This is a genomic window from Egibacteraceae bacterium, assembly GCA_035540635.1.
Classification (GTDB): Bacteria; Actinomycetota; Nitriliruptoria; order Euzebyales; family Egibacteraceae; genus DATLGH01.
The window spans coordinates 1-57515 of the sequence record DATLGH010000024.1 but is presented as its reverse complement, the minus strand read 5'-3'; the positions used below and the strand labels follow the sequence as shown (position 1 = coordinate 57515).

General features: G+C 71.8%; 50 protein-coding genes and 2 tRNA genes (1 of these 52 running past the window's edge). 23 read left to right on the top strand and 29 right to left on the bottom strand.

Features of this window, described 5'->3' with window-relative positions:
• Positions 1-3896, bottom strand: the 5' portion of a protein-coding gene (locus VM324_04695; GenBank protein HVL98572.1) for a choice-of-anchor D domain-containing protein. It extends 421 nt beyond the left edge of the window; 3896 of the gene's 4317 nt are visible here — the first part of the coding sequence; the start codon lies at positions 3894-3896; its stop codon lies beyond the left edge, outside the window.
• Between the two features lie 242 nt (positions 3897-4138).
• Between VM324_04695 and VM324_04690 the strand changes: the two genes are divergently transcribed.
• Positions 4139-5470: a hypothetical protein gene (locus VM324_04690; GenBank protein ID HVL98571.1), complete on the top strand. Its 1332-nt coding sequence runs from the start codon at positions 4139-4141 to the stop codon at positions 5468-5470.
• A 31-nt stretch (positions 5471-5501) separates the two neighbouring features.
• Here VM324_04690 and VM324_04685 read toward each other — a convergent pair whose 3' ends face one another.
• The 5 genes from VM324_04685 to dut form a co-directional block, all read right to left on the bottom strand.
• Entirely contained in the window at positions 5502-5942 is a 441-nt protein-coding gene (locus tag VM324_04685) for a hypothetical protein (protein ID HVL98570.1), read from the bottom strand.
• Positions 5939-6856 carry a hypothetical protein gene (locus VM324_04680; GenBank protein ID HVL98569.1) on the bottom strand — a complete coding sequence of 306 codons (918 nt, stop codon included), beginning with the start codon at positions 6854-6856 and terminating at the stop codon, positions 5939-5941. The genes VM324_04685 and VM324_04680 overlap by 4 nt, the downstream gene beginning before the upstream one ends.
• Positions 6857-6878: 22 nt before the next feature.
• On the bottom strand, positions 6879-7502 hold the full coding sequence (locus VM324_04675) for a response regulator transcription factor (GenBank protein HVL98568.1): 624 nt from the start codon (positions 7500-7502) through the stop codon (positions 6879-6881).
• 259 nt (positions 7503-7761) lie between these two features.
• Positions 7762-7834 (bottom strand) — tRNA-Gly (locus VM324_04670).
• A gap of 51 nt (positions 7835-7885) precedes the next feature.
• The gene (dut, locus tag VM324_04665; GenBank protein ID HVL98567.1) at positions 7886-8857 is read right to left on the bottom strand and encodes a dUTP diphosphatase; all 972 of its coding nucleotides are present in this window, start codon (positions 8855-8857) and stop codon (positions 7886-7888) included.
• A gap of 93 nt (positions 8858-8950) precedes the next feature.
• On the opposite strand from dut, the gene VM324_04660 reads away from it, so the two are divergent.
• The gene (locus tag VM324_04660) at positions 8951-9517 is read left to right on the top strand and encodes a hypothetical protein (protein HVL98566.1); all 567 of its coding nucleotides are present in this window, start codon (positions 8951-8953) and stop codon (positions 9515-9517) included.
• Positions 9518-9733: 216 nt separating this feature from the next.
• Here the strand turns inward: VM324_04660 and VM324_04655 are convergent, their stop codons facing one another.
• The 3 genes from VM324_04655 to VM324_04645 all read right to left on the bottom strand — a co-directional run bounded on the left by VM324_04655 (position 9734) and on the right by VM324_04645 (position 13782).
• On the bottom strand, positions 9734-11659 hold the full coding sequence (locus VM324_04655) for a 1-acyl-sn-glycerol-3-phosphate acyltransferase (protein ID HVL98565.1): 1926 nt from the start codon (positions 11657-11659) through the stop codon (positions 9734-9736).
• A gap of 175 nt (positions 11660-11834) precedes the next feature.
• Positions 11835-12521, bottom strand: coding sequence for a response regulator transcription factor (locus tag VM324_04650; protein HVL98564.1), 687 nt, complete (start codon positions 12519-12521; stop codon positions 11835-11837).
• A gap of 103 nt (positions 12522-12624) precedes the next feature.
• Positions 12625-13782, bottom strand: a complete 1158-nt coding sequence (locus tag VM324_04645) for an ATP-binding protein (GenBank protein HVL98563.1) — start codon at positions 13780-13782, stop codon at positions 12625-12627.
• A 243-nt stretch (positions 13783-14025) separates the two neighbouring features.
• On the opposite strand from VM324_04645, the gene VM324_04640 reads away from it, so the two are divergent.
• From VM324_04640 to VM324_04605, 8 genes are all read left to right on the top strand, one after another.
• Entirely contained in the window at positions 14026-15138 is a 1113-nt protein-coding gene (locus VM324_04640) for a cytochrome c oxidase subunit II (GenBank protein HVL98562.1), read from the top strand.
• Between the two features lie 58 nt (positions 15139-15196).
• Positions 15197-17131: a cytochrome c oxidase subunit I gene (gene ctaD / locus VM324_04635; GenBank protein HVL98561.1), complete on the top strand. Its 1935-nt coding sequence runs from the start codon at positions 15197-15199 to the stop codon at positions 17129-17131.
• A 2-nt stretch (positions 17132-17133) separates the two neighbouring features.
• Positions 17134-17754 carry a heme-copper oxidase subunit III gene (locus VM324_04630; protein ID HVL98560.1) on the top strand — a complete coding sequence of 207 codons (621 nt, stop codon included), beginning with the start codon at positions 17134-17136 and terminating at the stop codon, positions 17752-17754.
• A gap of 7 nt (positions 17755-17761) precedes the next feature.
• The gene (locus VM324_04625) at positions 17762-18070 is read left to right on the top strand and encodes a cytochrome C oxidase subunit IV family protein (protein HVL98559.1); all 309 of its coding nucleotides are present in this window, start codon (positions 17762-17764) and stop codon (positions 18068-18070) included.
• Between the two features lie 2 nt (positions 18071-18072).
• Positions 18073-18939: a cytochrome c oxidase assembly protein gene (locus tag VM324_04620; GenBank protein ID HVL98558.1), complete on the top strand. Its 867-nt coding sequence runs from the start codon at positions 18073-18075 to the stop codon at positions 18937-18939.
• Positions 18936-19571, top strand: coding sequence for a plastocyanin/azurin family copper-binding protein (locus tag VM324_04615; protein ID HVL98557.1), 636 nt, complete (start codon positions 18936-18938; stop codon positions 19569-19571). Before VM324_04620 ends, VM324_04615 begins: the two co-directional genes overlap by 4 nt.
• Positions 19568-20524 (top strand): glucosyl-3-phosphoglycerate synthase, encoded by a 957-nt coding sequence (locus tag VM324_04610; GenBank protein HVL98556.1) that lies wholly within the window; start codon positions 19568-19570, stop codon positions 20522-20524. The genes VM324_04615 and VM324_04610 overlap by 4 nt, the downstream gene beginning before the upstream one ends.
• A gap of 149 nt (positions 20525-20673) precedes the next feature.
• Positions 20674-21186, top strand: a complete 513-nt coding sequence (locus tag VM324_04605; protein HVL98555.1) for a response regulator transcription factor — start codon at positions 20674-20676, stop codon at positions 21184-21186.
• Between the two features lie 16 nt (positions 21187-21202).
• Here VM324_04605 and VM324_04600 read toward each other — a convergent pair whose 3' ends face one another.
• Positions 21203-22945 carry a sugar phosphorylase gene (locus VM324_04600; protein HVL98554.1) on the bottom strand — a complete coding sequence of 581 codons (1743 nt, stop codon included), beginning with the start codon at positions 22943-22945 and terminating at the stop codon, positions 21203-21205.
• Positions 22946-23008: 63 nt separating this feature from the next.
• On the opposite strand from VM324_04600, the gene VM324_04595 reads away from it, so the two are divergent.
• From VM324_04595 to VM324_04585, 3 genes are all read left to right on the top strand, one after another.
• A complete protein-coding gene (locus VM324_04595) occupies positions 23009-23170 on the top strand; it encodes a hypothetical protein (GenBank protein HVL98553.1) in 162 nt (53 codons plus the stop codon).
• Positions 23143-23331: a hypothetical protein gene (locus VM324_04590; GenBank protein HVL98552.1), complete on the top strand. Its 189-nt coding sequence runs from the start codon at positions 23143-23145 to the stop codon at positions 23329-23331. Before VM324_04595 ends, VM324_04590 begins: the two co-directional genes overlap by 28 nt.
• Before the next feature lie 100 nt (positions 23332-23431).
• Positions 23432-24718: a citrate synthase gene (locus VM324_04585; protein HVL98551.1), complete on the top strand. Its 1287-nt coding sequence runs from the start codon at positions 23432-23434 to the stop codon at positions 24716-24718.
• 21 nt (positions 24719-24739) lie between these two features.
• Here VM324_04585 and VM324_04580 read toward each other — a convergent pair whose 3' ends face one another.
• A complete protein-coding gene (locus VM324_04580) occupies positions 24740-29518 on the bottom strand; it encodes an NAD-glutamate dehydrogenase (protein ID HVL98550.1) in 4779 nt (1592 codons plus the stop codon).
• A 52-nt stretch (positions 29519-29570) separates the two neighbouring features.
• Here VM324_04580 and VM324_04575 point away from each other — a divergent pair, with 52 nt between their 5' ends.
• Positions 29571-31520 (top strand): acetoacetate--CoA ligase, encoded by a 1950-nt coding sequence (locus tag VM324_04575; protein ID HVL98549.1) that lies wholly within the window; start codon positions 29571-29573, stop codon positions 31518-31520.
• Here VM324_04575 and VM324_04570 read toward each other — a convergent pair.
• The gene (locus VM324_04570; protein HVL98548.1) at positions 31509-32498 is read right to left on the bottom strand and encodes a pirin family protein; all 990 of its coding nucleotides are present in this window, start codon (positions 32496-32498) and stop codon (positions 31509-31511) included. The genes VM324_04575 and VM324_04570 overlap by 12 nt on opposite strands.
• Positions 32499-32697: 199 nt before the next feature.
• On the opposite strand from VM324_04570, the gene VM324_04565 reads away from it, so the two are divergent.
• Positions 32698-33057, top strand: a complete 360-nt coding sequence (locus VM324_04565; protein ID HVL98547.1) for a hypothetical protein — start codon at positions 32698-32700, stop codon at positions 33055-33057.
• Between the two features lie 8 nt (positions 33058-33065).
• On the opposite strand, the gene VM324_04560 is transcribed toward VM324_04565, so the two are convergent.
• Together VM324_04560 and VM324_04555 are read right to left on the bottom strand one after the other, a co-directional pair.
• Positions 33066-33473 carry a secondary thiamine-phosphate synthase enzyme YjbQ gene (locus VM324_04560; GenBank protein HVL98546.1) on the bottom strand — a complete coding sequence of 136 codons (408 nt, stop codon included), beginning with the start codon at positions 33471-33473 and terminating at the stop codon, positions 33066-33068.
• 52 nt (positions 33474-33525) lie between these two features.
• Positions 33526-34155 carry a NifU family protein gene (locus tag VM324_04555; protein ID HVL98545.1) on the bottom strand — a complete coding sequence of 210 codons (630 nt, stop codon included), beginning with the start codon at positions 34153-34155 and terminating at the stop codon, positions 33526-33528.
• 46 nt (positions 34156-34201) lie between these two features.
• Here VM324_04555 and VM324_04550 point away from each other — a divergent pair, with 46 nt between their 5' ends.
• Positions 34202-35419, top strand: coding sequence for an ATP-grasp domain-containing protein (locus VM324_04550; GenBank protein HVL98544.1), 1218 nt, complete (start codon positions 34202-34204; stop codon positions 35417-35419).
• Positions 35420-35472: 53 nt separating this feature from the next.
• Complete coding sequence (locus VM324_04545; protein ID HVL98543.1) at positions 35473-36807, top strand: CUAEP/CCAEP-tail radical SAM protein; 1335 nt, start codon at positions 35473-35475, stop codon at positions 36805-36807.
• A 56-nt stretch (positions 36808-36863) separates the two neighbouring features.
• On the opposite strand, the gene VM324_04540 is transcribed toward VM324_04545, so the two are convergent.
• The gene (locus VM324_04540) at positions 36864-37229 is read right to left on the bottom strand and encodes a SaoD/DsrE family protein (GenBank protein ID HVL98542.1); all 366 of its coding nucleotides are present in this window, start codon (positions 37227-37229) and stop codon (positions 36864-36866) included.
• Between the two features lie 96 nt (positions 37230-37325).
• Here VM324_04540 and VM324_04535 point away from each other — a divergent pair, with 96 nt between their 5' ends.
• Together VM324_04535 and VM324_04530 are read left to right on the top strand one after the other, a co-directional pair.
• Positions 37326-38726 carry an AarF/ABC1/UbiB kinase family protein gene (locus VM324_04535; GenBank protein ID HVL98541.1) on the top strand — a complete coding sequence of 467 codons (1401 nt, stop codon included), beginning with the start codon at positions 37326-37328 and terminating at the stop codon, positions 38724-38726.
• A gap of 277 nt (positions 38727-39003) precedes the next feature.
• Positions 39004-40305 carry a hypothetical protein gene (locus VM324_04530; protein HVL98540.1) on the top strand — a complete coding sequence of 434 codons (1302 nt, stop codon included), beginning with the start codon at positions 39004-39006 and terminating at the stop codon, positions 40303-40305.
• Between the two features lie 114 nt (positions 40306-40419).
• Here VM324_04530 and VM324_04525 read toward each other — a convergent pair.
• The 4 genes from VM324_04525 to VM324_04510 form a co-directional block, all read right to left on the bottom strand.
• Positions 40420-40491: transfer RNA gene (locus VM324_04525), tRNA-Cys, on the bottom strand.
• A 24-nt stretch (positions 40492-40515) separates the two neighbouring features.
• Positions 40516-40779, bottom strand: a complete 264-nt coding sequence (locus VM324_04520) for a hypothetical protein (GenBank protein ID HVL98539.1) — start codon at positions 40777-40779, stop codon at positions 40516-40518.
• 5 nt (positions 40780-40784) lie between these two features.
• Positions 40785-42014 (bottom strand): NADP-dependent isocitrate dehydrogenase, encoded by a 1230-nt coding sequence (gene icd, locus VM324_04515; protein HVL98538.1) that lies wholly within the window; start codon positions 42012-42014, stop codon positions 40785-40787.
• A 314-nt stretch (positions 42015-42328) separates the two neighbouring features.
• Positions 42329-42589: a hypothetical protein gene (locus VM324_04510; GenBank protein HVL98537.1), complete on the bottom strand. Its 261-nt coding sequence runs from the start codon at positions 42587-42589 to the stop codon at positions 42329-42331.
• 575 nt (positions 42590-43164) lie between these two features.
• Between VM324_04510 and VM324_04505 the strand changes: the two genes are divergently transcribed.
• A complete protein-coding gene (locus VM324_04505; protein ID HVL98536.1) occupies positions 43165-43593 on the top strand; it encodes a hypothetical protein in 429 nt (142 codons plus the stop codon).
• Between the two features lie 244 nt (positions 43594-43837).
• Here the strand turns inward: VM324_04505 and VM324_04500 are convergent, their stop codons facing one another.
• Together VM324_04500 and VM324_04495 are read right to left on the bottom strand one after the other, a co-directional pair.
• Positions 43838-44269 (bottom strand): hypothetical protein, encoded by a 432-nt coding sequence (locus tag VM324_04500; protein HVL98535.1) that lies wholly within the window; start codon positions 44267-44269, stop codon positions 43838-43840.
• 226 nt (positions 44270-44495) lie between these two features.
• Positions 44496-44717 carry a hypothetical protein gene (locus VM324_04495; protein HVL98534.1) on the bottom strand — a complete coding sequence of 74 codons (222 nt, stop codon included), beginning with the start codon at positions 44715-44717 and terminating at the stop codon, positions 44496-44498.
• Between the two features lie 890 nt (positions 44718-45607).
• Here VM324_04495 and VM324_04490 point away from each other — a divergent pair.
• Positions 45608-47707: a glycogen debranching N-terminal domain-containing protein gene (locus VM324_04490; GenBank protein ID HVL98533.1), complete on the top strand. Its 2100-nt coding sequence runs from the start codon at positions 45608-45610 to the stop codon at positions 47705-47707.
• Here VM324_04490 and VM324_04485 read toward each other — a convergent pair.
• The 5 genes from VM324_04485 to VM324_04465 form a co-directional block, all read right to left on the bottom strand.
• Positions 47702-48724, bottom strand: coding sequence for a glycosyltransferase family 4 protein (locus VM324_04485; GenBank protein HVL98532.1), 1023 nt, complete (start codon positions 48722-48724; stop codon positions 47702-47704). The two genes, VM324_04490 and VM324_04485, sit on opposite strands and share 6 nt — an antisense overlap.
• A gap of 404 nt (positions 48725-49128) precedes the next feature.
• On the bottom strand, positions 49129-49740 hold the full coding sequence (locus VM324_04480; protein HVL98531.1) for a hypothetical protein: 612 nt from the start codon (positions 49738-49740) through the stop codon (positions 49129-49131).
• A 157-nt stretch (positions 49741-49897) separates the two neighbouring features.
• Positions 49898-51319 (bottom strand): FAD-binding oxidoreductase, encoded by a 1422-nt coding sequence (locus VM324_04475; protein ID HVL98530.1) that lies wholly within the window; start codon positions 51317-51319, stop codon positions 49898-49900.
• Positions 51316-51720, bottom strand: coding sequence for an ester cyclase (locus VM324_04470; protein ID HVL98529.1), 405 nt, complete (start codon positions 51718-51720; stop codon positions 51316-51318). Before VM324_04470 ends, VM324_04475 begins: the two co-directional genes overlap by 4 nt.
• 20 nt (positions 51721-51740) lie before the next feature.
• Positions 51741-52133 (bottom strand): nuclear transport factor 2 family protein, encoded by a 393-nt coding sequence (locus VM324_04465; protein ID HVL98528.1) that lies wholly within the window; start codon positions 52131-52133, stop codon positions 51741-51743.
• Positions 52134-52372: 239 nt separating this feature from the next.
• Between VM324_04465 and VM324_04460 the strand changes: the two genes are divergently transcribed.
• Positions 52373-53473 carry a LuxR C-terminal-related transcriptional regulator gene (locus VM324_04460; GenBank protein ID HVL98527.1) on the top strand — a complete coding sequence of 367 codons (1101 nt, stop codon included), beginning with the start codon at positions 52373-52375 and terminating at the stop codon, positions 53471-53473.
• 135 nt (positions 53474-53608) lie between these two features.
• Here the strand turns inward: VM324_04460 and VM324_04455 are convergent, their stop codons facing one another.
• The 3 genes from VM324_04455 to VM324_04445 form a co-directional block, all read right to left on the bottom strand.
• Entirely contained in the window at positions 53609-54256 is a 648-nt protein-coding gene (locus tag VM324_04455) for a response regulator transcription factor (GenBank protein HVL98526.1), read from the bottom strand.
• 2 nt (positions 54257-54258) lie between these two features.
• Positions 54259-56292 (bottom strand): sensor histidine kinase, encoded by a 2034-nt coding sequence (locus VM324_04450; GenBank protein ID HVL98525.1) that lies wholly within the window; start codon positions 56290-56292, stop codon positions 54259-54261.
• Between the two features lie 145 nt (positions 56293-56437).
• A complete protein-coding gene (locus tag VM324_04445; protein HVL98524.1) occupies positions 56438-57013 on the bottom strand; it encodes a hypothetical protein in 576 nt (191 codons plus the stop codon).
• 326 nt (positions 57014-57339) lie between these two features.
• On the opposite strand from VM324_04445, the gene VM324_04440 reads away from it, so the two are divergent.
• The gene (locus VM324_04440) at positions 57340-57513 is read left to right on the top strand and encodes a hypothetical protein (GenBank protein HVL98523.1); all 174 of its coding nucleotides are present in this window, start codon (positions 57340-57342) and stop codon (positions 57511-57513) included.
• The last annotated feature ends 2 nt before the right edge of the window (positions 57514-57515 follow it).

The window sequence follows — 57515 nt, the reverse complement described above, 5'->3', positions numbered from 1 at the left end:
GGCAGGGTCGTGCCGCTGCAGGCGTCCTCGTCGATAGTGAACTCCGGGGCCTGCGGGCCCTCCATGACCACGTCGGTGACGAGGGCGGGCACGGTCCCGACGCTCGTGACGGTGAGGGTGGCCCGCTCCCCGGCGATCCCGGCCACCCGGGGGCCGAACTCGACGACGTCCGGACGGACGGACAGCAGGGGGCCGCCGGGGCCGGGGCCTGGGCCGGGTCCGGGTCCGGGTCCCGGACCGGGGTCAGGCCCAGGGTCGGGGTCAGGCCCAGGGTCAGGCCCAGGGTCGGGGTCGGGGTCGGGCTCGGGCTCGGGGTCGACCACGCCGACGCCCCGCAGCTGCGCCGTGGCGGGACCGTCGGGCACGTCGGTCGTAGCGACGAGGTCCGCGACGAACAGGCCGACCGTCGGGGGCGTGAACCGCAACCGGACGTTGCAGCCCGCAAGCGGTGCGAGCGTCGCGCCGGCGCAGCTCTGGCTGACGATCGTGAACGCGCCCGCGTCACCGCCCGCCACCGACACGGTGCCGACGGTCAGCGGCGCCACACCGACGTTGGTGCCGGTCACGACCCGTTCAGCGCTGCCGCCGGGAACGGTGACCGTCCCGAAGTCCGCGGGGTCCGGCGACAGCACGAGCCTCCCGCCGAGGCCCTCCCCACGCAGACGCACCGTGCGGGGGCTGTCCGGGGCGGTGCTCGCCACGACGAGCGTGGCCGTGCGCGCACCGACCTGGCTCGGACCGAAGTCGATGAGCACGACGCACGATTCTGCCGGGCGCAGGGTCACGCCGCTGCAGCGGTCGTCGACCATCCGGAAGTCCCCGGCGTGCGCCCCGGTGATCGCCACGGCGCCGAGGGTCACGGGGCCGGTGCCCACGCTGATGGCCGTCGCGGCAGCGGGTGGGCTTCTCGTGCCGAGCGGCACCCCGCCAAAGTCGATCTCCTCAGGGTTGACGACGAGGGCCGGCGCGGTGCCGACGCCGCGGAGCGCAACGTCCTGCGGGCTGTTGCGGGCGTTGTTCCTGATGCGCAGCGTCGCGAGGCGCTCCCCCACCGCCGTCGGTGCGAAGGTGACCGCGATGGTGCAGGACTGTCCGGGCTGCAGGCGTACCCCACAGGAGTTGCCGACCACCCGGAAGTCCGCGGGGTGCGGGCCTTCGACCGTCACCGTCGAGGTCTCCAGTGGCGCGGTTCCCGTACTCGTCACCGTGACGACCCGGGGCGGGGTCGTCCTGCCGACGAGCTCCTCGCCGAAGTCGAGGGCCGCCGGCACGACCCTCATCTCGGCGAAGCCCCGGTCGTGGACGAACACGTCCGCGTCGCCGTTCGTGTCGTCGGGCACGAGCGTGGGGGAATCCGAGGTGAAGGCAACCGACGCGCCGTCGAACGACAACGAGGGCTCCGCGCTCCGCGAACCCGCCGGGTTGCCGTTCGAGTCCACGGACACAACGCTCGTCGCGTTCCTGGCCACGTCGCGCAGAAAGATCTCGTCGCACAGCGGTTCGTCGTCGAACGTGTCCGGGGTGAACCTGCATGGGAGAGGCCCCGGGACGAGGCCGTCCGCGTCCGACCGGAAGGCGACGAACCTCCCGTCGCCGGAGATGGACGGTTGGTCGCTGCTCTCCGACGGTCCCCCGTCGAGGCGCGCCGACGCCAGAATGAAGCGGTTCGCACCGGGCACGTCCCTGAGGCGGTCCCACACCAGGACGTCGGTGCAGCCGGAGGAGTCGGAGCGGCAGGGCCCCTGGGGCGTGAGGTTCGATGCCCCTGTGGTGAAGGCGACGAAGCGGCCGTCGGCCGAGATCTGTGGCTCGTCGCTGTCCCCGTCGCCCGCCTCGGCGTCGGCGGTCTCCCTGCGGCTGACCAGGCGGGTCGTCCCGGCCGGAACGTCACGCAGGAAGACCTGGGTGCCGACCCCATCGTGGAGCTCGGCTGGGCGGTCGAGGAGGAGATCCGTGCTGTCGGAGGAGAAGGCGACGAAGTTGCCATCAGCCGAGATCGACGGTTCGCGGCTGTGGCCCTGGCACCCCAAGCACTCCTCATGCACGGAGACGAGCGTCGTGGAGCTCTCCACGACGTCGCGGAGGAAGACGTCATCCACCTCGGGCGCCTCGGCCTGCACGATGACGATGCTGCCGTGACCCGCGGCGGCGACCACGCTCCCCGGGTCCGTCGTGGGCACGGGGAAGGTCGGGGGCACCGTCGTCGGCGGGACGGTCGTCGGCGGGACGGTCGTCGGCTCCGGCACCGTCGTCGGCTCCGGCACGCTGGTAACGGTCGGCTCAGGGGTGGTCGTCGTGAGGCCCGCACGCGACACGAACGCCACACGACGGCCCCCGGCCGAGATCGACGGCGAGTGGCTGCCCTGGTCGCCGGGTCTGCCCTCGCTGTCGAGGCTGACCATCCGCGTCGAGCCGGCCACGCGGTCGTGCACGTACACCTGCGACTGACCGTTCGGCTGCGGACTCCCGGGATCGTTGACGACGAGGTTCGTCGCCTCCGATCTGAACGCGACGTAGCGGCCGTCCGGTGAGATTGAGGGCTCGTCGGCATGAGCCGGCGCACAGAACTCGTCTCCTGGGCTGCACCCCGGACCGCTGCGGACGCTCACCAGCGTCGTCGTGTTCGCCCGGCGGTCACGCACGAACACGTCCCGCGCCCCGGGCTCCGGCTCCCCCACCAGCGCGACCTTGAACACCCTTCCGGGAGTGGTGTCGGTACCAAAATACGCGTACGTGCCGCCAGGGTCGATCACCGCCGACTCGGGACGGAAGGGACCCTGGGCTCGCAGTCGGATAGCGTCCACCTGCTCGAACGTCCTGAGGTCCACCTTGAACACGTCAGCGTCGAAGCAGAACTCCATGCCGGGACACGCAGTTGCAGCGGCGGCCAAGTACGCGAAAGATCCAGCAGGATCCATGACCATCGACCCCAGCCTCACCTCACCTTCCCCAGGCGCCATTACTGCCGCTGGTTCGAACGCAGTCAGGTCAAACTTGACGATGCGCACGGGCACAGTGCGCAACGCGAAATAGGCAAAAGTCCCCGTGGGATCCATGAGAGCAGGGCTGGATCTGAATTCCAACTCGAAGAGGCTGCCGAGGCTGGAGGTACTCACCGGTCCGAAATTTTCCTCAGCGAGATCGACCTTGATCACCAACGAGGAAAAGCAGCCCTCTAGGCAAGCGCCCAAGGTCCTGAAGTAGGCGTAAGCACCCTCGGGGTCCATAGCCCCCGACACGACATCTGATGCCGTCATGAATGCACTAACGCGCGTGAGGTCGTCCTCCAGCGCGACCTTTACAACCCCCAAACCTGTCCCAAAATAGCCAAACTTGCCGGCCGGGTCTATCAGGGCGGTGAGGACGCGGTTCTCGCCGTCGCTCAACGTGAGGGAGCTGGCACGCTCGAACGTTGAAAGGTCTATCTTCACCACACGACCAGGCGAGGTGTCGGTGCCGAAGTACGCGAAATCCCCGGACGGATCCATAGCCGCAGAGACGAGCCGGTCCTCTCCATCCTCCAGCGTGAGGCTTGCCTCCGACTGAAAGGTGGCGAGGTTGACCTTGACCACCCGCCCTGGAGAGGTGCCAGTGCCGAAGTAGGCGTACGCACCTGTCGGATCCACCACCGCCGACAGCAGCTCGTTGTCCCCCTCACCAAGCGCGATGTCCCCCGCTGGGTGGATGGCGCTGCCGGGCGGGCCGCTCGCGAGGTCCGACTCCGACGTGAAGGCGACGTAGCGACCGTCGGCGGAGATCGACGGTTCGAGGCTCTCGCCCTCGCCCTGCGCCCCGGGGTCGCCGCTGCCGACGGAGACGCGTGTTGTGGAGCCTGTCTGCGCCGCCGCGCCGCCCCCACCGACGAGCAGGCTGAGACCGACCGCGAGCACGAGCACGGCACCCGCGCCACGGCGAGGCCCCCACGGCCTTCTTTCGTCACCCGCCATATGCTCGGATGGTCACCGGCATGCCCTTCAGCAGGCAGCAGCCGGGGCGCAACCTTTGGTGCACCCCTGCGCTTCCCCATCGGGCAGGGTCGGTCGTCAGCCAGGAGCCACCCGATGGGGCAGGACGTCTGCCCCGAGGCATACCCCTGCCCGCCCTCCGGCCGGCGGCCGTGGCTCCTACCCTCCAGCCCATGGGTGCAGCCGCGTCTCTTTCCCGTCCTACACTGACCGTCGACCCGGGTGGCGAGGCCACAGCCGAGCTCACCGTGCGCAACGTCGGCACGGTCGTCGACCAGTTCACCTTCGAGGTGCACGGCGAGGGCCGTGAGTGGCTCAGCGTCGAGCCGCCCAGCATCTCGCTGCTGCCGGCGGGGGAAGGCACCGTCACGCTGCGGGCCGCGCCGCCCCGCGCGCCGACCGTTGCGGCGGGCACCGTGCCCTTCGGCGTGCGGGTGGTATCCAGTGAGGACCCCCCCGGCTCGGTCGTCGAGGAGGGCACGCTCGAGATCGGCGCGTACACCGACCTGTCCGCGGAGCTGCTGCCCAGGACGTCGCGGGCACGCCGCAGCAGCGCCCACGAGGTGGCGGTCGACAACCGGGGCAACCGCCGGGTCAACGCGACGCTGGCAGCCCTCGACCCCGACGAGCTGCTCGGGTTCCGCGTCGATCCGCCGGGGTTCGTCGCCGAGCCGGGGACCGCATCATTCGCGAAGGTCCAGGTCGCTCCGCTCCGGCGCTTCTGGCGGGGTCAACCGAAGACGCATCCCTTCCAGGTGCTCGTGCAACCGGACGACGACGAGCCGATCGCCCTCGACGGCACCGTGCTGCAGGAGGCCGTCCTTCCCGCCTGGCTGCCGAAGGCCCTCCTCGCGGCCCTGCTGGTCGCCCTGGCGCTTCTCGCCTTGTGGCTCGTGGTCTTCCGTTCCGTTGTCGAGAACGCCGCCCGGGAAGCCGCCGAGGAGGCGGCCGAGGAAGCCCTGGCCGAGCAGACCGCTGCGGTCGAGAAGGCGCTCGCCGACGCCGCCGCCGCGCAGACGGCCGCCGACGAGGCGGCGGCCGCCGCGGACAGCGTGGCCAACGACCCCGAGGGCGCTGTGGCGAGTGCCGCGGAGGAGGCTGCGGAGCGCGCCATCGCCGCGCGCGGCGACCTCGGCGACCCGTTCGACTTCCGCCTCCCCGGCAGCGCCCGCACCGTCGCGGCCGGCGCGACGGACACGGAGGTCTTCGAGGTTCCCGAGGGCCAGACGTTGTCACTGACCGACATCGTCCTGCAGAACCCGGGAGGCGACCGCGGCCTGATGCGCGTCCAGCGCGGTGAGGAGGCCGTGCTCATCGAGGTCCGCATGGAGAACTTCCGTGACCTCGACTACCACTTCGTCTCCCCGGTCGTGTTCACCTCCGGTCAGCAGGTGGTGCTCTCGCTCAGCTGCGAGAACGAGGGCGGGCAGACGTGCAACGGTGGCGCCTACTTCAACGGGTTCAGCAAGTCGTCGGCCCCGCCCGCGGGCGAGCAGCCCGAGTAGTAGGTAGCGGGCTCCCGCGGCCTGGCCCGGGTCAGACAATCTCGAACGCCGAGGCCGGCGAGCGGAGCTTCCCCGTCCAGGCCGCCGGCGGCGCGCCGTCCCCTGACCACCGGTTGTCGTAGACAGCGGTCAGCTCGTAGGTGCCCGCGGCGTCGACGTGGAAGTAGTCGAGGAGATCCACCTGCTTGCCCACGAAGCAGTGGGGCGAGACGACGGTGAAGTCCTCGGCCATCGGCTGGCCGATGTTCACCCGCGCGGCGAAGGGCAGCACCTCCCCGGACGGCGCGTGCACCTCCAGCGCCACCTCTCCGGGGCCGGCCTCGCCGCTCACGGCGAAGCGCGCGTTCACGGTGACGGGCTCGTCGCCGTCGTTGAACAGCATGACGCGGATGGGCACCGTGTCGTCCTCGATCCGATAGCTCGCCTTTGGCGTGGCGACCTCCAGCCGCAGGCTCGTCGTCGGCTGCGTCACGGCGCTCCCACCGGCGCGCGCGCCGGGCTGAAGGGCAGCTGGACGTCGGCGCCGACGGCCCCCTGGGCGATCGCGTGGGCCGCCTCGTAGCGGTCGCCGAGCGCCCGGCGTCCCGCACGGTCCACGTTGACCCAGTGCTCGGCGTGCAGCCGCCGCCACGTCTCGCGCATCTGGCGGGGGTTGTTGAAGAGGCCCGTCGTCCGAGAGCTCTCGATCTCGTGCAGGTAGGCGTCGGCCTCCTGCCGCGCCTCCAGCCAGTCGTTGTGGCCCGAAGTCGGGCGGGTCTCGGCGTCGAAGGTGTGCTGGAACTGCTCCACGTGGCGGTACTCGTGGATGATGCTCGAGTACAGCCAGGGAAGCCCCTGCCCGAACGCCGTGCGACCGATCCGCACGCGTGTCGGGTTGGCGACGCGCCGCCCCTCGACGAGGCGGAACCGCGGGATGGTGGCTGCGCCCTCCTGGTTCAGGCCGGCGTCGTAGCGCATCCGCCCTCCACGCAGCAGGTTCCGGTCGATCACCCCCGTCTCGACGAGGTGGTCGACGATGATGGTGATCGCCTCCTGCCGGCGGTTGGCCGCCATCGCCTCCCGCGCCCGCGTGGCCACGTCGGCGGTCAGGCCGGGCGCCGCCGCATCGGCCACTCCCGCGGCGTCCTGCTCGGCGGGCTGCGCCCCGTCTGCCGCCGGGGCCTCCTGCCGCTGGATCGACGCGACGAGTCCGGCCACCGACGCGTTGCCGGACCGACCGTGCAGCGCCCGCAGCTGCTCCTGCAGCATCCCGTGCTGCCAGGCGGCAGGGGCTTGGGGGGCGCGAGAGAGCAAGCCGGGGACGAGCGGCGGCGAGCCGCCGTCGCGCTCACGCAGCGCTCGCTCCCCCCGTGGGCGCTCGAGCGCGGGTTGGTGCTTCGGGTCCATCGTCCCTCCTCACGCCGGACGGTCAGATGAGGCCCTGACGCAGCGCGTAGGCCACCGCGTGGGTGCGGTTGCGCAGGTTGAGACGCATCGTGATGTCGTGGATGACGTTCTTGATGGTGCGCTCGGAGTAGGCGAGCTCGCCGGCGATCTCGGCCGTGTCGAGACCGTCGGCCACGAGCCGCAGCACCTCCACCTCACGGGTGGTGAGGCCGGTGAACGTCAGGCCGCGGGGCGTGAGCACCTGCCGCTGGAGCTGCCCGACGGCCGACAGGAGGCGGCCGAGCAGGTCAGGGGGCAGGGTCCCGTCGCCGCGGGCCGCCCGCTGGATCGCCGCGGTGAGTGACTCCGGCGTCGCGTCGCGCCGCCGCAGCAGACCACTGGCGCCCGCCTCGACGGCGGCCAGCACGCCGGACTCGTCGAGTGCGGTGAGCACGAGCACGAGCCGGGGGCAGCCGTTGCGCTGCATGGCGCGAACGACGCGCAGGGTCTCCTCGTCGAGGTCCTCTGCCGCCACGACGCCGACGACCGCCTCGTCGACGTTTCCGCCTTCCACGACCTGCACCTCGGGCCGGCCCCGCAGGCCCCCGACGATGCCGGTCTCGGTCACCGCATCGTGCGCGTACACAAAAACAGGGATCTTCTCCATCAATTGCCCCCTCCGCCAGTTGACGGTGGAAGATGCCGCCCCTTCCGCGAGCGCGGTCTCCCACCGATCCGAGGCGGGTCCCGCCGTTGTCAGACCCGCCCTTTCGGCGTCAGAGTGTCAGATGGGACTTGTCGGACACTTGACGGTGCCTAAACACGCAGGTGACCGGCCCAAAGATCGCGCGGGAGGGGCAGCCCAGACGGGCAACCCGGAGGGGTGACGAGGGTGGGGGCCAGTGACGCGGCCCCGGTGTGGTGAGAGCGGACGACGGGATTCGAACCCGCGACCTCCACCTTGGCAAGGTGGCGCGCTACCAACTGCGCCACGTCCGCGCGTCATCTCATCCTGCCGCACACCGCCGTGCCCTGCAACCAGCACGACGATCAGGGACCCGTCGAACCGAAGCCGCGCGCGCCGCGGGCCGACGGCGGCAGCTCGGCGACTTCCGTGACCGTCACCGTCTCCACACGCTGCACGACGAGCTGGGCGATGCGCTCGCCGCGCGCGAGCGCGACGGGCTCGTGCCGGTCGAGGTTCACGAGGATGACCTGCACCTCTCCCCGGTAGCCGGCGTCGATGGTGCCCGGGGCGTTCACGAGGGCCACCCCGGCGCGGGCGGCGAGGCCCGACCGGGGGTGCACGAGGCCGACGCAGCCCGCGGGCACGGCGACGGCGACGCCGGTCGGCACGACCGCCCGCTCGCCGGGCGCCAGGCTGACGGCGGCGCGGGCACGCAGGTCGAGGCCGGCGTCGCCGGGGTGGGCGTAGCCGGGCAGGGGCAGGTCGGGGTCGAGGCGGCGCACCCGGAGCGTGGCACCGGTGTCCGCCTGCGCTGCGGCGGCGCGAAGCGCCTTGGACATGACGAGCTCCTCTCGGTCGTCGCCCTCGCGGACGCGGATGCGTCCCGGCAGGCGTGCGTCCAGGCGGAAGCCGTGCGCGAGGTAGAACCCCTCGAGCCCGGTGCCGCCCCGGACGGTGAGCACGAGCCGGTCGAGGCCGCGGTCGAGCGCCGCGTCCTCGAGCTCGGCGAGCATCGCCGTCCCCACGCCGCGCCCGCCCCGATCGGGATGGCGTTGGAGGCGCTTGACCGACGCCCAGTGGCCGTACAGCAACCAGTCGTTCGTCGCGAGGAAGCCGAACCCGACGGGGGCGTCGCCGTCGTAGGCGACGACGAGGTCGTCCGCGCCCGCCCGCACGCGCGCGAAGGCGGTCTCGGCCACCGGCCACACGTCGTCGGGATGGACCGGCGGCACGAACCCGACAGCGCCTCCGGCGTTCGACACGGCGGCCCAGACCTCAACGAGCGCCGCCGCGAGGGGGCGGTCGAGCGGGGGGTTTCGTCGGATCTGCGCCACTGCGGGGACCCTCGGCAGGTGTGTGAACCGGCGTGTCAGGGCAGCACTGTAGCGACCGTCGGCCGCAGGCAGACTCGACTTCAGGAGACATGGATGCGATCCCTCACCCCCCGGGTCTGGGAGCGGCACTTCACCGCTCTTCGCCCGTACGTGCTGGAGGAGTTCCCCCAGGTCGACCCCGAGAGCGTCGAGATGGTCGGCGACGACTTCTCCGACCTCGTCGAGGCGATCCAGGCTGCCACCGGCCTGTCCGCCCCGCTCGTCCGCCAACGCCTGGAGAAGCTCGACGTCGACGAGATCGACCTCGGGAGCGACGGGTCCGACGCCGACGAGGCGGACGCGGGCAGCGCGTCCATCGACCAGCTGCGTCTCGGGGACGGCTTCTCCGCCGCCGAGCGCGACCGGATCGTGAGCCGCCTCGAGAAGCTCAACCGTCGCCTGCGAAAGTTCCCCGCCGACGGCACCGACCTGCTCCTGACCGTTAAGGAGCGCGAGACGAACTCGCAGAAGGTGACCCTCGAGTGCGGCCTGCCCCACTTCCCCCCGTTCGTCGCCACGTCGCACGAGTCCGACCTGCAGGCGGCGCTGCTCGAGGTGCGCGAGGACCTGTGGCGCCAGATCGACGATGCCGTGAACAAGCGCAAAGAGGGCGTGTCATGACCGCCAGGAGGGTCTGCTGATGGGCGCCACGCTGCGCTACGCCAAGATCGTCGACCGCGAGAGCTTTCAGCGCAGTGGCGCTCAGGTCCGTCCCGGCCTCGACTCGGCGGTCCGCCTGACGGCGCCCGGGCCCGCCCCGGCCGCGCCGTTCTACGTCCTGCGGGCGTGGGACGACGTGAACAGCGGGTTCACGGAGACCTGGCGGATCGTCGAGCCCTACGGGCGCACCGTCCGGGAGGGGGTCGCTCGGGAGGTGCTCGCCGAGCACGACGATCTCGCGGACGAGATCGACGACCAGACCTTCGAGTACGCCGACGACGGGTACCAGCTCGTCCTCGAGGTCGACGGCCGGGAGGTGGCCCGCGTCGACTTCCCCGTCGAGGAGCCTCCCGAGGAGCCGGCTGGGTCGCCGACGTAGCGCAGCCCCGTGGTGGCGGCTAGCTCACGCATGAAGGCCTCCGACACCGCCGACGGATCCGCTCCCGCGGGCACGTGCCGCGGCGGCCCGAGCACGATGCGCACCGTGGGCCGCCGCCAGGGTCGCCAGGCCCGCAGACGCGGCCCGGCCGCGGCACGGCCGTCAACCGCACGGGCGGGGTCGCTGCCGGGCGCCCCGTAGAGGATCCCCATGACGACGACGGGCACGCCGGCCTCGGCGGCCATGCGCGCCGCACCGGTCCGGGGCCGGCCGAGCACGTCGTCCGTCACGCCGCCCGTGGGAGCGAGCCACACGAGGCCCCCCCTTCGCAGGTGCGCGACGGCGGCCCCCGTCGCGCCGGCGCCGGCGCCGCGCACGATGGTGCCCGTGAGGGCGAACCCGGCCCGCGCGAGGAGGTGGCGCTGCGGCTTGGCCACCGGCCGCACCCGGCGGTCGAGCCACACCGCGAGCGGCCCGTCGAGGGCGCTGGGGTGGTTCGCGACGACGACGGCGCCGCCGGCCGGCAGGGCTCCGTGGACCCGGATGCGGCACGCACGGCCGAGCACCGGCCGCGCGACCGCCCGGAAGAGGTGCGCGGGCAGGGCGAGGCCGTCCACCCGTGCGGCGTACCAGCCCGCACCGACCGCGGCGAGTGCCGCCATGGTGCCGGCCACGGCCGCCGGCCCGCCGACGGTGTACACGGCCGGGGCGACGAGCAGCGCACCGAGCGTGCCGACCTTGATCGCCGCGAACGCGGCGGCGAACTCCTCCGGTGCGCGGGCGGTCTCCTGCAGCCGCGCCTGCGTCGCCACGTAGGCGATCCCCGCGCCCGCTCCGAGCCCGACCACGCCGCCGGCGGCGGGAAGGCCCGCCCCGAGCAGGGCCACCGCGCCGCCGCAGGCCACCAGCAGGCCGGTCGTCGCGGTCACGCCCCGCTGTGCCGCCAGCCCCCCGGCGACGGCGCCCGCGGCGAGCAGGGCCAGCAGGCGACCCTTCCCGGCCCCCAGCGTGGCCGCGGCCATGGCGTCGGCTACCGAGAACAGCAGGACGATCGGCACGACCCCGATCACCGCTGCGGTGACGACCGCGCGCAGCGGGCCGGGACGACGCACGGCGGCGAGACCGGCCACAGCCGACACCCGCTCCCCCGAGCCGGCGGACAGCCCGTCGAGCTCACGGGTGCGGCCCATCACGGCCGCGGTGGCGAGGTAGCACCCGGCGCCCACGGCGAACGGCGCGGCGGGGTGCACCCGCAGCAGCAGGGCGGCGAGCAGGCCGCCGACGGGCAGCAGGCCGTAGCCGAGGCCTCCCGTTGCCGCGTTCAGCGCGGGGAAGGCGGCGGGCTCGACGCCGGCGGAGATGGCCGCCTCGCGGGTCGCGGACCCGAGCGCGCCGGCCAGCTCGAGCGCGGCGAGGGCGACGAGCAGGCCGGTCAGGCTCGGCGCGACCCCGAGCAGCAGCACCGCGCCGGCCCGCACGACGTCCGCGGCGACGAGGGTGCGCCGCAGGCCCGCCACGCCCGCGTAGGGGGCGACGAGCGGACCGACGACGACCGCCGGCAGCACGCGGGCGCTGGCGACGAGGGCGACGGCGAACACCGACCCGCCCGTGAGGCCCGCGACGACCGCCACGAGCCCGCTGAACACGAGCCAGTCGGCCAGTGCGGACAGGCCCGCGCCGGCCAGGATGCGGCGGCACAGCCGGTGGTTGGCGAGCTGGCGCATGGAGAAGCCTCCCGACGGGGGCCGCGGGTGCGGCCGTCGGCTCACTGTCGCCCGCGGTGCTTCCCGCGCGCCTCGGGGATCACCCTGATCCTCGGCTCGGGGTGACCTGATCGCCTCCGCCGGCGAGGTGGGGGGTAACCCGCCACCCGCCCGGCGGCCGTCTCCCCGGCGCGGGTCAGCGGATGTTGTGCTCGGCCGCCCAGCGCGAGAGCTGGTGGCGGTTCGGCAGCTGGAGCTTGCGCAGCACCGCGGACACGTGCGTCTCCACCGTCTTCACGGAGATGAACAGCTGCTCGGCGATCTCCCGGTAGGTGTAGCCGCGAGCGACGTGCTGGAGGACCTCGCGCTCCCGGCGGGTGAGCGTCGCGAGGTCGTCGTCGACCTGGGCTACCGGGATCGCGGCGAACGCGTCGAGGACGTAGCCGGCGAGCTGGGGGCTGAAGACGGCGTCGCCCGAAGCCACCCGCCGGATGCCGTCGACGAGCTCGTCGGCGGAGACCGTCTTCGTCACGTACCCGCGCGCGCCGGCACGGACGAGGCCGATGACGTCCTCAGGGCTGTCCGAGGCGGACAGGGCGAGGAAGCGCGCGTCGCTGCCCGCCGCCCTGACGCCCTCGATTACCGCACGGCCCCCGGTCTGGTCGCCACCGGCCCAGGGGGTGCCCCCACCGGCACCCGGCACCGTCGGCAGGTGCACGTCGAGCAGCACCACGTCCGGGGCGTGCGCGACGATGCCCGCCACCGCCGCGGGCACGTCGGCGGCCTCACCGCAGATCCAGACGCGGTCGGCGATCTCGCTGCGGATGCCCGCGCGGAACAGGGCGTGGTCGTCGACGAGGAAGACCTTGGCGCGCTCGCGCATGCCGCTCATGATCGCAGGTCGGTGTTCTCGGCGCGCGGTGCCGCGACCGACCGCCGCACCCTTGACGCATAGGCGGCGTCGCCCTCGCTCACCGCTCGGCGGTTCACGAGCCCGGAATCGGCAGGCGCAGGCGGACCTCCGTGCCCTGTCCGGGGGCGGAGCGCACGCTCGCCTCGCCGCCGTGACGGCGGACCCGGCCGACGATCGACTCGGCGATGCCCCGGCGGTCGGGTGCCACCCCGTCGGTGTCGAAGCCGGCGCCACGGTCCCGGACGAAGACCTCGAAGCCGCCGGGGCCGGCCTCCGCGTAGAGCGAGACGCGGTCGACGCCGGCGTGCTTGGCGGCGTTGACGAGTGCCTCGCGCGCCGCGGCCACGAGCGCTGCCAGCGGCGTGTCGAGGGCGGCGTCACCGACGGTCACGACGTCGACCGTCACGTGGTGGGCCGCCTCCACCTCCGCCGCCGCGACGCGCACCGCGTCGCCGAAGCGCCGGCCGTCGGGGGCCGCGGCGCCGGCCAGCCAGCCGCGGAGCTCGCGCTCGCAGCTGCGGGCGAGCGCGGTCACACCGGCGGGGTCGTCACTCGCCCGCTGGATGAGCGCGAGTGTCTGGAGGACCGAGTCGTGAAGGTGCGCCGCCGTCTCGGCACGCTCCTGCGAGCGGACACGTTCGGCCCGCTCGACGGCCAGCGTCGCCTCGGCAGCCCGGCGCTCCGCGTCCTGGCGCCGCAGCACGTCGGCTCCCCAGGCGACGAGTCCCGCCCCGGCGAGGTAGAGGATCACCGAGCCGAGCGCCTCGGGAAGCGCGGGCGCGCCCTCGGCGGCGAGCCTGCCGACTGCCGCGACGGCGAGCACGGCCCCGACCGGCAGACCTCCTGCCAGTCCCCGCATGGTCGCCGCGAGGAGCACCGAGGAGAACGGGTAGCCGCCGTAGAAGGCCGCCGCTCCCGCCCCCGCCACCGACGGGGCCAGGATCGTCGCGACCGCCACCGTCGCGTCGGCGGCCAACCACGCGGGCGAGGCGAGCGCCGCGGGCCGGCGGGCGGCGACGAGGCCCGTCAACGCCGACCAGCCCGCCACGAGCACGATCGTCGCGCCGGTCACGAGCGGGTCGGCCGTCACCGTGCTCACACCCGGGACGGCCGCGGTCAACGCGAGCAGCGTGAGCCACACGGCGCCCACGGCGCGGTAGCCGACGGCGAGCCGCCGCAGGGCCACCTCGATGCGGGAGCCCGTGGTCCCCCTGTCCGGGGTGCTGTCCATGGCCGAACGGTAACCCCGCCGCGCGCCCGGCCGCCTCCGCGTGAGGCGGGTCGCCGGTGTATTTCGTGTCGGAGCCCCGCTCATGCCACACTACCGCCCCAGCGGCTCGCGCCGTCCCCTCGAGCCGTCCGACCGGCCGGCCGAACGACCAAGGAAGTGCGGAGCAGGATGCGCGCAGCCTCCCGTCACGTCGGTGGCCCTGCTCGACGCTGCGGAGCACACGCTGCGGAACACGGAGGAGAGATGAGGGCTCGACGCCCCCTTCCGGGCTGGGGGCTGCTGCTCGGTGCCGCCCTGCTGCTCGGCGGGTGCGCCATCGGCGGTGACACGCCCGGGGAGCTCCCACAGAACGCACTCGACCCCGCCGGTCCCATCGCCCGGTTCCAGGACGGGCTGTGGAACCTCGTGTTCCCCATCGCGGTGGCGGTCTTCGTGCTCGTCCAGGGGCTCATCCTCGTCGCCGTCATCCGCTTCCGCGACCGTGGCCAGGACCAGCCGCCGCGCCAGGTGGCCGGCAACACCCGCCTGGAGCTCATCTGGACGGCCATCCCCGCGCTCATCCTCGCGGTCATCGCCGTCCCCACCGTCGGCGGCATCTTCGCCCTCGCCGAGGACCCGGGCGAGGAGGCCCTCGCCGTGCGGGTCATCGGCAAGCAGTTCTGGTGGGAGTTCGAGTACCTCGGCGAGGAGGGCCGGGGGGTCGTCACGGCCAACGAGCTCCACATCCCCGTGGACCGGGCGGTGCGCCTGCAGATGGAGGCGCTGCATCCCGGCATTCCCGACACGTTCGACCAGGCCGACCCCGACGGGTCGCGCAGCGCCCAGTCCCTCGCCGGCGTGGCCCACAGCTTCTGGGTCCCGCGGTTGGCCGGCAAGCAGGACGTCATCCCCGGCTACGAGCGGATCATGCGCATCGAGGCTGAGGAACCGGGCCAGCGCTACTCTGGCCAATGTGCGGAGTTCTGTGGGTTGGCCCACGCCGAGATGCGCTTCCAGGTGGTCACCCATACCGTCGAGGACTTCACGACCTGGCTCGACGAGCAGGCGCAGCCGGCGGACACCGACCTGCAGGGCCTCGCGGCGGAGGGCCAGGAGCTGTTCGGCGTTCACTGCGTCGCCTGCCACGTCATCGACGGCCACCCGCAGAACGCCGGCGTCCGCGTCGGGCCCGACCTCACCCACTTCGCCACCCGCGAGATCTTCGGCGGGGGCATCTTCGAGAACGACGACCCCGAGCAGGTCGGCGCGTGGATCCGCAACCCGCCGGGGGTCAAGCCCGGTGCGCAGATGCCCAACCTCGGCCTCGCCGACGACCAGGTCGAGGCGCTCGTCGAGTACCTGCAGACCCTCCAGTGACACGGTGCAACGGGAGACCTGCCATGACCATCGAGCAGCGCAGCGGTAGGGGGCAGCGGTGACGGCGACCGCGGAGCGGCCGGCTACGGGGCAAAGCGCCTTCCGCCGGCCGAAGGCGACGACCGGCCCGTCGAGCTGGTTCACGACGATCGACCACAAGAAGATCGGGATCCTCTACTTCGTCACCGCCTTCCTGTTCTTCCTCCTCGGTGGCGTGGAGGCCCTCCTGATCCGGGTGCAGCTTGCGAGCCCCGACGCGGCGTTCCTCACCCGCGACCAGTACAACCAGCTCTTCACGACGCACGGCCTCACGATGATCTTCTTCGGGGTCATGCCGCTGTCGGCCGCGTTCTTCAACTATCTCCTGCCGCTCATGATCGGCGCCCGCGACGTCGCGTTCCCCCGGCTGAACGCGCTGTCGTACTGGATCTTCCTGTTCGCGGGCATCTTCATGTTCTCCAGCATCTTCCTCGGTGGTCTGCCGGACGGCGGGTGGTTCGGCTACGCCCCCCTGTCCATCCTCGGCGGTGACCCGCTCGGGGAGACGTTGGGCTTCTCGAGCGAACTCAACTTCCGCATGCTCTTCTACTCACTCGGCCTGCAGATCGCCGGCATCGCGTCGCTGGCGAGCGCGGTCAACTTCATCGTCACCATCCTCAACCTGCGCGCTCCCGGCATGACGCTCATGCGCATGCCGGTGTTCGTGTGGATGACGTTCGTGACGAGCGTCCTCATGCTGTTCGCCATGCCGATCATCGGTGTCGCCCTCTGGCAGCTGATGTTCGACATCCGGTTCGCCTCGAACTTCTTCAACCCCGCGCAGGGCGGCGACCCGGTCCTCTGGCAGCACATGTTCTGGCTCTTCGGCCATCCCGAGGTCTACATCCTCATCCTGCCCGCCTTCGGGATCGTCAGCGAGATCCTGCCGGTGTTCAGCCGCAAGCCGCTGTTCGGCTACACGGCGATCGTCTTCTCCGGCATCGCCATCGGCTTCATGGGCTGGGGGGTATGGGCGCACCACATGTTCGCCGTCGGTCTCGGGCCGGTCGCCAACGCCGCGTTCGCCCTGTCGACGATGTTCATCGCGGTGCCGACGGGCATCAAGATCTTCAACTGGATCGCCACACTGTGGGGCGGCCAGATCCGCTTCACCACACCGATGCTGTTCGCCATCGGCCTCGTCGCCATGTTCACCATCGGCGGGCTGTCGGGCGTCACGCACGCGATCGTGCCGCACAACTACCAGCAGACCGACACCTACTACATCGTCGCCCACTTCCACTACGTGCTGTTCGGCGGCGCGGTGTTCGGGCTCATGGCCGGCTTCTACTACTGGTTCCCGAAGGTCAAGGGCCGGCTCATGAACGACAGGCTCGGCAAGCTTCACTTCTGGCTCATGCTCATCGGCTTCAACGTGACCTTCGGTCCGATGCACATCCTCGGCCTCCAGGGCATGCCCCGCCGCGTGGCGACCTACCCCGACGGCATGGGATGGAACTTCTGGAACCTCGTGGAGACCATCGGGGCCTTCGTCATCGCCCTGGGCTTCGTCGTCTTCATCGTCAACGTCCTGAAGAGCCGCAAGAACGGTCGCCCGGCGGGCAACGACCCGTGGGACGCCCGGACCCTGGAGTGGACGACGACCTCCCCGCCGCCGCCGCACAACTTCGACGTCGTCCCGCAGGTGAGCGCGCGCGACGAGCTGTGGAACCGCAAGTACGCCGTCGGTGAGCCCGGCCGCCAGCCGATGCGGGTGCCTTCAGGAGGCGCGGCCGACTCCCCCGCCGCGGCGGACGCGCACGACGCCGGCGCCGGCGACGCGCACGGCGTCCACATGCCCGACCCCTCGTACTACCCGCTCGTGGCGTCGATCGGCGTCCCGATCATGGCCTACGGCGTGATCTTCTCCCCCATCCTCATCGGTCTCGGGGGCCTCATCACCATCGGCGGACTGTTCGCCTGGGCACTCGAGCCGAGCGTGGAGGAGCACTAGCAGTGGCGGAAGCAGCGGCAGCGATCCAGCCGGCCGAGCGGGGCGACGACGGCCACCACACCAGCCTCGGTCTGTCGAACGAGAAGATGGGGATGTGGACGCTCATCGCGTCCGAGTGCCTGTTCTTCGGCGCGCTCATCTCCACCTACCTCATCTACCTCGACGAGCTCGCCGACGGCCCGGGGCCCGGGGAGATCTTCGACATCCCCTTCACCTCGGTGTCGACGTTCATCCTCCTCATGTCCTCCCTCGGCATGGTGCTCGCGCTCGCGGCGATACAGGCCGGCGACATGCGCCGCTTCCGCATCTGGACCCTCGCCACGGCCGCCATGGGCTCCACGTTCCTCGCAGGGCAGATCTACGAGTTCACGTTCTTCGTCGAGGAGGGGTTCGGGCTGACGACCAGCGCGTTCTCCTCGTCGTTCTTCGTGCTCACGGGCTTCCACGGCGTCCACGTGGCCGTCGGGATCCTCATGCTGCTCGGCATGTGGGGCGCGTCGTTCCTCGGACGCCTGACCCCCGCGCACGACGGCACAGTGGAGAACATCGGCCTCTACTGGCACTTCGTCGACATCGTGTGGATCGTCCTGTTCACCGTCGTCTACCTCATCCCCGCGGAGTAGCGCCCCCATGGCAGAGTCCGAGCACGGCTGGCACCCGGGTGTCACCGAGTACGTCCAGATCGGCGTCATCCTCGCGGTCCTGACCGCGATCGAGGTGGCCCTCTACTTCGCCCCCGTCATCCGGCAGGTGACGGTCCCCGCCCTGCTCTTCCTCACCGCCCTGAAGTTCGTCCTCGTCGTCGCCTGGTTCATGCACCTGCGCTTCGACCACCGCCTGTTCCGGCGGGTGTTCCTCGTCGGCCTGGCGCTCGCGACGACGGTCTTCGGGATCGTCATCGCGACGATGTTCCTCGGCACCCCAATGGTGCAGGCCTGACGATGCCCGAGGCGGTCCTGTCCTGGGAGCCCCACCCCGACGCCTGGCTCCTCGTCGTCGCGCTCGTCGGGGGCTACCTCTACGCGCTGTCCGCGTGGGGGCCGAAGCTCGCGCCAGGGCGCCGCCCCGCGAGCCGCAACCAACGGGTCTGCTTCGTCTCCGGCGTGGCGCTGCTGTGGGTGGCGGCGGACTGGCCCATCCACCACGTCGCCGAGAGCTACCTGTTCAGCGTCCACATGCTGCAGCACATGATCTTCCTGTACGCCGTCCCGGCGCTGCTCATCCTCGGCACCCCCGGGTGGCTTCTGCGGCGCCTGCTGCGGCCCGCGGCCGTGTTCGCCGTGGCGCGGGTCCTCACCCGCCCCCTCGTCGCCCTCGTCGCCGTGAACGCGTTCATAGCGGCGACCCACTGGCCGGTCATCGTCAACGCCTCCGTGCAGAGCGCCCCACTGCACTTCACCCTGCACGCCATGACCATCGGGCTCGGCGTCCTGCTGTGGTGGCCGGTGCTCTCCCCGCTGCCCGAGCTGCCGCACCTGTCCTACCCCGGACGCATGACCTACCTGTTCGCGCACTCGATCGTGCCGACGGTGCCCGCGTCGTTCCTCACCTTCTCCGAGGGGGCCCTGTACCGGGCGTACGCCGAGGCGCCCCGCCTGTGGGACTTCATGACCGTCGTGCAGGACCAGCAGATCGCGGGCCTGCTCATGAAGATCGGCGGCGGCCTCATCCTGTGGGGGACGATCGCCGTGCTCTTCTTCCGCTGGGCGAGCGAGAGCGAGTCCGGTGGGCCCGACGCGCTCTACTGGCGTGACCTCGAAGGCGACATCGAGGCCGTGAACCTTCAGCCGACGACGAGGACCGAATGAACCAGGACTTCCGCGAGCGGGTGTTCGTTCCGTTCATGCTGCCGTTGGCGGTGCTCGCCGGCTTCGGCATCTTCGCCTTCAGCCTGTCCCGGGTGCTCCTCGCCGTTCCCGAGATGTCCGCGGTGTTCATCGCCCTGCTCGTCGCCGCCTATGTGCTCGTGCTCGCCGCGTTCGTGGCGGCGCGCCCGCACCTGCCCGCTCGGGCCCTCGGCGTCGGCCTCGTCGTCGGCATGGTCGGCGTCACCGCGGCCGGCGCCGCCGGCGCCGCCGCAGGCATCCGGCCCATCCACCACGAAGAGGAGGCGGCCGCCGAGGGAGAGGGTGGTGAGGGGGAGGGCGCCGAGGGCGAGGCCTTCCCCGAGGACGCCCTCGTCTTCGTCGCCATCGACATCGACTTCTCCGAGGCGCCGGCGACCGCCCCCGCCGGCGAGCTCACCATCGCGATCGACAACAAGGGCGGAGCGCCGCACGACGTCACGTTCGAGGAAGCCGGCGACGAGACGGTCGTGGAGGCACCCGGCGGGGAGTCCGCTACCGGCACGATCGAGCTCGAGCCCGGGACCTACACCTACTACTGCAGCGTCCCCGGGCACCGGCAGGCGGGCATGGAGGGCACGCTCGAGGTGCAATGACGGTCGGTGACAGCACGGGAACCTGGTTCGCCGCGCGGACGTTCGCGAGCGACCAGTTCTCCGTCGCCGACCTTACCCGTCGCAAGCAGGCCAGCGGCACCACCGTGAGCGTCGTCCTGCCCGCCCGCAACGAGGCGGAGACCATCGGCGCGATGGTGGCGGCGGTGGCGACCCTCGCGGGCGCCCTCGTCGACGAGCTTGTCGTTGTCGACGGCGGCTCGACCGACGGCACGCCCGAGGTGGCTGCCGAAGCGGGGGCGCGGGTGCACCACGACAGCGCGATCCTGCCCCAGTACGGTCCGGCATGCGGCAAAGGCGACGCGCTGTGGCGGAGCCTGTCGGTGACCTCCGGCGACATCGTCGCCTACGTCGACGCCGACATCCGCAACCCCGACCCCCGCTTCGTGTGGGGACTGCTCGGTCCCCTGCTCTGCGAGCCCGGCGTGCAGCTCGTGAAGGGCTTCTACGACCGGCCGCTCACCGTGGGCGACCTACGCGACCGAGCCGGCGGCGGGCGGGTCACCGAGCTCCTCGCCCGCCCCCTCCTCAACCTATTCTGGCCCGCTCTCGCCGGTCTCGTCCAGCCCCTCGCCGGCGAATACGCCGGCCGGCGGCAGCTGCTCGAGGCGTTGCCCTTCTTCACCGGCTACGGGGTCGAGCTGGGACTGCTCGTCGACACGCTGGCGCATGCCGGGCGTGATGCCATCGCGCAGGTCGACCTCGGCGTGCGGGTCCACAACAACCAGCCTTTGGCCGACCTGTCCGTGATGGCCTACGCCATCGCCAAGGTCGCCGTCCGCCGCCTGTGCGACGAGCAGCGCGCGACGCTCGCCGAAGCGCTCCCCCGCACCTACACGCAGTTCGGCCGTACCGACGAGGGGCGCGTGAGCGAGATGCGCACGGAGGTCGCGATCGTCGAGCGGCCGCCCCTGCGCTCGCTCGACCGGCCCTGACGCCCGTCCCCGGAGCGGGCGAAAAGGAATTTCTCTACAGGACCCGGCGCGAACGTCCGAGCAGAAGAGCAGTGCGCTGCGGCCGGTGGGAAAGGGCACCGGCCGTAGCGCACCGAAGCTCCGGCCCGCAACGACAAGCGTGGGAGATCATGCCGCACACCCTCACCGCCCGCGACGGCGCCAGCACCGGTGGGCAGACGCGCGTCGTCATCGTCGAGGACCATCACGCGATCCGCGCCGCGCTCGTGATGCTGCTCGACAGCTGCCCGGACATCACCGTCGTCGGTGAGGCGCCGTCGGTCGGCCAGGCCTGCGCGGTCATCGCGGCGCAAGACCCCCACCTCGTCCTGCTCGACCTCCGCCTCGGCGGGCAGGACGGCCTCGACGTGGCCAGGCGCCTCCGGGCCTCGGGGTCCAGGACGCCGGTCCTCGTCCTCAGCGCCTCCGACGGCGCGCTCGACCTCCGCGAGGCGCTCGACGCGGGCGCCGACGGCTTCCTCAGCAAGAGCGTGCCCTCACGCGTGCTGCTCGACGGGGTCCGGCGGGCGGCCGCCGGTGAGACGGTCATCGGCGAGGAGCTCGCCTTCGCGCTGCGTGCGCGCGCGGCCGATCCCGCACCGTCGGCGCCCCGCCGCCTCCTCGGCGCCGCACGCGTCCTCTAGCGCGCACCCGGCGCCGTCAGGCGTGCCGGCGCAGCCAGCGCACGGCATAGGGGGGCAGCTCGACGCGCAGTGCGCCACCGGCGCCGCTGCGGTAGCCCCTCCCGGTGACGAGATCGGTGTAGACCCCGCCGGCCTGCGCGACGGTGCACGTCTGGAGCCGCCCCGTCACGCTGTGGAGGCAGAGCACCGTCGAGGAGCCGTCCGGGGCGCTGCGTTCGAGGGCGAAGACGCCAGGTGGTGTCGGTACGACGCGCTGCGCGCCGGTGGGGTGGAACGCGGGCTCGGCGGTGCGGACACGGATCCGCTGCCGGAACTGACCGAACACCAGTGCACGCAAGCTCGTCTCGTCGGCGAGCTCCGCCTCGAGCAGAGCCCGATCGAACTTGCGGCGGTTGATGGTGCGCAGGCGTCCTGTCTGCTTCACGCCCTCGTGCCAGTTGCGGCTGCCGAGCAGCGCCTGCACGTAGATGCCGGGAACCCCCGCGAGCGCCAGCAGGATGGACTGGGCCGAGAGGAAGCGGTCGACCTGCACCGGCGCGGGCTCGGCGGAGTCGACCTCCGTCAGGGCGTCGAAGTAGACGGTGTTGAGCTCGTAGGGGCTCATGCCGCCGTCAGCGTCGGCCTTGTAGGACACGCCTCCGCCGTGAGCCGTCGCGAGGTCGCACAGCTGGGCGATCTCCGCGGGGGTGAGAAGCCCCTCGGCGGGCCGTACCCCCACCCCGTCATGGGAGCCGAGGAAGTTGAAGAAGGCCGTCGTGTCCGAGGGCGTGGACAGGCCGGCCGCCCACTCCTGCAACGTCGTCGTGTCCGCAAGGTGGAAGGCCGACAGCACGAGCGGGGCGAGAGGGAACTGGTAGACGAGGTGCGCCTCGTCCCCGCCGTCGCCGAAGTAGCTGACGTTCTCCGCGTGGGGCACGTTCGTCTCGGTGATGAGCAGGGTGCCCGGGGCGACCGCGTCCAGGACGCTGCGCCACAGCCGGATCACCTCATGGGTCTCGGGCAGGTGGATGCAGGACGAGCCGAGCCGCTTCCACAGGTACGCGACGGCGTCGAGGCGTAGGATCTGCGCCCCGTTCGCCACGTAGGTGAGCAGCACCTCGGTGACGGTGAGCAGGACGTCGGGGTTCGCGTAGTTGAGGTCTATCTGGTCGGGGCTGAAGGTGGTCCACACGTGGCGGAGGCCGCCGGCGGACTCGTACGGGGTGAGCACCGGCTGCGGACGAGGTCGCGTCACCGCCGAGAGGTCCGTGGCCGGATCCACCTCGATGAACCAGCCCTCGTGGTCGTCGCCCGACCGCCACCGGGTGAACCACGAGTTCTGCGAGGAGACGTGGTTGACGACGGCGTCGACCATGAGCCGCACGTCGGCGGCGAGGGCACGGACGTCGTCCCAGGACCCGACCGCCGGGTCGACCTGGAGGTAGTCGACGACGGCGAACCCGTCGTCGGAGGTCCACGGGTAGAAGGGCAGCAGGTGCACGCCCGTGACCGTGCCCGCGAGGTGGTCGGCGAAGAAGCTTCGCAGCGTCTGCAGGGGCGGCCGGCCCGCTTCGTGCAGCTGGTCGGCATAGGTGATGACGACGACGTCGGTCTCGTCGAACAGGGGACGGGCCGGCGCCTGCCGCCCTGGGAGGAACCGCTCGCACAGCGCCACGAGCCGGTCCGCGGCCTCGGCCGCCTCCGCGGGCCCGTACAACCGGTCGAGGTGCGCGCGCAGCCGTGCCACAATCGCGGGAGCGAGCGTCGGCTTCATCGGCATGGCGGCCGTGGAGCCCGGGGTACAACCCGCAGGCGTCGTGCAGTGCGAGGAGGAGCAACCGTCATGCCGGGTTTCATCTTGCTCACCATCATCATCGTCATCGTGGTGCTGGTGGCCAAGTCCATCCACGACGCCCGCCAGGGCGAGCACCCCTCGACCCCCGCACCGCCGCCCGCGACGAGGCGCCGGCCTGCGCGGTGGGGGGCGGGGCGGCCAAGCCGATAGACGAGGAGGGCCTCGCCGAGCACGTCGCGAAGCTCCGCGACGCGATCGGGGCGGGCCTCGTCACGACCGACGAGGCTGTGGCGAGCATCTGCCGCTTCACGAACGGCGTCCTGTCGGAGGAAGCTGCGCGGGAGCTGCTCCGCCGGCAGGGCGCGGCCTGACCGCCCGCCGGTTCGATCACGGGCGACCCCCCACGAGGGGAGAGCCGGGAGGTCGGCGGGTAGGCTCGTGGCACCAGTCGGCGAGCCTCGAGGATGGGTCATGAGCGATCACGCACGCATCGAGCTTGACGGCCAGACGTACGAGGCCCCGCTGATCGTGGGGACCGAAGACGAGCGCGCCTTCGACATCACCAAGCTCCGTGCCAGCACCCGCTACATCACGTACGACCCCGCCTACGCCAACACGGGGTCGGTCAAGAGCTCGATCACCTACATCGACGGCGAGGCGGGGATCCTGCGCTACCGCGGCTATCCGCTCGAGCAGATGGCGCAGCACTCCACGTTCCTCGAGACCGCCTACCTCCTCATCTACGGCGAGCTGCCGAAGCGGGAACAGCTCGACGCCTTCAGCACGAACATCACCCGCCACACCCTCCTCCGCGAGGACATGCGTCGCTTCTTCGACGCCTTCCCCACGGACGCTCACCCGATGGCGATCCTCGCCTCCGCCGTCTGTGCGCTGTCGACGTTCTACCAGGACCACTACAACCCCTCGAACCCGCAGGACGTCGAGATCTCGATCTACCGCCTGATGGCCAAGCTGCCGACCGTCGCGGCGTGGGCGTACAAGACCTCGATCGGCATGCCCTACATCTACCCGAGCAACGACCTCGGCTTCGCCGAGAACTTCCTCCACATGATGTTCGCCGTGCCGGCCGAGCCCTACCAGGTCGACCCGGAGGTCGCCCGGGCGCTCACCCTACTGTTCATCCTCCATGCCGACCACGAGCAGAACTGCTCCGCCTCCACGGTGCGGATGGTCGGGTCGAGCCACCTCAACCTGTTCGGCTCCATCTCCGCGGGCATCACCGCCCTGTGGGGGCCCCTCCACGGGGGCGCGAACCAGGACGTCGTCGAGACGCTGCTCGCCATCCAGGCCTCCGACGACGACGTCGACACGTTCATCCGTCGGGCCAAGGACCGCGACGACCCCTTCCGTCTGCCGGGGTTCGGCCACCGGGTCTACAAGAACTACGACCCCCGGGCCAAGATCATCAAAGCGACCGCCGATCGCGTCATCGCGAAGCTCGTGGGTGACGACCCGCTCTTCGAGATCGCCCGCACGCTCGAGGAGACCGCCCTGTCCGACGACTACTTCGTCGAGCGCAAGCTCTATCCCAACGTCGACTTCTACTCGGGGCTGATCTACCGGGCGATGGGCCTGCCGCTCAACATGTTCCCGGTGATGTTCGCCATCGGGCGGGTCCCGGGTTGGATCGCTCAGTGGCGGGAGATGACGAAGGACCCCGACACCCGGATCAACCGGCCACGTCAGATCTACACCGGTCCGAGCGAGCGCGACTACGTGCCCATGGACCAGCGCTGACGCGCTGACGCGCGGGCCGGGTCAGGCGAGGAGCTCGCGAAGGGCCCGGACGGCCACCGCCACCCCGTCGAGTCCTGCCTCGGGTTCGCGCCGGAGGCGCGCGAGGATGTCGTCGACGCGTGCGCGCGCCGGGCCGCGTGCGGCCAGCAGCCGCCTGACGCTGCCCGGCGCACCGGTCCCGGGCGCTTCGCGCAGGGCCCGGTCAGCGGCGAGCATACGGAGGTCGCGCAGCTCGTCGGTGAGGCCCCGGGCCTGCCAGCGCTCCCAGTGCGTCTCCACCGGGAGGTCGCGCAGCCGGGCGTGGAGCACCTCGAGGGGCAGGAGCTCGGACACGGCGAGGAAGACCTCGGCCACCTCGAGCACCGACCGGCCGCTGTCGCGCGCGACCGCGGCGACGTCGGGCACGAACGTGAGCTGGGATGCGGTCACGATCCGGCTGGCGAGCCCCTCGTCGACGCCGAGGTCGGCGTAGCGGTCGACCCGTCGACGCAGGGCGGCACGGCGCGTGGGTGACCCGAGCTGCACGGCGCCCCCTGCGAGCTCGAGGAAGGCCGCACGGTCACGGGCGACCGCGTCGGCAAGCGCGGGAAGGTCCGCCTGACCGAGGTAGCGGCGGGTGAGCGCGTCGACGAGCCCGCCGGCCTCGGCGGCCAGCTCGAGCTGCAGTGCGGGGGCCACCGCGGCGTCGAGCTCGTCGACGCCGCGCCAGTGCGCGTCCGCGCCGGCCACCTCGCGTGCCGCCCAGAACGCCGCAGCCACCTCGTGCGCCGCGCAACCCCGCTCGTGGCGGGTCCGGCTGACGTAGGTGATGCCCATGCGGTTCACGATCTCGCTCGCCACGACGGTGGCGACGAGCTCGCGGCGCAGCCGATGGTCGCCGACGAGGTCGGGCAGGCGCTCGGCGACCTGCGTGGGGAAGTACCCGACGAGCGCCGGCGCGAGCGGCGGCCAGTCCGGCAGGTCCGAGGCGAGGAGCCGGCCGGCGAGGTCGATCTTCGCGTAGGCGAGCAGGACCGCGAGCTCCGGGCGTGTGAGGCCGGCCCCCGCCTTGCGCCGGCGCTCCATCTCACCGCTCGACGGCAGCGCCTCCACCGCCCGATCCAGGCGCCCCGGTCGCCGGCCGTCGGTCTCCTCCTCGGCGAGCTCGGTCATGAGGTGCTCGTAGGCGGCCATGGCCTGCTGGCTGGTGGCCACCTCGCGGCTGACGGCCCAGGTCTGCAGGTCGACGTCGCGGAGGACCCCGGCGGCGACCTCGTCGGTCATCGCGGCGAGGAGGCGGTCGCGCTCCCCGGGTGGCAGGCGGGCGCGCTCGACGGCCGTCCCGAGCAGGATCTTGAGGTTGACCTCGCGGTCGGACGTCGCGACCCCGCCCGCGTTGTCGATGGCGTCGGTGTTGCAGCGCCCTCCCCGGCGCGCGTACGCGATGCGGGCCCGCTGCGTGAGCGCAAGGTTGCCGCCCTCGCCGACCACGCGCGCGCCGAGGACGTCGGCGTCCACGCGGACCGCGTCGTTGGCCCGGTCCCCGACGTCGGCGTGGCTCTCTCGCGACGACTTCACGAACGTCCCGATCCCCCCGGCGAACAGCAGGTCCACCGGTGCGGTGAGCAGCGCCCGGATGAGCTCGGGAGGGCTGAGGGCCGGTTCGTCGACCCGCAGCAGCCGGCGGACCTCCTCGGACAGCGGCACCGACTTCGTCTCACGCGACCACACGCCACCGCCACGGCTGATCACCGAGGTGTCGTAGTCGGCCCACGACGAGCCCGCGAGGGCGAACAAGCGCCGCCGTTCGCGGTAGCTGGCCGCAGGGTCGGGGTCCGGGTCGAGGAAGACGTGGCGATGGTCGAAGGCGGCGACGAGCCGCACCGCCGCGCTCTGCAGCAGGCCGTTGCCGAAGACGTCGCCGGACATGTCGCCGATGCCGACGACGGTCACGGGCTCGCTCTGCACGTCGATGTCGAGCTCGCGGAAGTGGCGCTGCACGGCCAGCCACGCACCCCGCGCGGTGATGCCCATCGCCTTGTGGTCGTACCCGGTCGAGCCGCCGGACGCGAACGCGTCGCCGAGCCAGAAGCCGTACTCGGCGCTGATCGCGTTCGCGGTGTCGGAGAAGGTCGCGGTCCCACGGTCTGCCGCGACGACGAGGTAGGGGTCGTCGCCGTCGTGGCGGCGGACGGCCGTGGGCGCGACGCACTCGCCCGCGACGATGTTGTCGGTGACGTCGAGCAGTCCGCGTATGAAATGGCCGTACAGGCGGTGCACCTCCGGCTTCACCCCAGCGGCCTCCGCCGGCGGCCGCTTCAGCACGAAGCCCCCCTTCGCGCCCGTGGGCACGATCACCGCGTTCTTCACCATCTGCGCCTTCATGAGGCCGAGGACCTCGGTCCGCACGTCCTCCTGCCGGTCGCTCCAGCGGATGCCTCCCCGGGCGACCGGGCCGCCCCGCAGGTGCACCCCCTCCATGCCGGGGTCGTACACGAAGACCTCCGCGGCGGGCACCGGCTTCGGCATGCCGGCCACCATGGCGCTGTCCACCTTCAGCGCGAGGCACGTGCGGTCGGGCCGGTAGCGGTTCGTGCGCAGGGTGGCCTCGACCATGCCGAGGTAGTCGCGCAGGATGCGGTCGAAGTCGAGCCGCTCCACGGCGTCGCAGCCCGCGAGCACCCGCGCGCGTGCCTCGTCGGCGAGGTGCGGGCTGCTTCCGAGGTCCGGTTCGAAGCGCGCGGCGAACAGCTCCACGAGCGCACGTGCCACCTCGGGATGGGCGACGAGCGCGTCGGACTGGTAGGCCTCGGTGAACGTCGTGCCGACCTGCCTCCGGTAGCGGCGGTAGGCGCGGAGCACCGCGACGTCGTCCCACGACAGGCCGGCGTGGAGCACGAGCCGGTTGAGCGAGTCCGCCTCGGCCCGCCCGTCCCACACCGCGCCGGCCGCGTCGGCCAGCCGGGCCCCGTCCCGGTCGGGGTCCACGGCCACGCCCGCGCCGGCCCGCACGCCGAAGTCGTGAAGGGTGACCTCGCCGGCGTGGCGGGTGGCGATCCGGTGAGGGACCTCCTCGACGACGGTCAGGCCCAGGCTCTCGAGGATCGGCAGGAACGTCGAGAGCTCCACGCCGCCGCCCGACTTGTAGAGCAGGAAGCGCAGGGTGCGGTCCCCCGCTCCGGCGGGCGCCTCGCGCAGCGCCATCCGCACGTCGGTGAGCCGCTCGAGCTCGGCGATGTCGGCGACCGCCTCGGTGACGGGGTTGATGTCGGTGTAGCCGGGGGGGAACACCCCGGCGTACGCGGCCGACAGGCGCCGGCCACGCTCGGCGCCGTGGACCCGCTCGAGGGCCGCCGCGAGGTCGTCCTCCCAGCTGCGGGTCACCTCGAGGACCTCCCCCTCGAGCTCGTCGACGGCGACCGCCGGGGGGGACCCGTCGGTGTGGACGAGGAAGTGCAGCAGCGCCTGGTCGCTTTCGGTGATCGACAGGTGGTAGTCGATGGCCGTGGCCCCGAACGCGTCGCTCAGTAGCCGCTGGATGCGCTTGCGGATCCTCGCGCTGAACCGGTCCCGCGGCAGGATGACGAGCACCGAGGCGCTTGCCCGGTCGATACGGCACAGCAGCCGCACGTCCTGGCGGCTCTGCGCGTCGAGCAGCTCCATGAGGTTGGCGTGCAGCTGTGCGACGTCCGCCTGGAACAGCTCGTGCTTCGGCATGGCCTCGAAGAGGCTGCGCAGGGCGCGCTCCTCGTAGGAGTGCTCGACGATGTCCTCCCACTCGATGATCGTGCGGAGCTTGCGCCGGAGGACGGGAAGGCTGCTCGGCGCCTCGCCGAAGGCCTTCTGCGCGAACAAGCCGAGGAAGCGGTACTCGCCTGCGAGCGCGCCCTCCCCGCTGACCTTCTTCACCCCGACCCCAATCATCCGCTCCCGCCGGTGCACGGTGCTGACGTGGTCGGTGCGGGTGACGACGAGGAGGTCGCCGCCCTCCAGCCGCGCCCTCACCTCGGGCGGGGCCCCCGCCAGCGCGACGGGCACCGCGAAGCGCGACGACCCCTCGTCGGCGAGGATCCCGAGGCCTGAGCCGGCGCGGGTCACCACCGCGGGCTGACCGCCGGCCTCGACGAGGTCGTACTCCCGCGCGCCGAGCAGCACGAAGTGGTCGTCGAGGAGCCAGTCGAGCAGGGCGATCGTCTCGTCGACCTCCTCGGCGGTGTAGCGGGACCCGGCGCTCGCGCGGGTGGCGAACGCCGCCTCGTCCACCTGGGCCCGCATCGCCGGGTGGTCCCGCGTCGCCCGAAGGGTGTCCTCGAGGAGCGCCCGCAGCCCCCGTGCGAGCTCGCCGAGCTCGGCGTCGGGAAGCCCGCGGTGCACCTCGACACGGATCCACGACTCCCGGTTGCCCGCGTCACGGGCGGGACCCACGGCCGTGACGGTGCCGGCCTCGTCGCGCTCGACGCCGACGATGGGGTGCACGACATCGACCGGCTCCAGGCCACGGTGGGCGAGCTCCTCGCTGATCGTCGACAGCAGGAACGGGACGTCCTCCACGTTCACCTCGACCACCGTGCGCCCCCCGTCGGGGTTGGTGACCCGCAGCGACAGGGCCCCCGGCGCGCGGCCGTCGAGGAAGTCGAGGCCGGCCTCCAGGCGGTCGACGAGCAGGTCGGCGTCGCGCTCGACGGTTCGCGCGGGCAGGCCACGCCGGTAGGCCGCCCGCGCCAGCGCCGCGACCAGCTCGGCGCGCCGTGGCTCGAGCCGCTGCCCGATGCGCCGCAGCAGCGGCGGCAGCGCGTCGGCCGCCACGTCCAGATCGCTCACAACCTTCAGCCTCGCACACCGCCACGCCCGGGGTGTCCCTACCATCGGTGCCATGAGCGCGATCCTCTGGCGGCCCACGCCCGGCCAGGTCGAGCAGACCCTGCTGCACCGCTTCACGCGGGATGTCCTCGGCCGCGACGCCGGCTACCACGAGCTGTGGCAGTGGTCGGTCGACGAGCCCGAGGCGTTCTGGGGAGCGGTCTGGCGGGACGGGGGCGTGCGCGCCTCACGCGGTTACGACCGCGTCATGGGCGAGGTCCGCATGCCAGGAACCGCCTGGTTCCCCGGGGCTCGCCTGAACTTCGCGGAGAACCTCCTGCGTCGCGCCGACGAGCGCCCTGCCATCCTCGCCGCCGCCGAGGGCCGCGAGGACGAGACGGTGACGTGGGGGCAGCTGCGGCGGCGGGTCGCCGCAGCCCAGCAGGGTCTCGCCGGCCTCGGCGTCGGCCCCGGCGACCGGGTCGCCGGCTTCCTACCGAACGGCGTGGCGACGGTCGTGCTCGCGCTCGCCACCATCTCCCTCGGTGGGATCTGGTCGTCGTGCTCCCCCGACTTCGGCCCGATGGGGGTCGTCGACCGCTTCGGGCAGATCCGCCCGAAGGTCCTCGCCGTCGCGGATGGCTACCGCTACAACGGCCGGCTCCACGAGCTGGCCGGCAAGGTCGGCGGCGTGCTCTCGGCCATCGACGCCGTCGCGCACGTGGTGACGGTGGACTTCGCCGGCGTCGGCATCGACGTCGGGCCGCACCCCGTGACGACGTACGAGCAGCTCCTCGCGGGCGGCGCCACGGAGCCCGCGTTCGTCGCCCTTCCACCCGACCATCCCGTCTACATCCTCTACACGTCGGGAACGACGGGGGCGCCGAAGAGCATCGTGCACGGCGCCGCGGGGACGCTGGTGAAGCATCTCGCGGAGCACCGCCTCGCAAGCGATGTGCGGCCGGGCGACGTCGTGTTCTGGTTCACCACGACCGGCTGGATGATGTGGAACTGGCTGGTGTCCGCGCTGGCCAGCGAGGCCACCATCGTCCTCTACGACGGCGGCCCCGCCCACCCCGACATCGGTGCCCTCTGGCGCCTGGCGGAGCGAGCCGGCGTCACGCACTTCGGCACGAGCCCGAAGTTCGTCGCCGCGAACGAGCGGGCGGGCGCCCGCCCCGCCGACCTCGCGGACCTCTCCCGCCTGCGCATGGTGCTGTCCACGGGCTCGCCGCTGACGCCCGAGCAGTTCGACTGGGTCTACGCCAACGTCCGCGACGACGTCCCGCTCGCCTCGGTGTCCGGCGGGACCGACCTCATCGGCTGCTTCGCCGGCGGGGCGCCGACGCTGCCGGTGCGCCGCGGCGAGCTGCAGGCCCGCAGCCTCGGCATGGCCGTCCAGGCGTGGGACGCCGCGGGCAGGCCGGTGATCGGCGAGAAGGGCGAGCTGGTGTGCACGCGTCCGTTCCCTTCGATGCCGGTCGGGTTCTGGGACGACCCGGACGGCACGCGCTACCACGAGGCGTACTTCGCTGCGCACCCGGGGGTGTGGACGCACGGCGACTTCATCGAGATCCGCCCCGAGGGCGGTGTGGTGATCTACGGGCGCAGCGACACGACGCTGAACCCGGGCGGCGTGCGCATCGGCACAGCGGAGATCTACCGGTCGCTCGCGGCCGTGCCGGAGGTGGCCGACGCGGTGGTCTTCGGCCGCCCGGTCGATGGCGACGTCGAGGTCGTCCTCTGCGTCGTGCCCGCCTCGGGGGTGACGCTCGACGAGGCGCTCACCGACCGCATCCGCGTGGCGATCCGTGAGGCGACGAGCCCCCGTCACGTTCCCGCGCACGTGTTCGCCGTCCCCGACGTCCCCTACACGTTCAGCGGGAAGAAGGTCGAGAAGGCGGTGGCCCGGGTCGTCGCCGGCGAGCGGGTCGACAACCGTGACGCACTCGCGAACCCCGACGCCCTCGACGGCTACGCGAACCTGCCGTTCCCCGACTCCGCCCGGGCGTCAGGAGCCTGAGGGGACGTCGCCGCGCCCGGCGGTGTGGGACGGGGGGATCCTCCCGAAGCGCCCGGCCTGGAAATCCGCGAACGCCTGGAGGACCTCGGCCTTCGTGTTCATCACGAACGGGCCGTAGGCGACGACCGGCTCACGGATGGGGCGGCCACCGAGGATGATGACGTCCATCGCCGGGCTGCGTGACTCCTGCCTCTCGTCCGCGGCGAGCACGATGGTGTCGCCGGGGCCGTAGACCGCGAGCTGGCCCGTGCGCAGTGGCCGACGCTCGGCTCCTGCGGTGCCCTGGCCCGCCAGCGTGTAGACGAGGGCGTTGAAGTCCCGCCGCCACGGCAGCGTGAGCGTCGCCCCCGGGTGCAGGGTGGCGTGGACGACGGCTATGGGGGTGTGGGTGACGCCCGGGCCGTGCTGCCCGGCGACCTCACCGGCGATGACGCGCAGGAGCGCCGCGCCGTCCGCGGACGCGAGCAGACCGACCTTGGTCGCGCGGATGTCCTGGTAGCGGGGAGCGACGAGCTTGCGTTCCGCCGGCAGGTTCACCCACAGCTGGAAGCCGTGGAACAGCCCCCCGCTCATGACGAGCTGCTCCGGTGGGGCCTCGATGTGGAGGATGCCCTCACCGGCGGTCATCCACTGGGTGTCGCCGTCGGCGATGAGCCCCCCACCGCCCTGCGAGTCCTGGTGGGCGATCTGCCCGTCGATGATGTAGGTGACCGTCTCGAACCCGCGGTGGGGGTGCCAGGCGGTGCCCTTCGGCTCGCCAGGCGCGTACTCGACCTCGCCGATCTGGTCCATGTGGATGAACGGGTCGAGGCCGCGCAGGTCGACGCCGGCGAACGCCCGGCGGACCGGGAACCCCTCACCCTCGTAGCCGGTGGGGGCGGTGGTGACCGCGAGAACCCGACGCGGCCGGTCGGCCGCCGGGTCGGTGGGCGGGACCCTCGGGAGGGTCACGAGGTTGTCGACGCTGAGCGCTGGCACGGATGCTCCTCGAAAACGGTGCGTGACTGCGGTTGTCCCGGTCAACAGCGTTGGCCGGGCGAACATTCCGGGTGCGCGGCTATAGAGGCCGGGCCGTCCGGAAGGACGAGTCAAGCCACCGCCGCTTCTCACCGAACCCCATCTCATGAGGGCCCACGCGCGCCCATACGGGGTTCTTGAAGCCAGAGAGGACAGACCCATGCAACCTGACCCATCGATCGACACCCCCCTGTTCATCCCCGACCACCTCCAGGACGTCTACCAGGAGGACGCGGCGTTGCAGGTGCGCACGACGCGGGCCGCCGCGCCCGCGCCTGCCCGCCCCCGCAGCGCACACAGTGCGGTGGCCGTCTCCTCCTCCGCCGCCCGGACGCAGCGCGCCTTCGTCCTCCTCGCGGCCGTTCTCGCGCTCGTCGGGGGCGCCGTGTGCACCGCCTGGTGGGCGTGGCTCGCGCACGACACCGGCTCGACGCTGTGGAACAACTTCGCCGTCGGCGGTGGTGTGGCGGTCGTGCTCGGTGTCGTGACCTGCGTCGGTTACTGGCTGTCGCGCCCGTGACCCCGCGGCTATCCGCCGAGGAACGACAGGCGGACGGTCCGCTCGGCGTTGTCCCTGTTCGGATCGACGAGGACCACTGACTGCCAGGTGCCGAGGGCCAGACGCCCCCCGAGCACCGGCACGGTCATCGAGGACGACACGAGCGCCGGCAGGACGTGGTCCGCGCCGTGACCGGGGCTGCCGTGACGATGCACCCAGACACCGTCGTCACGCGGCAGGAGGCGGTCGACGACCGTCTCGAGGTCGGCCTCCGTCCCCGACCCCGTCTCCATCAGTGCGATCCCGGCGGTCGCGTGGGGTGCGAAGACGTTGCAGAGGCCGTCGCCCCTGCCGGCGAGCCATCCGTCGATCCGGTCGGTGAGGTCCGTGCAGCTGAACGCCCGGCCGGTACGGAGCGAGAACGTCGTCGTGTCCATCGGAGCCTGAAGAGCCCGCCGCTCGAGAGGCCGGCGACCCGGGCACTCGACGCTACTTCTTGGCGGACTCGAAGTAGGGGTTCGTCCCCGCAGCATGGTCGGTGACGTCGACGACCTTCGCGATCTCGGGAACCGCTTCACGCAGCGCGACCTCGATTCCCTGCCCGAGCGTCACCGACGCCATCCCACAGCCCTGGCACCCGCCGGACAGGCGCAGGTAGGCGGTGTCGTCCTCCACGGCCACGAGCTCCGCCCGGCCGCCGTGCGCGGCGATGGACGGGTTGATCTGCTGGTCGAGCACCTGGATGACGCGCTGGGGCACGTCGCCGGACAGGTCCGCCGGCGGGCGGGAGCCGATGGCCGGGCTCGGGCTGTTCGGGTTGTCGACGAAGATGCCGCCGGTCTCGAGGTCGCCCGTGCGGTCGAGGGTCGCCCCCCGCAGCGCGTCGACGCTGCCCTCCGGGATGACCACCGCAAGGTCGTCGTGGTGCTGGACCACGTCACCCGGCGCCGCCCGGTCGAGGAACTGCAGGTACATGTTGTACTGGTACTTGCCGCCCTGGACGCCGGTGACCTCGAGCCAGAGGGCGAGCCTGTCGGCGTTGGCGTCTCGCGAGCGGAACAACAGCGCCTTCTCACGGGCGGCATCGGTCACGGTGAGGACCGGTTCGTGCTCGCTCATTGGGTGCGCTCCTCGGTCGCGGGGATCGCCCTCTACCCTAGCGTGCATGGCTCGGGTCCTGCTCCTGCTGCCGACCGCGACGTACCGGGCGCCCGACTTCCTCGCCGGGGCCGCGGCCCTCGGCGTGGAGGTCGTCGTGGCCTGCGAGCGCCGGCAGGCCCTCGCCGGGCTCATGGGCGAGCGCGCCCTCCGCGTCGACCTGCGCCGGCCGGAGGCGGCCGCCGAGACGATCGTGGCCGCGGCCGAGCGAACGCCGTTCGACGCCGTCGTGGCCGTGGACGACCAGGGCGTGCTCGTCGCCGCGCTGGCCGGCCAGCGGCTCGGCCTTGCGCACAACCCGCCCGCCGCCGTGGCTGCCACCCGCGACAAGGCCGTTCTCCGCCAGGCGCTGGCCCGGGCGGGCGTGCCGCAGCCGGTGTTCCGGGTCGCCTCGCCGGATGACGACGTCGCCGCGCTGGCCCGCGAGGTCGGTCTGCCGTGCGTCGTCAAGCCGGTGTCGCTGTCGGCGAGCCGGGGGGTCCTGCGCGCCGACGACCCCGCCGCGGCAGCCGCAGCGGGCGCGCGCATCCGCGCGATGCTCGCCGCCGACGGCGCGGCCCCGCCCACCCTGCTCGTCGAGGGCTACCTGGCGGGTGGCGAGGTCGCCGTCGAGGGCCTGCTGCGGGACGGGGCGCTCGACGTCCTCGCGGTGTTCGACAAACCCGACCCGATGGAGGGGCCCACGTTCGAAGAGACGCTGCTCGTCACGCCGTCGCGCCTGCCCCAAGGGGTGCAGGCGGCCGTCACCGCAACAGTGGCGGACGCGGCTGCGGCCATCGGCCTGCGCGAGGGCCCCGTCCATGCCGAGCTGCGCGTCACCCCGGAAGGGACCGTGGGGATGCTCGAGCTCGCCGCCCGCTCCATCGGCGGCCTGTGCTCGCGGACGCTGCGGTTCGGCCTGGGGCTGTCGCTCGAGGAGGTGATCCTGCGCCACGCCCTCGGCCTGCCACTCGACGCCCTGGCCGCCGCCTTCGACGCCGCGGGGGTGCTCATGCTCCCGATCCCACGGGCGGGCACCCTCGTCGGGGTGCACGGGCAGGACGCCGCCCGCGCGGTTCCCGGCGTCGCGGGGGTGCAGATGACCGTCAACCCCGGGCGCCCGGTGCGGCCACTGCCCGAGGGCGACCGCTACCTCGGGTTCGTGTTCGCCCGGGGCGAGACCCCCGAGGATGTCGAGCGGGCGCTGCGCGCGGCCGAGGAGCGCCTGGAGGTGGAGATCGCCTAGAGTCGGGCCCGGCGGCCCCAACACCGTCGCGGCGGCGGGTTAGGGTGGCCATGATGCGCGTCCTGCTGATCGCCACCTACGAGATGGGCCATCAACCCGTCCACCTCGCGTCGCCCGCCGCGGCCCTGCGGGCGGCCGGCCACGACGTCGCGTGCCTCGACCTGTCCGTGCAGCCCTGGGACGACGCGACGGTGGCGTCCGCTGACGCGATCGCGTTCAGCGTGCCGATGCACACGGCGATGCGCCTCGCGGTGCGCGCCGCGGAGCGGGTCCGTCGTGCGCGTCCCGCGGTCCCCGTGTGCTTCTACGGCCTCTACGCGCCGGTCGGCCGGAACGTCACCGTCGGCCGGCTGGCCGACCAGCTGCTCGCAGGCGAGTACGAGCCGGCGCTCGTCGCGTGGGCGGGCGGCCTCGCCCGCCAGCCGGTCGTGCACCTCGGCCGGGGACGTGGCGCGTTCCGGCCGCCCGCCCGTGACCTGCTCCCGCCGCTCGAGCACTACGCGCGCCTCGCCGTGGACGGGGAGCGGCGGCTGGTCGGCGCGGTGGAGGCGACGCACGGCTGCAAGCACACCTGCCGGCACTGCCCGGTGCCGACCGTGTACGGGGGGACGTTCCGGGTGGTCGACGAGCAGGTCGTCGCCGCCGACATCGACGGCCTCGTCGCCGCGGGAGCGCGCCACATCACGTTCGCCGACCCCGACTTCCTGAACGGACCGGCGCACGCGCTGAGGATCGTGCGGCGACTCCACACGCGCCATCCCGGGGTGACGTTCGACTGCACGGTGAAGGTCGAGCACGTTCTCGACCGCGCGGAGATCTGGGCGCAGATGGCGGCTGCGGGCTGCCTGTTCGTCGTCTGCGCGGTCGAGCTGCTGAACGACCGCATCCTCGCCCTGCTCGACAAGGGCCACACCGCCGCCGAGGCCGCCGAGGCGGTGCATCTGCTCCGCCGCCACGGCATCGAGCTGCGGCCGTCGTTCCTGCCGTTCACGCCCTGGACGCGGGTCGACGACGTGGGCGACATCGTTGACTTCGTCATCGCCCACGACCTCATCGCCAACGTCGACCCCGTGCAGTACGCGATCCGGCTGCTGGTGCCCGAGGGATCCCTGCTGCTCGACCGTCCGGAGCTCGCGCCGCACCTGGGCCCCTACGACGCCGAGCGTCTCACCTACGCCTGGACGCCGCTGGACCCGGCCACCGACGCGCTCCAGGCCGAGCTCGCGGCGCTCGCCGAGGCGGGGGCGGCTTCCGGCGAGCCCGCCGGCGCGACGTTTCTGAAGGTGCACGCCGCGGTGCGCCGGGCAGCCGGTCAGCCACCTCCCCCCGCGGTGGCCGTCGGCTCGACCGAGGGCAGGCCGCGGCTCACCGAACCCTGGTTCTGCTGAGCGGAGCCGACCGAGGGCCAGTTCGGCCCTCTCGGGTGACATCCCCGCCGACGGCGTTAGAGGGTGATGACGTGGTCGGGGGGGTTGCCGGCGAGCGCTGCGTAGAGATCCGGGAAGCAGCCGACCTGCACGCCCTCGACGGTGCCCGAGACCTTGCAGTCCCCCACCTCGCCCTGCGCGAGGCCCCGCTCGAGCGCGCAGCGGTCGCACATCATGAGCAGCATGCCGGAGTCGGCGGCGACCTTTGCGAGGCGCTCGCCGACCGGGTCGCCCGCGCGAAGCACGTAGTTGTTGTCGTCGAAGAACATCATCCCCACGACGTCGACTCCATGTCTGCCCTCCTCGAGCTGCGGGAGAATCATCTGGCCGAGCTTGTAGCTCGCCGTGTGCCCTGACGTGGAGAAGACGTACGCGACCCGCACAGCGACCTCCTTGATCTGCCTCCCGGGGGCTGCCAGCATAGGGGGTGGGACGCTCCGGGCGTTTCCCGGGGAGTCGGGTCGCGGCACACTGGCAACATGGCCGACGACCCTCCTCGCCGAAGGACCGCCAAGTCCGAGCTCGGCGGGCGCGCCCAGCGGGGGGCGCAGCTGGCCAGGTTGTCGGCCTCGACGAGCGCGGGCTTCCTCGCCTCGCGCGTGCGGGGGCTGCGCGACGGCGACGTCGCCGACCAGCGGTTCCATGCGGAGACCGCCGCGAAGGTCATGGAGCTACTCGGCTCCATGAAGGGTGCGGCGATGAAGGTCGGGCAGATCGCGAGCTTCGTCGACCTCGACCTGCCCGCGGAGGCGCAGGCCACCTACCACGAGGTCCTGTCCGCCCTCCGCGACGCGGCGCCGGCCATGGAACCCGAGCGCATCGCCGAGGTGGTGGCCGACGAGTTCGGCGCGCGACCCGAGGAGGTCTTCGCGCACTGGACGCCGACGCCGCTGGCCAGCGCGAGCATCGGGCAGGTGCACCGGGCGCGCCTGCCCGGCGGTGCGGAGGTGGCCGTCAAGGTGCAGTACCCGGGGGTCGCGGAAGCCGTCGAGGGTGACCTCGCCAACGCCGAGGCCTTCGCGCCCATGGCGAAGATGATCTCGCCGAACCTCCAGATACGCCCTCTCATGGTGGAGATGCGCGACCGGCTGATCGACGAGCTCGACTACCAGCGGGAGGCCGAGTACCAGGCCGCCTTCCATGCCCGCTACGACGGGCATCCCTTCATCCGCGTGCCCGCCGTCCACCCCGACTACTGCAGACCCCGGGTCCTGACCAGCGAGTATGTGGAGGGCATGGACTTCACGACGATGCTCGAGACGGCCGACGAGCCGACCCGCCAGCGCTACGGCGAGATCATCTACCGGTTCGTGTTCGGCTCGCTCAACCGATTCCGGCTGTTCAACGCCGACCCCCATCCGGGCAACTACCTCTTCCCCGGTGACGGCACCGTGGCGTTCCTCGACTTCGGCAGCGTGAAGCTGTTCGGGCGCGAAACCCGGGCGGCCATCCAGGAGCAGCTGCGCGCCGTGCTCGCCGGTGACACCGACCGGCTCGTCGCGGTGCTCGGCGACGCGGGGTTCCTGCCACCCGGGCACCGATTCGACCGCGAGCGGCTGATGGACTGGTTCCGGTTCTTCAACGAGCCGGTCCTGCACGACCGCGAGTGGACCTACACCCCGGAGTTCGCCAGGGAGGTCATCCGGGCGACCACCGACCCGCGCGCCGGCTACGTCGACCTGCTGCGCAAGCTGAACCTGCCACCGGACTACCTGCTGCTCAACCGCATCCAGTGGGGCGTCAACTCCATCCTCGGCCGCCTGCGCGCGACCGCCAACTGGCACCGCATCGCGCTCGAGCTCTGCAACGGCGCAGAACCGGCCACGGCCCTGGGGCGGGAGGAGGCGGCGTTCATCGCGGCTTCGCCCTACGTCGCGTGACCGCCGCGGCGGGGAGGCCATCAGGGCCCCGTCAACCTGTGCGATAGGCCAGGTCACGCACGGTCGCGCGCCATGCGCGCAACCGTTATGCTCCTGCCCCCGACCCTGACCCGCGACGGCGGCATTTGCGCCTAATCGCGTTACCGCCAAGGCTGGGGGTCGTTAAGCGTTACAAGTTCCTCGCGCCGCCTCGCGACTCGGTTGGGAACGGCATCGGCAAGTACCACGACCTGCAAGAGCAGGAGGGCCCGCAAGGTCCTCCGGGGGGTTCGCTGTGATGAGACTACGTGTCGCCGCACTGATGGTCGGTGCGCTCCTGGTGGCTGCCGCGCCGGTTTACGCCCAGGTGCCCGACCCCGGCGGCTTGCTCCCCGGGGTGCCGGGAGCACCCGGCGTTCCCGCTCCGGACGCCCCCGATGACGGCGCCGCGCCGGCCCCGCCGGTGGCCGGTCCGCTCTTCGCCGGTGTGGCCAACGCCATCGGCCTCGAGCTGACGCTGGGCGGCCAGGGACTCACGATCGGGTTCACCGACGCCCGCGTGCAGTCGGGGCCGACCGACGACGGCTGCGCCGCCGGTCAGGTGTCGTGCGCGAGGGCAGCCGGTGAGCTGCTGTTCGGTGAGACCGCCGAGGCGTTCGCACCGGGCAACGAAGGGCCAACCGACGCGACCGCGCTGACGCTGCCCGCCGAGCTGCGCGAACTGCTCGACCTCAACGTCGGCGTCGCGATCGCCCGGGCGACCGCAGCACCGACCGCCAACGCCGACGCCGCCGCCGCGACCGTCGCGGTGAACGCCACGCGCACCCTTTCGGAGACCCTGCCGCTGCAGGACACGCTGCGGACCATCTCGGACTCGATCCTCGGGCCGGTCGGCGAGGGCGACCCGACCGGGACCGTCGGTCCGCGGCTGCGCGAGACGCTTGACTTCATCATCGAGAACCTCGACCAGGTGCCGCTCGCGACCATCGATGTGGGCCCGTCCAGCTCCGAGTCCGTGCACACCGGCGGGGTGACCCGCGCGTTGGCCACGGCCCAGGGCGCGAAGCTCGTCCTCGTCCCGACGCCGGCCCAGGAGCTGCTCAACGTCGGCATCGAGGGCCTAGTGATCGTCGAGGTCGGCACGGCCTCCGCCCAGGTCTCCACCGACGCGGTCAACAGCCAGGCCAGCGCTGACCCCGCCATCGTGCGCGTCAGCGTCCTCGACACGACGACGCTGTCCTACGACGTCATCGAACTGGTCCCCGGCGCCTCGCAGTGCCTCGCCGAGGGCACGCCGCTGCGGATCTGCATCAGCCTGGCCGGCAGCGAGGTCGTCCAGGAGGGCCCGAACGCCGCGGCCGCGGCCCAGGCGGTCCAGATCCGCGCGTTCGCCGACCCGCTGCCCGAGCTGCGGCTGAGCCTCGCCGACGTCGAGGCGGGCGTGAGCGCAGCGGCAGCGGCACCCCCGCAGCCGCCTCCTCCGCCCACCCCCGGGGGGCCGCCGCTGCCGACGACCGGCCTCGCCTTCCTGCTGCCGGGTCTCGCACTGATCGGCGTGGGTGGCGCGAGCTTCGTGGCCGTGCGTCGCCTGCGGATGTGACCCCGAACACGTACTAGGAGAAGGCCGGGCCCGAGGGCCCGGCCTTCTTCGTGTGCGGGATTCGCGAGGCAGCTTCTCGCGCTGCCCGGAGGCACGGGGCGGTGCGGAACGTCGAGGCCGGGGCGGGAATCGAACCCGCGAATGACGGATTTGCAGTCCGTTGCCTTACCACTTGGCTACCCGGCCGTGGCCCGCGATTCTACCCGCTCGTCACCCGAGCGGCGGGAGGGTCGGCGGGCGTGGGGGGCCCGTCCTCGCGACCCTGGGGTTCCGGGCGGAGCGCACGCTGCGGTAGGCGCGACGGAGGGACTCCTCGACGAGGATCGCCCAGCCGATGCCGGCGAGCAGACGGCTGAACGGGGGCAGCTCGCGCGGCGAGAGGGGATCCACCTTGCGGAACCGCCCGGTGCGCGCGATGTGCGGCGCGATGCGGTCCTCGGGGCCGAGGCGCGGTGCGCGGCGCCTCGCCGCCACGCGGGTCAGCCCTGCCCGGAAGCGGCTTGCCGGCCCATCCGTTCGATCATGGCGTCGGCGAACTCGCTCGTCCTGACGAGCGTGGCCCCTTCCATCTGCCGCTCGAAGTCGTAGGTGACGACCCGGTCGGCGATCGCTGCCTCCAGGCCCGTGATGACGAGGTCGGCGGCCTCGTCCCACCCGAGCCGGCGGAACATCATCTCCCCGGAGAGGATCACCGAGCCGGGGTTCACCTTGTCCTGGCCGGCGTACTTCGGCGCGGTGCCGTGGGTGGCCTCGAAGATCGAGTGGCCCGACTCGTAGTTGATGTTGCCGCCCGGCGCGATGCCGATCCCGCCGACCTGCGCCGCGAGGGCGTCAGAGAGGTAGTCGCCGTTCAGGTTCATCGTCGCGATCACGTCGTACTCGTCGGGGCGGGTGAGCACCTGCTGGAGCATCGCGTCGGCGATGACGTCCTGGACGAGCAGCTTGTCCCCCGGCTTGCCGCCCGAGTCCTCCCAGCTCACGGCGACGTCGGCGAACTCCTCGCGCACGAGCTCGTAGCCCCACGAGCGGAAGGCGCCCTCGGTGAACTTCATGATGTTGCCCTTGTGCACTATGGCGACGTTGCGGCGGTTGTGCTCGAGGGCGTAAGTGATCGCGGCCCGGATGAGGCGCTTGGAGCCCGTCTCGCTGATCGGCTTGACGCCGATGCCCGAGTCCGGGCGGATGTCCCAGTCGTAGTGCTCACGGAGGAACTCGATGAGCCGCTTGACCTCGTCGGTGCCGGCCTGCAGCTCCTTGCCCGCGTACACGTCCTCGGTGTTCTCCCGGAAGATCACCATGTCGACCTTCTCCGGGTGCTTCACCGGGCTCGGCACGCCGGTGAACCAGCGCACGGGCCGCAGGCACACGTAGAGGTCGAGGATCTGGCGCAGCGCGACGTTGAGGCTCCTGAAGCCTTCGCCGACGGGCGTGGTCAGGGGCCCCTTGATGCCGACGCGGTACTCGCGGAACGCCTCGACGGTGTCCTCCGGCAGCCAGTCCCCCGTCTCGTCATACGCCTTCTGACCGGCGAGGACCTCCTTCCAGGCGATGCGGCGCTGTCCCTCGTAGGCCTTGTCCACCGCGGCGTCGAACACCCGCACCGAGGCGGCCCAGATGTCGGGGCCGGTCCCGTCACCCTCGATGAAGGGGATGACGGGCTCGTCGGGGACGCTGAGGCCCTGCGGGCCCATCGCGATCTGATCCGCCATGCAGTGGGCTCCTCGTCGCGAACTGGGCTGATGAGCATACCGAGCGGGTCGCCGGCTAACCCGCGCCCGCGGGCGACGGCCGTGCATGGGCGAGGGGGGGCCGCAAGTACTACGGGTGAACGGCGAGGGGCGGGCCCTCCTCGAGCGCTCGACCAAGACCTGGTTGGGCTTCTTCCAGGCAGCCGGGCTCACTCCGGCTGCCCGCCGTCGGCTTGCGGTCAGCGGCCGTGTCCGCGGCGTGGTCGGGCAGCTGCGCGCCCACCCGTGGGTGGGGCGGGGTGGCGTGGTCGCTGGCGGTCGAGGGTGCGCGCCCCTCAGCTGCCGCCGGCGGTGTTCGGCGCCGGGACGGGCCCTTCCTTCTCGGGGTTGATCCCGTCCGGAGTGGGGCCCGGGATGCCCTGCTGGTCCTGGCGGCTGATGAGCTCGTCGATATCGACCCCGAGCTCTCGCAGGGTGTCCTCGTAATCCTTCGTCTCGACAAGGGCCGGCAGGGCCTCTTCGGCACGCCCGCGGCGCTCGTCGTCCGCGCCGTGCTCCTCGAGGTAGGACAGGATGTCGTTGCGCGTGATCCTCATCGGTCATCGACCTCCGCGTTGGGGATGGGAGCGGGTCTCTAGGCCATCCCCCGTCCGTCGACGCTTCACTCCTGTCCGTCGGGTTTCGTCTCCGCCCACGTACTCAGCCGACACCGCGCTACGGCTGGCCCGCCTCTTCGGCACCTCCGAGAAGTCCTGGCTGATTGGCCTGCTGCTCGTCGTCGGGGAAACGCCGAGGGCTTCACAGCGATGTTCGCCCGTGAGCGCGGCCATGACCCGGTGATCCCGCTGTCGGGCTCTGCCCTCTGGCGAGATGTCCCCGGCCCTCACGTCGCTCGTCGAGCCCGCGAGCCAGGAGGAGGGGTACGTCAATTACGACCTTCACGAGAGCGTCGAAGAACCGGGCGTGTTCTTCTTCTACGAGAACTGGGAGAGCGCCGAGCACCTCGACGCGGACCTCGCTGCGCCACACCTGACCGAGTTCACCGACAAGATGGGAGGCTTGATCCGGCGCAGCGCCACCCCCCGAAGCGACTACCCGCTAGCGGTTGACCCTCCCTGCTGGCACATTGCTCTCGAGTGCGCTCGAGTGCGTGTCGGGAAAGGAGCTTGTGGTGGGTGGCGTTCGCGGCAACCGCGGGGTGGTCGCAGCGTCGGTCGGGCAGCTCGGGCTGGCGCTGGCGGGGTTCATGGTCGCTGTGCGGCGCGGACACGCCTACGACGTTCCGCTACTGCACGGCGATCCGGCACGGATGCTTGAGCAGTCGGTGGTCATGGGCACCGCGCTGTCGCAGCCGGCAGCGATGATGGCTGCGCAGGCGTGGCTCACCGCGGTCGTCGCGCGCCGTGGTGATCCTCGCGCGGTGAGGGGGCTGCAGGTGCTCGGTGGCGTCATGCTCGCCGGCTACCTAGCGGAGCGCCTCGTCCGTACTCGCCTGCGCTGGCACGGCTGGGACCCAGTGGAGACCCCCCTCGTGGTCGCCGGGATGGGGCTGTCTGCTGCCATGGTCCCGCTGGGCTTCACGGCTCGGCGCAGGCGGTGACAGGCGCTGCCGCGCTGAAGCCGGCGCACCTGCCCGGGAACCGCCGCGATGCAGCACGAACACCCGCGGGCGGCGGCCCAGACTCTCGCACGCTCGTTCACTACCGCCCTTCGACTGAAGTACTGATCGAGGAACGGTCTTGGCCTGGTTGCCTCGGACCATTGAGATCCGCCTCCGCCGAGGTGGAGCTCGGATTGCCTTGATCGGCTCTGCCGGCGGGTGTCATCCCGCTGAGCGGCCGGGCCTACGGCCGGATTCGGTAGCCTACCTGGTCGTCGGGTGCCGAAGCCCAAACTGAGTCGGATGCCACGGTGACCGCGCCGCCGGCGCGACTGTCGGTGGTGATCTCCTCGACCAGCTCCATGGTTGCGGGATCGACACGCCGCAGAAACGGGTCCGCGGACCGCACCCACACCGCGTCGTCGGTGGCGAACAGCGTGCCGTCCCGGGCCTTGACGTCCACGGCGTCCCTCACCTCCTTGGTGTCCGGGTCGATGCGGGCCAGGCCGTCGTCGAAGGCGACCCACACGTCGTCGGCGGCGGCGACCCAGCGGGCCTTTTCCAGCCCACCGGCCCGGGCGGTGACCTGCCGGCCCGCCGGGTCCACGCGCACGACCACGTCGTCGAGCGGACACGCCGCCCACAGCATCTCGGCGTGGCGGTCACGTCCAGGCAACGGATGCCGAGGGGGATCTTGACATCGACGGCGTTGTCCGCCAGGTCCACGCCGATCAGCGTGGCGCCGGCGTCGCTGAGCATCCAGGCGTGCCCCCCGGCGACTGGGATGTCGAGCTGGTCGAAGACCTTGTCCACCGCAACGGTGGCGATCACCTCGCCGGTGTCGGGGTCGAGGCGCTTCAGGTCCTCGTCGTCGCACGACGAGACGCTGCCCTCGCCCACGCTCAGGCCCATGCAGTGGCGCCTCCACGGGTGGTCATCACCTCCACCGCGAAGTCGATCTCGTTGGTGGCCGGGTCGATGCGGTCGACCACGCCGTTGGCCCGCTTCAGCCACATCGCGTCAGACCCCGCCACGAGCTCGTCGGGGTCACCGGGGATCGCGAAGCGGTGCTCGAGCCTGCTCTCCAGCGCCGCGGGCGTCACCGGGTCCACCGCGACCGGCACCACTGGAGCCACCGCTGCCTCCGGGTCGACGACTCCCCGCCGGCTGCGTCGCGGAGGGCTCCTCTGCCGGTCCGCCGGACTGACCGCACGCGGCGAGGGCACACGATCAGCACCACGGGCACCTTCACGACTCGACGGCGGGTCGGAGGTGCCTCCTGCTGGCAACATCGCGCCTGGCACGCCACCAGAACGCTGGATGAAGCATCGGGCGAGGCCCCAGTGGCGTCAACGCCTCCCTTTACACCCACACGGATCGGAGCCGGCAAGCGAGGATCCGCCCAGCGAACCCATCTTCTCCACCGGCAGCAACCGTGACGTGCTGGCGACGGACGCCTATTGCAAGTGCTCCCACCATGCCGCCATCCCTAAAGGTAACCCTTTTCTTCACTATGATCTTCCGACCTGAGGACGGCACGTGGAAGATCTTGCACCGCCACGCCGACCTAATCACGACCCCTCGCCCGGTAAGCACGGTGATCGAGTCGTAAACGCGCCGTCGTTGCTTCGAGGGGGGACGTCTCTAGAGAGGCGCTCTCGGTGGACGGCGAACCCGGGGCATAGAAGTGCCGTTATGTACCGGCCGCTCGGCCGCCGGGTACCAGCACGCGGAGGTTCCTCGTTGGTGCGGTCCATGGCCCGAAGGCCCGCATGGCAACGAGGCCGGCGGCGCTGCCCTCTTGGTGGCCACCGGCACCGGCGGATCCTCGAAGGCTGAGGGTGCCGGAGCGATGGTCGGGAAGCAGCCGCTACCCGATGGTTGCAGCGTCCCTGCAGGCGGGCCTGCACGGCCCCCACGCCATGGAACGGCTGCACGACCTGCATGAGCTCGTGTCGGCGCGTATATGGTGTCGCGAGCGAGCGGGAGGCATCCGTCTATGGGTGGAAGTGCAATGTCGCAGGCTTCGTCGCAGCATGGCCCGATCGGTGACGTCACCTGCGTCGCCGCGGAGACCTTCTGCGTGTCTGGACACAGCGGCCAGATCCGCCGCGGCTCCGAGCAGGGCGTGTACATCCGTGACACGCGCGTGTTGAACCACTTGGTCGTCGAGCTCGACGATGCGGAGCCGCTGGTCTTGGGTGGTCACACGGTCGGCGGCAACAGCGCACGGTTCACCGCGTGCCGGGCGACTCGACCTCGCGACCAGCCCGATCCGACGCTGCTCCTCGATCGGCGGCGCGTCGTTTCTGAATCGCTGCGCGAGTCGCTGCGGTTACGCAACTTCGGCGTCGATGGGCTCAGCTTGTCCGTGGTCGTCGAGGTTGACTGCGACTTCGCCTACATCTTCGACGTCAAGCATGGCGAGGTACCGCGGCAGGCGCGCTGCGAGGAGCTGGAGGGTGCGCTGCGCTTCGTGCGCGGCGAGCAGTCGACGACGGTGCGCGCGGATCGGCAGCCCGAGGACATCGACGAGCGGCGGGGCCGTCTCCGGTGGCACGTCGACCTCGCGCCCGCCGAGTCGTGGAGTCTGGTGCTCGACATCGGCTTCTGCGACACGCAGGGGGTGGTCTGGCCGACGCACGGCTGGGCGGATGGGTCGCAGGAGCCGGCCGGGCCTACGGCGAGCTGGGATCTCGTGCTCCGGTGCAGCGAAGCCGACGTCGCCGACGTCGCCCAACAGAGCGTCGCGGATCTCGCTTCACTCCTCGTTTCGGACCCGGATGCGCCGCAGGACCACTTCCTGGCGGCTGGAAGTCCCTGGTACCTGACGCTGTTCGGTCGCGACTCGCTCTGGGCGGCGATGATGGCGCTGCCGCTCGGCCTCGATGTGCCGCGGGGCACGTTGCGTGCGCTCGCGCGCCGGCAGGGCCGGACCCGTGACGCGGAGACCGAAGAGGCGCCGGGGAAGATCATCCATGAGGTCCGTCATGGGGGCTTCACCGAGCGCAGCGATTTGCCACCGCTTTACTACGGGACGATGGACGCGACGCCGCTGTTCGTCACCGTGTTGCATGAGGCGTGGCGCTGGGGGTTGGACCGCGATGAGGTGGAGCGGTTGCTGCCGGCGGCCGAGGCGGCGCTGGACTGGCTCGTCACCGACGCCGACCCTGATGGTGACGGCTTCCTCGAGTACCGGATGTCGGGCACCCGCGGTCTTGTCAATCAGGGGTGGAAGGACTCGCGGGATGGGGTGCAGTTCGCCGACGGCCGGCTCGCCGAGCCGCCGATCGCGCTGTGCGAGGTGCAGGGCTACGCCTACGAGGCCGCCTGCCGGGGCGCGGACCTGCTGGAGCACTTCGGCCGACCTGGCGGGGACCGGTGGTGCAGCTGGGCCGCGGACCTCCGCGAGCGCTTCCGCGCCGCCTTCTGGGTGCCTCACCCCGACGGGGATTACCCGGCGGTCGCCCTGGACGGGGCCAAGCAGCGGGTGGACAGCATCGCGTCCAACATGGGCCACCTCCCGGGGACGGGCATTCTCGACCCAGACGAGTGTGCGCTCGTGGCCCGCAGGTTGGTCCACCGGGACATGGCCAGCGGCTGGGGGTTGCGCACGCTCACCTCGAGCTCTCCTCGCTTCAACCCGCTGTCCTACCACGGCGGATCCGTGTGGCCTCATGACACCGCGATCGCGGTCAGCAACCTCGCCACCGCCGGCCACGACGAGGAGGCGACGATGCTGCTGCGCGACCTCCTCGCCGCCGCTGGCCACTTCCAGCTGCGCCTGCCCGAGCTGTTCGCCGGAGAGCAGCGACGACGCGGGTTGGAGCCGCTGCCCTATCCGGCAGCCTGCCGGCCGCAGGCGTGGGCTGCCGGCTCGACGTTGCTGCTGCTGCGCACAGCCCTCGGTGTGCAACCCGACCTGCCCCATGGCCGTCTGGTGCTGCGGCCGTTGTGGCCGCCGCCGTTTGGCCACCTGGCCATCGAGGACGTGCCGCTGGGCACCGGGCGGCTGGGGATGCGGGTGGATGCGGACCGCGGCGTGACGATCACGCAGGCGCCGGAGGGCGTCGATGTGGTCGTCGAGGGCGACTGCCCGATGGCCACCTCATGATCGGGCCGACAGCACCTCGTTGAACAGGGCGAGGTGCTCGGCGACCATGCGGTCGCTCGAGAAGTGCCCCTCGACCGCGGCCCGGCAGGCGGCCCGGTCGATCTTGTCGATGTCGTCGATCGCGGTGACCATCTCGTCCTCGTCGGCGCAGTGGATCCCGGTGACGCCATCGTCGACGATCTCGGAGGCCGCGCCTTCGGGGAAGGTGATGACCGGCGTGCCGTTGGCCAACGCCTCGATCATGACCAGGCCGAACGGCTCGGCCCAGCGGATGGGGTTGAGCAGTGCCCGGGCCCCGGCGAGCAGGGCGGTCTTCTCCGCACCGCCGACCTCGCCGACGTAGGTGACGGTGTCGCACAGCAGCGGCCGGATCTGGTCGTTGAAGTAGTCGATCTCGAGCGGTTCGCGCATCTTCGCGGCGAGCAGGAGCGGGACGCCGGCGGCCAGGGCGACCTCCGCAGCGCCGCGTGCGCCCTTGTCTGGTGCCATCCGTCCGAGGAAGAGCAGGTAGCCGCCATCACCGGGTCCGGGGCTGTACTCGTCGACGTCCAGGCCGTGGTGGATGACCCCGGCGATGGGCACACCGCCGGCGGTTGATGCCTGATGGTGGGAGATGGCGATCAACGGTACCTGCTGGGCGATGAAGCGGTAGACATCCCCCAGCTCGGCGTTGAACGGGCCGTGGTTGGTCGTGACCACAGGCAGGTCGGGGAAGCGGGAGGAGTACAGCGGACCCACGATGGTGTGGTCGTGGACGATGTCGCAGTCGATCAGCGCCTCGTAGGCATGGGCCACGTGGCGTTGCTCCACCACCGCGTTGCCCATCCTGACCGACTCGGCGAAATCCAGCACCGAGCGACGCGGCACGGGGCAGGTCGCATCTCCGGTGGTGAACAGCATCACCTCGTGTCCGGCCCGCTGAAAGCCGCGGGCCAGCCGGTCGATGACCGCCTCCGTCCCCCCGTACAGCGGCGGCGGCACCGGGAGCCAGGGCGGAGCCAGAAGACCGATTCTCATCGTTGCACCGCCAGGGGGCCGTCGTCACCGAAGTGGTCTCATACCCTGCCATCAAACCAGAGACAGTTCATCAGCGGTCAGGCGCGTGGTCTTGGCGAGCGAGGCCTCCATGGTTGCCCACGTTCTTGCAGCCAGCGCCACGCGCGAACAGTCGCGCCTTCCGCTGTCGCTCGCCACACCGGGAGGACCGATGCGCTGTCGCCTGCCCCGTCACAGCCCTCCGGTAGGCCGACCCACCCTCGTGCGGGTCCTGTTGTCAGCCTCCCTGAACTGCCGACACCCATCCACATCCGAAACCCAGGCCAGCCTCGCAGCGGCTGCCTACGGGATGTGAAGTCTGGTGGAGCCGCCTTCGGCCTGAGCCAACAACCCCGACCGCCATCGTCCGCATCTGCCGTATCGCCTTACGCTCCTACCGCACGCAGAAACGCGTCGGTGTTGTGCACCACCAGCCGGGCGTCGGGGCCGTCCACGTGGATCTTCTCCGGGTGGAACTGGAAGCCGGCCATCTCGACCGGTGTGGCGCCTTCGGCCACGGCCGGGTCGCCCGATTCGCGTCCGAACAGGGTCCAGACGGCAGAGGTCGCCTGCGCCATACCCAGCACGGCGGCTACCGCCCGGACGATCCGCCGCTCCGCTCGGGTCGCCGCCGCTGCCAGCCGGTCACGCCGGCCGGACAGCAGCGCGGCGATCCCGCCACCGGTCGCCAGCAGCACCCCCGCCGCGACTCCGACACCGAGGGCGAAGTCCGCGACGCTGTCCGGCGCCGCCAGCGCCTCTGCGGTCCATGACAGAAGCGCGGCCGCGGCAACGCCGACGACCAGGCCGGCGGCCCGCGCCCAGGTGCCGTAGCGCCAGGCCAGCCAGGCGGCGAGCAGCGTCACCGCAGCCACCGGCCCGAAGAAGGCCAGCGCCTCGCCCGCCAGCGCCGGCGCCATCACGGTGATCACCGTCGTGACGGCCAACACCGTGCCGCTGATCAGCAGCAGCCCGAACACCTGCACGCGCGTGTACACGGGCCGTTCTCTTTTGCTTTCAGAGTCCTCCGACGGGGTCCGGACCCTGCCTGTGTGGGTCGGTTGGCTGCGTGTGTGGCTGCTCATGACTCCTCCCCTCCTGTCAACCGGTGCGCTGCCGTGCCGAAACGGGCTCGTTCGTCCCTGCGTGCAGCCTCTACTTGCTCATGGGCATCGCCGAGCGCCGCGCCGAGAGGTCCTGGGCCGCCGGCGGGATGTTGTGGTTGCTCCGGAAGAGGTTGTGGGGGTCGTAGGTGGTCTTGATCGCGACGAGCCGGTCCCAGGACGAGCCCGGGTACGCCTCGGAGACACGCGCCTCGCCCGTGTCGTCGAGGAAGTTCACATACGCTCCCTCGCTGCCGTCGTGCAGGGCCCTTGCGAGCGCTGCGACCCAGGCCTGCTGCTCCGCTGCCTCCTCGGGACGCTCGTAGACGGCGGCCACGACGACCATGATGGGGCGCTTGCGGTGGGCGAAGGCCGTGGCGTCGGTCGGTACGCGCGCCACGGCGCCTCCGAGCACGCGCAGGTGCACGGCGGGCATGGCCGCGGTCGAGGCGTGCACGCCGTCGAGGATCAGCTCGCCGGCGTCGCGGTCGAAGGTGTCGAGGAACATCGGGTGGAGGGCCACGAGGGGGTGGCCGTCCTCCTCGGGGAGGTAGATGTCGCGGTACGCCATCGGCTCGACCATGTCCACGAGCGGCGCGGCAAGCGCGCGAAACGGCGCCACCGCCCGCTCGCCGGCATCGGCCGGGCCGGCATAGCACAGCGACGCCATGATGATGGGGTGGCCGTGATGCTCGGCGGGCAGGAACGGCAGCGGCGGGGCGGGCAGCACGTCGGCCATGGTCGTCAACTCCTCCGGCGCGGCCTCGGCGGCGGCGACGAAGGACGCGATCACCTCGGGTGTGGCCGGCAGGACGAGCATCCCGCCCACGACCGTGTCGACGGGGTGCAGTTGGTACCGGAAGCGGGTGGCGACCCCGAAGTTGCCGCCGCCGCCGCGGAGCGCCCAGAACAGGTCCGGGTGGTGGTCGGCGTCGGCGTAGCGGATCTGCCCGTCGGCGGTCACGACCTCGGCGGCCAGGAGGCTGTCGATCGTCAGTCCGTGCTTGCGCACCAGGAAGCCGACACCCCCGCCCAGGGTCAGCCCGCCGATGCCGACCGAGGCGGTGTCGCCGAACCCGGTCGCCAGCCCGTGGGCGCTGGCCGCGGTGGTGTAGTCGCCGGCGGTCAGCCCGGTCTGCGCCCAGGCGGTGCGCGACTCGACGTCGATGGCCAGCCCACGCAGGGCCGACAGGTCGAGCACGATCCCACCGTCGCAGACGCTGTGGCCGGCGAGGCTGTGGCCGCCGCTGCGCACCGCCAGCGCCAGCCCGGTGTCGCGCGCCAGGGTGACGACCCGCGCCACCTCCGTGGCGTCAACGGGCTGGACGATGACCGCCGGACGGCGGTCGATCCCGCCGATGAACACGCTGCGCGCCGTGTCGTAGGCGGCATCGTCGGGTGCGATCACCCGTCCGGTCAGCTCGGCACGCAGTTGTCCGGTCGGGACCGCAAGGTGAGGCGGCGTTGCGGTCATGGTGCTGCCTCGTTCGGCACGGCGCCGAGTTGGCGCATGAGGCCCAGGGTGTCCAGCTCCATGTGATCCTCGACGATGGTGCCGTCCACCAGCCGTTCGATCGAGATGCCGGTGACCTCCACCTGCCTGCCGGTGGCCGGGATGCCGAACAGGTCACCGTCGTGACGGCCGGTCATTGTCCAGCGGGTGGCCACCTTGTCGCCCTCGGCGATCTGCTCGTCGATGCGGACATGCAGATCGGGGAAGGCGTTGCGGAAGGTGTCCAGCGACTCGCGGTACGCGTCGCGGCCGCGCAGCGGCTCGGGCTCGGTGGGGTCATAGGCGACGTAGCCGTCCCCGATCAACTCGTCGAAGAGCCCATAGTCACCCTGGTTGATCAGCTCCTCGACCTCCCGGCGCACGATCTGCTTGTTGATACTGCTCATGATCTCAACCTCCTCTGTCGTTGCCTGGGATCCGACCGTGGTGCGAACGGTTCGACGGTCGGGTGGAAGGCCACCAGCGAGATCGCATACCTCCAGGCCCCGTCGGGGCCGCGGCGCGTCACGGCTACGCCGTGTGCGGAAAGGACCAGGGCGGTGTCACGCGTCTGGAGCACTCGAGGGGAGTCGGCGACGTAGGTACGGCCGTGTCGCCACAGTGCCGCCACGAGGTCGGCGATCTGCTCGCGCCCGCGTGCCTCGCGGGTGTCGTCGGCGGGCACGAGAACGGCTTCGTCAACGAACAACCGCGCCGCTTGTTCACGGTCGCGGGTCACGAACGCGTCCTCGAGCAGCGCCTCGAGCTCCTCGGGGGTGCGCGCTTGTGGGGTCATGGCCCGACGATGCGCCCGCGCCAAGTGCTCGTCTATGCCACAGAAGTGGTATTTCCCGCCGGCGGTTGCGGTCGCTGCGGACCCTGCGTGCCGATGCGTGGCCTGACCGCGCCCGCAGTCCATGCCAGAAACCTGGTATTCCCCCGCGGTTCAAGGACGCGTATCTTCGCTTCGTGGGGGCGTATGCAAGGGGGCGCGCCGGCGAGCGCCTCGCGCGGCTCGCGGGCCAAGGGCTGGACGTGGCCACGTTCTTCGGCGAAGCGGGACAGGTGCTCGCCGCCGCGGTCCCCTCGTCCTTGCCGGCGTGCTGGACCACGCTGGACCCCGCGTCGCTGCTCATCACCGGTTCGTATGAGGACGGGGCGGCGGACATCCCCCACGAGTTGCTGGTGTGGGAGTACCTCGAGGACGACTTCATGAAAACCGTCGACGTCGCGCGCTCCCCGCAAGGCACCCAGACGCTGCTGGGTGTCACCGGTGGCGACCCGAGCCGCTCCCGCCTTTACCGGGACCACCTGCAGCCGATGGGGATCGAGCAGACACTGGAGGTTGCGCTGCGGACGCGGACAGGAGAGACCTGGGGCAGCGTGGGCATGACTCGGGCAGCGGGCCAGGCTGACTTCGACGCCGACGAGCTGAGCTTTCTGCGCGCCGTGTCGCCTGCCCTGGCCGAGGGCACCCGGCGTGGGCTGCTCGTCGGCGAGGCGACCGACCCCGAGGGTTCCGAAGCGCCCGGCCTCGTGGTCCTCGGCGCGGACTGGGACGTGGAGTCGCTCACGCCCGGTGTGGAGCGCTGGCTGGCCGAGCTGCCCGGTCGCTGGGAGGCGGAGGGCCGTCTGCCGCCGTCGGTGGTCGCGGTCGCCGCCCGGGCGCTGCGCACCGCAGAGCACGCCGAGATCCCGGGCGAGGTGGCCGTCGCCCGGGTGCTGTCCCGTGGCGGCCGCTGGGTCCTGCTGCACGGCGCGGCCCTGGTCGCAAACGGCGCGCGGCGTGGCGCGGTCATCATCGAGCCCGCTCATCCGGCCCGGATCACGCCGCTGCTGATGGCGGCCTACGGGCTGAGCGAGCGAGAGCAGGACGTCACCCGCCTGGTGCTGCGGGGAGACTCGACGGCGGAGATCGCGCAGGCGCTGTTCGTGTCCCCCTACACGGTGCAGCAGCACCTCAAGCACATCTTCGACAAGACCGGGGTGCGCAGCCGACGGGAGCTGGTCGGCAAGGTGTTCTTCGCCCACTACGAGCCCCGTGTCCGCGACAACGAGCAGCGTGTGACCGCCGACAAGCCGGTGCGCGGTGGCCCGTTCCCCCACCGGGTGGCCATGCCGCCTGGGTGTTCATAGGCGTCCGCCTGTTCCAGCGCGCCCACCAAACAACCACCTCGTTGAAAGCCGGGCGCGTAGCGCTGCGCCAGTGATCCCGGCACGCCGACGTCACGAGCCGGCACAGGCGCGCCGAGACAATGCCCAACAAGTCAGTTAGGGGCCGACGAGGCCGGCGTCTCGGGCACGGGTCACGGCTTCGGTTCGTGTGGCGACGCCGAGCTTGGCGAAGATGTTGGAGACGTGGTTGCGCACGGTCTTGTCGCTGAGGCGGAGGCGGGCGGCGATCTCGGGGTTGGTCAGGTGGCCCGCGAGGAGGCTGAGCACTTCGCGTTCCCGGTCGGTGAGCATCGGAAAGGCCGCGAGCGCGTCCGTGTGGCCTGCCTCGCCGAGGCGGCGCAGCACACGGCTGGCGACGGTGGGGCCGACAATCAGCTCGCCACTGGCGACCGCGCGGATGGCCCGCACCAGCTCGGTCTTGCGTGCCCCTTTGAGCACGTAGCCGCGCGCTCCGGACTGCAGGGCGGCATAGACCGAGACGTCGTCTTCGTACATGGTGAGCACGAGCACGCGCACGTGAGGGCTCGCGGCGGTCAGCCGGCGGGTGGCCTCGACCCCGCCGCCGGGCATGTCGAGATCCATGAGCACCACGTCGGGTTGCAGTGCGACCGCCTGGTCAAGGACGTGGTGCCCGTCGTGCGCCTCGCCGACCACCTCGAGGTCGGGCTCGCCGGTGAGCAGGGCGCGCAGCCCGTGGCGAAACGCCGCGTGGTCGTCGGCTATGAGCACCCGCGTGTGCTCCACGGTCAGGCCTCCGCGGCCGCGATGGGGCGCTGTGAGTGCGTATCGTGCGGGGCGGACAGCGGCAGCCGGGCCGTGACTGTTGTTCCGCCCCCGGCTCGGGGCGCGACCGTGCAGTCCCCGCCGAGCTCACGGGCCCGGTCGCGCATCGACGACAGACCGACCCCCGGGGTGTCGTCAGGCGTGATCCCGTGGCCGTCGTCGGTGACCTCCAGCTGCAGCATCGAGGGCGTGGCAGCCAAGCGCAGCGTGCAGTGTCGCGCCCTCGCGTGGCGCGTCACGTTGGTGATCGCCTCCACGGCGATGCGGTAGGCGGCGACCTCCACCGCCGGCGGGAGCCGCGGGTCGGACTCGACGTCGATCTCGACCTCTAGTCCGTGCTGATTTTGGGTGGCGGCGAAGGCGTGCAGCGCACCGACCAGCCCGAGGACGTCGAGGGCGGCCGGTCGCAGGGCGTACACGACGCGGCGCAGATCACCCACGGCGTGCTGTGCTCGCTCCACGAGGTCGTCGAGCAGCGCTTCAGCGCGGTCGGGGTCGGCTCGCAGCACATCCCTGGCCGCCTCGCCCAGCATCGACAGGGTGGCCAGCTCGGGACCGAGGCCGTCGTGGAGGTCGCGGTGCAGCCGGCCCCGCTCCTCCTCGCGGGCGGCGACGAGGCGTTCGCGCGAGGCCTGGAGATCTGCCGCCAGCTGGTGGGCGTGCAGCGTCGCGCCGATCGGGCGCGCCAGGGCCTCGAGCAGCCGGCGTTCGCCCGTGGGCAGCTGCTCGCCGTTGCGTACCCCCGCGACCAGCCAGCCGACCGTGGCCCCCTGGCCTTTGAGCGGGATCCGCAGCCTGCTGCCCCGAGCGGGTGCGGGGCCGTGCACGGCCGCGACCTGACCGCCAGTTGGCGTGTCGACCTCCACGGCCACGTAGGACAACTTGAGCGCGGCCGCCACCTCGGCGACAGCCAGTTCAAGCAGCGCCTGCGGGCTAGCGGCCTCGTCGAGGCGCCGCTCGAGGCGGGACAGGGCGGCATACGGGTCGTCGCGGTCGCCGTACACCAGCCGGTTGACCGCCCGCTGCAGGCGCACCCGCAGGGGGTTGAACGCCACCGCCACGACGCCGGTGGCCACGAGCGAGACGGCCAGGTTGCGGCCGGTCTGCAGCACCATGCCGAGATAGCCGACCGTCACGACGTAGAGCGCTACCACTGCGACGGTCAGCGCCGCATACACCAGGGTGCGGCTGATCACGAGGTCGACGTCGTACAGACCGTGGCGCAGGACGGCGATCCCAACCGCCACGGGAAGCCCTGCACCGGCCCCCACCAGCCCGATCTCGACGAGTTCGGCGAGCCCGGGATGCATCGCCTCGGCCGGGAAGCTCAGCAACACGAGCACCAACCACATGGCGACGGCGTAGGCGAGCCACTTGATCTGCGCCCGCCCAGCCCGGTCGGCGCGTCGATAACGACCCACCACGCTGACCACAGCAGCGGCCAGGGCGGCCAGGAAAGCGACCAACTGCACCTCGTCGGCCACGGCGGTGATCGCAGTCAAGGCGGGCACGCCCAGCGGGTTGGCCACCTCGGCGACCTGTACCGGCCCTGGGCGCACCGCCCCGTAGACGGCGCTGAGGGCGAGCAGGACGAGCACCGCCCGATGGACGACCCGCCAGCGGCGCTCCGCCGGCAGACCGTCGGGGAAATGCAGCGGCACGACCAGCAGCAGAACCATGAATGCCGTCGGGCGGCTCCAAGCGCTCACCCAGGCGAACCAGGGGCCGCCCGACACCCCGGCACGCGCGGTCCAGGCGCCCGCGTCGGCGACGGCCAGGCCCAGCCCTGCAACCAGCAGCAACCATCCGATGGGAAGGCGGGGTCGGGCGCGCGCCACCAGCGCGCCCACCGCCGCCGCGGCGACCACCACGACCACCTGCTGAAGGTCGGCGACCCGGGCGCCAGCGGCCACGCCGGCGAAGACTGCAAGGCTCGACGCTCCCAGCGCGAGCGCGGCCAACAGGAGCGAAGCCCACCTGCTGAACCGACGAGTCATCTCCGGTCCCCTCCCCGGCAGTGCCCGCGGCCGCGCCCTCTGGCGCGCACCGGATCAGGATACCGGCGATGACGCCGTCGAGGCGGGCGGCAGCCACCCGCGCGCGACTCCTCCCCGCAGCAGCAGGCCCGGTAGACGGGCCAGCTCAGACCGTGCGGTGGCTGGCCACCCCCGGACGCGGGGACCCGTCCGGCGACTCCACGAGCGGTGCGACCTGCCGCACCACCACCAGCCCCACCAGCGTGTACGCCACGGCGAAGTACACCGAGCGGACCACGATCAGCGTCCAATCGCCCAGCCCCGGCACGGCCATCAACAGCAGGTCGACGGGGATGAGCAGGCTGGCCGCAAGCGGCAGATAGCGAGCGGGCGTCGGCCACCGTCCCGCGCGTACCACTGCAACACCCACGACGATCAGCCAGACCATGCTCAGCGGCCAGAACACATCAAGCACCGTGAGGACGATGTTGTCCGGGCGAGCGGGGTCGATCGCGTACGGCACCGTCCACGCGAACGCCAGCACCACCATCACGATCCCGGCGTCCAGCACGAGCCGACCCCAACGACCGGTCCCCGTGGCCTTGGTCGCGCGCATCACGGCGAGCAGCCCCAACAACCCCAGCTGGAACACCCCGCCTGCGGCGACCTCCTTCTGATCCAAAGTCCCTTCAGGAGGCACCCCCAATTGCAGCCAGCCGATGCTCCAGACGATGGCCCCCACCCCGGTGAGGACACCCAAAACGCGAACAGTCGATGGTTTCACGACGCCTCCACCCGCTCTCAGAGATCCGCACCCGATGCAGATCCGACACCCCTGACAGTAAGCAGCAACGAGTCCCGCGGTCACGGGCCCTTGTCCCGCACCAGCCGGGAGAAATGTCCTCGCACCTCAGGCGAGCGACAGGCGCCCATGCGCTCCCGTGCCCTTCTTCCTCGGTCAGGCGGTCAATCGCTTGCCGCCTTCGACCGGATTACTGCAGTTCCGTAAGTTGTCCCGGTGTCATATTCCGGCCGCCTGAGGGAGCAACTGCCTCATTCGAGCGCATCATGGGCCCGGCATTCGGCCTCTGCCACGTGCCCCGGGACGCCGGCGCGCTGCGCGAGCCGGGTGGTCTCGCCTACGCGCGGGACGACCCGCCTCCGGGGTGGACGGCCACGTGGAGGCTGGTAGACGACGCCGCAGCGCCGCTGCACTTCGAGCTTCGGCAGCGCAGCGGCTGAGC

What these genes read in the sequence shown, in the direction of transcription:
- VM324_04690 (HVL98571.1), top strand. Translation starts at nt 4,139, where the DNA reads ATGGGTGCAGCCGCGTCTCTTTCCCGTCCTACACTGACCGTCGACCCG.
- VM324_04680 (HVL98569.1), bottom strand. Translation starts at nt 6,856, where the DNA reads ATGGACCCGAAGCACCAACCCGCGCTCGAGCGCCCACGGGGGGAGCGA.
- VM324_04675 (HVL98568.1), bottom strand. Translation starts at nt 7,502, where the DNA reads ATGGAGAAGATCCCTGTTTTTGTGTACGCGCACGATGCGGTGACCGAG.
- VM324_04660 (HVL98566.1), top strand. Translation starts at nt 8,951, where the DNA reads ATGCGATCCCTCACCCCCCGGGTCTGGGAGCGGCACTTCACCGCTCTT.
- VM324_04655 (HVL98565.1), bottom strand. Translation starts at nt 11,659, where the DNA reads ATGCGCCAGCTCGCCAACCACCGGCTGTGCCGCCGCATCCTGGCCGGC.
- VM324_04650 (HVL98564.1), bottom strand. Translation starts at nt 12,521, where the DNA reads ATGCGCGAGCGCGCCAAGGTCTTCCTCGTCGACGACCACGCCCTGTTC.
- VM324_04645 (HVL98563.1), bottom strand. Translation starts at nt 13,782, where the DNA reads ATGGACAGCACCCCGGACAGGGGGACCACGGGCTCCCGCATCGAGGTG.
- VM324_04640 (HVL98562.1), top strand. Translation starts at nt 14,026, where the DNA reads ATGAGGGCTCGACGCCCCCTTCCGGGCTGGGGGCTGCTGCTCGGTGCC.
- VM324_04625 (HVL98559.1), top strand. Translation starts at nt 17,762, where the DNA reads ATGGCAGAGTCCGAGCACGGCTGGCACCCGGGTGTCACCGAGTACGTC.
- VM324_04620 (HVL98558.1), top strand. Translation starts at nt 18,073, where the DNA reads ATGCCCGAGGCGGTCCTGTCCTGGGAGCCCCACCCCGACGCCTGGCTC.
- VM324_04615 (HVL98557.1), top strand. Translation starts at nt 18,936, where the DNA reads ATGAACCAGGACTTCCGCGAGCGGGTGTTCGTTCCGTTCATGCTGCCG.
- VM324_04610 (HVL98556.1), top strand. Translation starts at nt 19,568, where the DNA reads ATGACGGTCGGTGACAGCACGGGAACCTGGTTCGCCGCGCGGACGTTC.
- VM324_04605 (HVL98555.1), top strand. Translation starts at nt 20,674, where the DNA reads ATGCCGCACACCCTCACCGCCCGCGACGGCGCCAGCACCGGTGGGCAG.
- VM324_04600 (HVL98554.1), bottom strand. Translation starts at nt 22,945, where the DNA reads ATGCCGATGAAGCCGACGCTCGCTCCCGCGATTGTGGCACGGCTGCGC.
- VM324_04595 (HVL98553.1), top strand. Translation starts at nt 23,009, where the DNA reads ATGCCGGGTTTCATCTTGCTCACCATCATCATCGTCATCGTGGTGCTG.
- VM324_04585 (HVL98551.1), top strand. Translation starts at nt 23,432, where the DNA reads ATGAGCGATCACGCACGCATCGAGCTTGACGGCCAGACGTACGAGGCC.
- VM324_04575 (HVL98549.1), top strand. Translation starts at nt 29,571, where the DNA reads ATGAGCGCGATCCTCTGGCGGCCCACGCCCGGCCAGGTCGAGCAGACC.
- VM324_04565 (HVL98547.1), top strand. Translation starts at nt 32,698, where the DNA reads ATGCAACCTGACCCATCGATCGACACCCCCCTGTTCATCCCCGACCAC.
- VM324_04560 (HVL98546.1), bottom strand. Translation starts at nt 33,473, where the DNA reads ATGGACACGACGACGTTCTCGCTCCGTACCGGCCGGGCGTTCAGCTGC.
- VM324_04555 (HVL98545.1), bottom strand. Translation starts at nt 34,155, where the DNA reads ATGAGCGAGCACGAACCGGTCCTCACCGTGACCGATGCCGCCCGTGAG.
- VM324_04550 (HVL98544.1), top strand. Translation starts at nt 34,202, where the DNA reads ATGGCTCGGGTCCTGCTCCTGCTGCCGACCGCGACGTACCGGGCGCCC.
- VM324_04545 (HVL98543.1), top strand. Translation starts at nt 35,473, where the DNA reads ATGCGCGTCCTGCTGATCGCCACCTACGAGATGGGCCATCAACCCGTC.
- VM324_04535 (HVL98541.1), top strand. Translation starts at nt 37,326, where the DNA reads ATGGCCGACGACCCTCCTCGCCGAAGGACCGCCAAGTCCGAGCTCGGC.
- VM324_04530 (HVL98540.1), top strand. Translation starts at nt 39,004, where the DNA reads ATGAGACTACGTGTCGCCGCACTGATGGTCGGTGCGCTCCTGGTGGCT.
- icd (HVL98538.1), bottom strand. Translation starts at nt 42,014, where the DNA reads ATGGCGGATCAGATCGCGATGGGCCCGCAGGGCCTCAGCGTCCCCGAC.
- VM324_04510 (HVL98537.1), bottom strand. Translation starts at nt 42,589, where the DNA reads ATGAGGATCACGCGCAACGACATCCTGTCCTACCTCGAGGAGCACGGC.
- VM324_04490 (HVL98533.1), top strand. Translation starts at nt 45,608, where the DNA reads ATGTCGCAGGCTTCGTCGCAGCATGGCCCGATCGGTGACGTCACCTGC.
- VM324_04485 (HVL98532.1), bottom strand. Translation starts at nt 48,724, where the DNA reads ATGAGAATCGGTCTTCTGGCTCCGCCCTGGCTCCCGGTGCCGCCGCCG.
- VM324_04475 (HVL98530.1), bottom strand. Translation starts at nt 51,319, where the DNA reads ATGACCGCAACGCCGCCTCACCTTGCGGTCCCGACCGGACAACTGCGT.
- VM324_04465 (HVL98528.1), bottom strand. Translation starts at nt 52,133, where the DNA reads ATGACCCCACAAGCGCGCACCCCCGAGGAGCTCGAGGCGCTGCTCGAG.
- VM324_04450 (HVL98525.1), bottom strand. Translation starts at nt 56,292, where the DNA reads ATGACTCGTCGGTTCAGCAGGTGGGCTTCGCTCCTGTTGGCCGCGCTC.
- VM324_04440 (HVL98523.1), top strand. Translation starts at nt 57,340, where the DNA reads ATGGGCCCGGCATTCGGCCTCTGCCACGTGCCCCGGGACGCCGGCGCG.